Origin of the sequence: Komagataeibacter sucrofermentans DSM 15973 (assembly GCF_040581405.1) — a bacterium.
GTDB lineage: Bacteria > Pseudomonadota > Alphaproteobacteria > Acetobacterales > Acetobacteraceae > Komagataeibacter > Komagataeibacter sucrofermentans.
This window is the reverse complement of sequence record NZ_CP137159.1, coordinates 115,343-173,013: the sequence shown is the minus strand read 5'-3', so window position 1 is coordinate 173,013 and position 57,671 is coordinate 115,343. Positions and strand designations below refer to the sequence as shown.

Sequence of the window (57,671 nt, the reverse complement as noted above, 5' to 3'; positions counted from 1 at the left end):
AGCGCCAGGGCTATGTCCGTATTGCCCACAAAATGCAGCACCGTATTGGCCGTGCCATGTACCGTCGTGATCCGGTCGGCCAGCGACCCGATCAACATCAGGAAGACAGGCGAAAGAATGGTAAACACTGTGAGGAAGAAGCCCGGCATATTGCCTGCGTGCTCGTGTTTCACGAACTGTTCCGTCAGTGGGTTGGCTTCCGTCAGCAGCACGCGGGTGGCGGCAAAGCGGCTGAAAACCGGTCCCGCAATGACTGCAATGGGGGTGCCGATCACAATACCCAGCATGATCGTATGCCCGACGTTGGCATGATACGCGTTAAGGGCCATCAGCGCTGCAGGATGCGGCGGAAGAAGCGCATGCGTGACCGACAGCGCCGCGCCCATGGGCAATGCCACCCGCAGCAGGGGCATGTTGGTGCGGTCAGCGAGCACGAATACCAATGGAATGAGCAGGACGAAGCCTACTTCGAAAAATACCGGCAGGCCGATCAACAGACCAATCACCATCATGGCCCAGTCCACGCGCTCTCGCCCCGCAAATGCGGACAGGGTCAGTGCAATACGGTCTGCACCACCAGATTCCGCCAGCATCTTGCCCAGCATGGTGCCCAGCGCAATAACGGTACCAACGTGACCAAGTACATGGCCCGCGCCATTTTCAAAGGACGCAACGACATGATCCGCTGGCATGCCCGCAAAAAGGGCAAGGGCTACGGATACGATGAAAAGAACAATGAAAGGGTTCAGACGGAACCGGGCGATCAGGACAATAACGGCCAGAATTGCCGTTACCGCAAGAGAGATGGCAAATGCAGTGCTCATCCCGTAAATACTCCCATGATTTGACACAACGCCTAACGCCTGCGGTTGACGGGAAGGTCAGTCTATAAAGAAAATGTTATAAAAACATCTTTTGTACTATAGTTGTTCCGATACTGCGAAGGGATATGAAATAAAAATAGATATCGAAACTAAAAATATACATGTCTTTTACAGACAGATTTTTTATAAATTGTGCAGCGCACAATGTCCGGTACAGGCCGCAGGTTGAGGAATTGTTGAATTGTGTCGTGGTGGCCCGCGCGATTCCGGCAGATCGCATGGAACAGCCCCATCGGGATGACAGGTTGCCCGACACAGGGCAACGGACCTGCGGCACGATGACCCTGTTGCACGCGCAGACGTGTGGGGGCATTGGCGTGTGGTCCTGCTATGATCATGGCCCTGATAATACGGACGGACATTGTCATGCAGGACGATCCCCTTTTTTCACTTGCCGGAAGACGCGCACTTGTTACCGGAGCCTCCCGTGGCATTGGCCTGACCCTGGCGCGTGGCCTTGGCCGGCATGGGGCGAAAATTGTGCTGAATGGCCGCCATCCCGAACCACTGGAGGCCGCCCGCGCCATGCTGGAACGCGAAGGGGTGGAGGCCGTGATTGCGCCCTTTGACGTGACTGATCAGGACGCCGTCATTGCGGGGGTTGAAAAGATAGAGGCCGAATACGGCCCAGTTGATATCCTGATCAACAATGCGGGCATCCAGCGCCGTGCCCCGCTCGATCAGTTCAGCCGGGCGGACTGGGATGCCCTGATCGCCACGAACCTGAACGCGGTTTTTTTTGTCGGGCAGGCCGTAGCAAAGCATATGCTGCCGCGTGGACGGGGGAAAATCGTCAATATCTGTTCGGTGCAGAGCGAACTGGCACGACCAGGCATCGCGCCCTATACCGCAACCAAGGGAGCGGTCAAAAACCTGACCAGGGGCATGGCAACGGACTGGGCCCGTCACGGTCTGCAGGTCAATGGACTTGCGCCGGGTTATTTTAAAACAGAAATGAATGAAAAGCTGGTGGCCGACCAGGCCTTCACCCAATGGCTGTGCCAGCGCACGCCTGCCGGCCGGTGGGGGAATGTGGAGGAACTTGTCGGGGCGGCTGTCTTCCTGTCTTCCGATGCCTCTAGCTTCGTCAACGGGCATGTGCTCATGGTTGACGGGGGCATAATCGCTTCCGTGTAAATGGAAGCTAAATTCTTTACCCATTTCCGCCAGTATGTTCCAGCGGAAATGGGTAGCGTTCTGTCAGGTGCTCAGGGATAGCAGGATCTTGGAAGCCTGCCTGCGGTCTGGCGCGAGGGCAAAGGCTGCGGCAAATTCGCTCAGGGAAAACTGCCGGGTAACCACAATGTCGGCAATTTCGGGTCGTTCAGCCAGCAAGACCAGTGCGGCATCGAATTCCGTGTCAAAACGGAATGTTCCCCGAAAATCAAGTTCACGGCTGATGATCTGGGCAATCGGCACGGGAATGTCGCCTGGCGGGAACATGCCAACCTGCACCAGTATGCCGCCCCGCCGTGTGCGGGCTATGGCCGCAGGCAGGGCGGCTGGCACGCCTGTGGCTTCAAACAGGATATCGAATTCTTCCTCCACTGCGGCATGGCGGGTATTGTAGCACTGGCTTGCGCCAAGCCGGGTTGCGCACTGGAGTGGAAAATCCTCCAGATCGGTTGCCACAATCCGTTTTGCGCCGTGGTGGACCAGCCCCGCCACGATGAACAGCCCGATTGGCCCCGCACCCTGCACCATCACGTTACGTCCCCGTACATCGCCTGCGCGCGCAATGGCATGCAGGGCTACGGATAACGGTTCGGCAAGACAGGCCTGGCGGAGAGTCAGGCCGGGAGGAAGGGGATGGAGCTGTGTGGCCTTGACAGTCATCGCCCGCCGAAAGCCGCCATTGGTATGGGGATCACGTGCGGCACTTCCCAGGAACTGCATGTTGCGGCACAGGTTGCGCTGTTTGCGCGCACATTCGGGGCAGTGACCACAGGCTGTGCCGGATGGATGGCTACGGCTTCGCCGGCACCTTGTGACGCCGGACCTGCCCTTCAAGAAACGTTCGCGCCTGCGGACTCAGCAGCACCTGACCTGCCTATCGTCCCGCCATCGTTCTGTTCCCGTCAGTGCGACAGGAACATCATATAATGATGCTTATTTCAGTTCCGGGTGATTGGGCATTAATCCCCATTCGTCTGAATCACGTCAAGAGCGGCGCCTACCGCGTCGTTCAGGATATCCGCCTGCTCATGGGAAAATATGAGAGGCGGACGGATTTTCAGGACATTTCCGGTTGGACCAGAAGAACTGATGAGCACACCGCGGGCACGCATTTCATTGACCACCCGGGAGGCAATGGCCCCATCCGCCAGTTCGACGCCAATAAAAAGACCCGCTCCGCGAACAGCCTCAACACCGTGATGCCGGGCCAGTTGCGTGCGTAGATAGGTGCCGACCGAATGGGCGTTTTCCATCAGGTTCTCGTCCTCAATCACGCGCAGTGTTGCCAGCGCCGCAGCCATGGCAACCGGGTTGCCGCCAAATGTATTGAAATAACGGATGCTGGCCCCGAAATTCTGGATCACGTCCGGTTGGCATACAAGCCCTGCAACCGGGTATCCGTTTCCCATAGGTTTGCCCATGGAAACCATGTCCGGCTCAATGCCATGGCGTTCAAAACCCCACATATGGGTACCGGTCCGCCCGAAGCCAGGTTGCACTTCGTCAGCCAGGAACAGACCACCCGCTTCACGAATCGCTTTAACGGCAGGGACCAGGAAACCGGCGGGATCAGAAAATATTCCATCCGAGGAGAAGATCGTATCGACCACCAGCAGGGCGGGCCGGATACCATGGCGTTGCAGGTCCGCAATGGCGTCGCTGACACCCGCAGCAAAATCCGTACCGGCCGCCGGAGCGGGAACCGTACGGACATGCGCCCCGAGATTGACGCTTTTACCCAGTGAGGGAGAAATCTCGGCTGTCGTGGAGGTCACGCCATGGTAGGCATTCTTGGTTATGATCAGCCCATCGCCGCCGGTGACATGGCGGGCGATCCGGATGGCCAGGTCATTGGCCTCGCTGCCCGAGCATGTAAATGTTGCCTGCGCGGGGAAAGGGAAGGTCGCGAGCAGGGCATCTGCATAATCCACAATGGTATCATGCAGGTAACGTGTATGCGTGTTTAACCGTTCTGTCTGGGCTACGATGGCAGACACGATGCGCGGGTGGCAGTGCCCGGCGGGCACAACATTGTTATAGGCATCCAGAAAGCGACGGCCATGCACGTCGGTCAGCCATGCCCCCTGGCCTGATGCAAGGTGGAGCGGTTCATCATAGAATAGCCGGTAAGACGGACTGAGTAACTGCTGGCGGCGTTCAAGGAGGGGCGGCGTCATGGGGTGTCCAGTCCGGAATGGGAAATTGAAACACGCAAGTGAAGTGCTTGCGGGCGGCAGTGGTCTGAGGATGGTGAAAAGGGCCGGAAGGCACGAACCGTGAGGCAGGCCATCCCCCCTGGAACGGGATCATGATCCCGAAGAGGTGGATAATGGGCGCTCCGTCCAGTTTTCCTCGACCACGATGTATTCCTGCTCCGCATGATGCTGGACCTTCTGGGGTCTCTGGCAGTTTCCGGCCAGGAATACGATGGCGGTATTGACAACAAGGCCGATCAGGCCGGGATTGATGCCGAGCGTATCGACTCCGCTCAGATAAAGTCCGCACCCCAAGGCATCACCCAGGATGATCCCGGCGCATAGCGCACGGGGTCTGACGCGGATCGACAGGATTGCCAGAAGGAAGCAGGGCAGGAGCTGCGTTACACCAAAATACGTCATGTTATACAGGTGAGCAACCAGTGTAGGCACCATGGTCGCCAGAACCATGGAGACGACAATATAGAGCATGATGACCATCTGTGAGGCGGTTTTCTGGCGTTTTTCCGGCAGTCCGGGCACAAGGTTGCGTGCAACCAGCGACCCGATGACAAGGCATGTACCAGAAAGCACCACCAACGCGGACAGGGCAGCCCCGCCCGCCACAACCCCGATCATGGCAGGCGGCAGGAGGGTTTTTACTGTCTCGATAAAGGCATCATTGGGAGAAGAGAGGGTCAGGTGATGATACTTGGCATAAAAGGCGATCAGCATCATGAACGGAAAGACTACCATGTAAAGAGGCATGAAGATCTGTGCCCGCATTACGGTCCGTGCGCTGCGCGCCGTCATCAGGTACGCGCAGGTCAGTGGAAAGATGGGCATGCCGATTGCCTGAAAAAACATCGTGGACATGGCAAAGCTTTCCTGCCGGCCGGTGATTGCCGTGTTGTGCAGTTCATCCGTGCCGATCTGGAACAGGGTGGCGGGGTTATCTGTCTTGAGTAGCGCCATGACGATCGTGCCGATAATGAACAGCACGAGCAGATCCTTCATGACCGAGACATAGGCCGAGGCCCGGATGCCGGAAATGGCAATATACATAAAAACGATCCCGCCCGCGGTCAGCATGAGCAGCCAGCGTGAGGAGACGATGTTCAGTCCAGACAGCACAAGGGTCAGGCCGGAAAACTGGATGGTCGCCCACGGGATCATAAAAAATATGATGTTGAAGGCAACGGTAATTTCAAGCGCACGGCTGTTGAACACCTTGCGGAAAATGTCTGGCACAGTAGCAGCGTTGGTATTGCGCGCGAGTTGCCAGATGCGCGGGGTGAGGAAATAGCCGACAGGATAGGCCAGGAGGACATAGGATAGGAACCATGACGCGAACGGGTACCCGGAATGATAGATGCCGCCGGGAAAGGCAGTCATCATGCCGATACTGTAGGTCTCGCCAATGCCCAGGAAGAATATGAATACCGAACCAAAGGACCGTGAGGCCGTAAGATAGTCCTTGATGTTCTGCGCACCGGCACGCCGCTTTGAAATGATCGCCACGATGATCGACGCGGTGAGGATAAGAATGAAGAAGATGATTGCCATTAATACGCTCCCGGCGCACCAGAAAGAAACCTTTTTATTTCAACGTATTCTGTAAAGAACGGTTGGTGGACTACCCTGTATTGGCGGATGTGGTGTTGGCCGCCCAGCTATCAGGCGATGACGGAGAGATCTGCAGATGGTTCTGGAACTGCTCGAGAAAGATACGTTCACTATTGCTGTAACGCCCGTCACGATTCCACAGTAGGAATATCCCCGATGTGGTGATGCCAGAGGCCGGTGGCAGGCGCCACAGCCTGCCGGCATCTACCCATGGCTGCGCAATATGTTCAGGTAGGCACCCGATCCCGTAATTTGCAACGATCATGCGGGTGATTTCCTGGATGGAACACGATGTGCCCGCTATCCATCCGCTGAAATCCATCTCGTTACGGAAGATGGTGATGTTGGAGAGAAGCCCGTCAATCCTGTCCGCTTCAGAGCGGACGAAATTCTCCTGCGCCAGATCCCGCAGGGAAATGTCATTCTTGCCAAAAAAGCGGTGGGATCGCCCGCAGTACAGGCCATAGGACTGCTCCATGATCAGCGAGCGCCCGATGCGCGGAAGGGCGCGCGGGCAGAGCCCTATGCCGATATTGGCCGTCTTTTTCTGGAGGGAACTGAGGATGTCCTCGCTGCGTATGCAGATGATTTCAAGCGATATGCGTGGAAAACGCTCGTGAAAGCTGGCCAGGAACGTATCATACGTAACGGATTCAATGCTGCTGAGCGTAAGCAGGCGGATATGGCCGCCCACTTCTTCCGCCCCTGATTCGATCTCGTTGCTGATCGCCTTGATCGAGCCATAGATATCGGATGCCAAACGCAGCACCTTCTCGCCATGGCTGGAAAGCGTAAAGCGGCTTCCGTTACGGACAATAAGGGCATAGCCGATCTGCTTTTCCAGCCGCCGCAGGGCCTGGCTGACCGCTGACTGCGTCAGGCGAAGGCTGCTGGCCGCGCGCGTGATGTTGCCTTCATGTGCGATGGCGATGAACGTGCGCAGCAGGTTCCAGTCCAACCGGTCGATCAGTTGTTCACTTTTCCTGGGGATGCCATGGCCCGCTTCGGCCGTTCGGTTGGCAGGATCAGACATGGGTGGAAAAGAGAGCGTACTCATGGGGATACAGCCCGATTTCTGTTTTCAGGTTACAGGGCTTCATAAACCTAACCTGCGGCATTACATGATGTCCGTTCGTACTTTCATGGCGACGTACGCCGGGTACTGCACCGGACCTGCAGCGCTATTTCTGTCAGGAGCCGGAGCGTCAAAACGTTACATATACATAATGAGATATTCGAAAGCATGATGTCAATTAATCATTCGGCCTGCCCATCATTATTTCTGTTTCTGGCCACCGCATGCGGATGAGAATGCGGTGCGGTCGAGCTTGGACAGATGGGGCATGATTCGCAAGAGCGTTAAAGTATATATTTTCGGGAACTAACGAATATATTTCATAAGGCATACAATTAATGGGCATTATTATTAATTTTAATGACTATTTATTGTTTTCATATCGAAAGGTTCGTGTAATTATGATCGCATAGTAGGAAAAATGATACGGCTGTGTCCGTTCGCCCTGTGTGCGTCTTTATGTTTTCCGGAGGCTTATCTGTGACCCTTCCATCCGACTCCTTCTCCGCAAGTGAGTGGAAAGCACGTTGTGAGCTCGCTGCGCTCTACAGGCTGATTGCTCATTTCCGCATGACGGACCTGATCGATACCCACATATCCATGGCCCTTCCCGATGATCCGGGGCATTTCCTCATCAATCGCTACGGCAAGGTTTTTGACCAGATGCGCGCCAGCGACCTGGTGCGGATTGACAAATTCGGCCATGTGAAGGAGTTGCGGCTGGAGCAGTCCAATGTGAATGCGGCGGGCTTTGTCATCCATTCCGCCATTCATCAGGCCCGGCCTGACCTGAAATGCATCATCCATACCCACACGCCAAACGGGGCTGGGGTTTCGGCCCAGGAGGACGGGCTGCTGCCAATCAGCCAGCATGCCCTGAAGTTTTATGGCTGCCTGTCCTACCATGACTATGAGGGGATCGCGCTGCGGGCCGAGGAAAAAGAGCGCCTGATTGCTGACCTTGGCACCAATAATGCCATGATCCTGCGCAATCATGGCTTGCTGGTGGGGGGGCGGCATGTGGCGCATGCCTTCCACGAAATCTATTTCCTCGAACGCGCCTGCCAGATCCAGATCCATGCGCTTGCCGGGGGTAGGCAACTCTCCTACCCGCCGGAGGATGTGCGGCGGCGTACGGCGGAGCAGTTCCAGCGTGAGGAGGCTGAAGAAATCATCCAGCGCGCCTGGACTGCGGCTCTCAGCCTGATTGCGGATGAAAAAGAGTCATACTGTTCATAATGCGACAAGTGGCCAGAAGGTTTGGGAATGATGGAAAAAATGTCTGACGAAGCCGATATCCTGGAAATGAAGGACGCCCGTTACCTGATGCATCCCTTTACGGATGCACGGGCCAACCTGCAGGGCGGCGGGATGGTGATTGACCGGGGCGAAGGCGTTTTTGTCTACGATAGTGCCGGCAAGAAATACCTTGAGGCAGTTGCCGGGTTGTGGAGTGTCGGCCTTGGCTTCAGTGAACGCAGGCTGATTGATGCGGCTGTGCGCCAGATGGAGAAGCTGCCGTACTACCACACCTTCACCGGAAAATCGCATGCGCCGCAGATAGAATTGGCCGCCCGGTTGGTAGAGATGGCGCCCGTGCCGATGAGCAAGGCGTTCTTTACCAATTCCGGGTCAGAAGCCAATGATACCGCGATTAAGATGATCTGGTACCGCTCCAATGCATTGGGAGAGACAAAGCGCAAGAAGATCATCAGCCGCAAGCGGGGCTACCACGGCATCACGATTGCCTCTGCCAGTCTGACCGGCATTCCTGTCGATCACCAGTCCTTTGATCTGCCGCTGCCCGGTTTCCTGCATGTGACCGCGCCGCATTACTACCGCGAAGGCCTGGAGGGCGAGAGCGGGGACGCATTCTCGACCCGGTTGGTGAACGAGATCGAGGCGCTGATCGTGGCCGAGGGGCCCGAGACCATTGCCGCCTTCTTCGCCGAGCCCGTTATGGGGGCGGGCGGGGTGATCGTTCCTCCGCAGGGCTATTGGGAAAAATTGCAGCCCGTGCTGAAAAAATACGGCATTATCCTGGTCGCGGACGAGGTTATCTGCGGGTTTGGCCGGACCGGGCGCATGTTTGGCAGCCAGACCTTTGATATCCGACCCGACATGATGATCCTGTCCAAGCAGCTTTCATCATCCTACCTGCCCATTTCTGCCATTCTCATGAATGACATGGTGTTTGAACCGATTGCCGATGAGTCGCACGCCATTGGCGCCTTTGCCCATGGCTTTACCAACGGTGGCAACCCGACGGCCGCTGCCGTGGCGATCGAGGTGCTGAACATCATGGAAGAGCGCGACCTGATGACGCATGTCAGTGATGTCAGCGTACATTTCCAGGCGAGGTTGCGCGCACTGGGCGCCTCCTCCACGCTGGTGGGTGAGGCGCGTGGCGTGGGGCTGATCGGGGCGCTGGAACTGGTCATGGACAAGGCCACGCGCTCCTCGTCGCTAGAAGTCGGGCAATTGGCGAAATATGCTTTCGGGCTGCTTCAGAACAAGGGCGTCATTGCGCGTGCCATGGGCGATACGCTGGCATTTTCGCCGCCATTGATCATCACGCGCGAGCAGGTCGATATGATTTTTGATGGCGTAGCGGATGTCCTTGCGCAGATGGAGCAGGAGATCAGCTCCGGCCAGTTCTACTGAGTGATTATGGATCAGACTTATATTATTCACTTAAAATGAATAATGTAGAATATAAATAAAGTAATATGTTTGTAATGGAGTTGTGAAATGGTTTTCATCGCCGTTTATGTTGAAGACGATGCTGACTATTTCAGGCAGGTAAAGGAAGCGTTTGCCGAGCGGGCGCCAGATATCCATGTGGTGGACTGGGCTACCGCCCTGGAGGCGCCCGACAGGATTGACTACGCGCTGGTATGGATGCCCCCTGTAGGCGACCTTGCGTGCCTACCTGCGCTCAAGGCGGTTTTCAGCCTGTCTGCCGGGGTTGATCATATCGTGGCGCGCGATCCCGACTGGCCGGTGCACCTGCCGCTTATCCGCATGGCGGGAGAGGAAACCGGCCGCCTGATGGCGGATTACCTGCTATGGGCCTGTATCAGCGTAATCCGTGGCGCACGCGGGTGGGCGTTACAGCAGAACGAGCGGTCATGGAAACGCACGGTCGTCACGCGCTCGGCAGCAGACTGTGTCGTGGGTATCATGGGGCTTGGGCAACTGGGTCGTTATGTAGCCGGGCATCTCAGCCAGTGCGGCTTTACCGTGCGGGGCTGGTCGCGCTCGCCCAAGGACATCGAAGGGGTCAAGACCTTTGATGGGGCAGTCGGGCTGAAGCCATTTCTGGCCGGGGCCGATATCCTCATCTGTCTGCTGCCCCATACCCCCCAGACCTGTAATATTATCAATGCCCAGGTGCTGCGGGGGCTTCGACCCGGCGGGGCGTTCATCAATGTCGGGCGAGGGGAGCACGTTGTTGAAAGCGATCTTTTATCGGCACTGGATGACGGTGTGCTGTCGGCCGCTGTGCTTGATGTTTTCGAGCATGAGCCGCTACCGGTGACTTCGCCCTTATGGACGCATCCATCCGTAATCGTCACGCCACATATCGCATCGCAGGCTTCGGTCTGTGCCCGGGTCGATTATCTGATTGGTTGCATAAGGACCCTGCAGCGCGGGGAGCGCCCGGAGCAGGTTTTTGATATCAGCCGGGGTTATTGAAGGCGCCGATAGCTGCTGGCTGACATAAATAAATTTATGACAATCATTATAACCGTTTATACCAATACTTAAAATTGAGCCTATATGGCTCATATTGATGCAAAAATACCAATGGAACGAGAAACGTTAAAATATCGGACATTTGTCTCTTGAAAAATGTTACGAACTAATAATTAAATGTCGTTACGGAAACCCATCGAGAATGCAGGTTCATCTTAGTTCCTGCCCGGTCTTCATCTTTTTCATTTATGCCATCAGTTTCTTCCCGAACGGGACGACAGGGAGAATATGAATGCGATTTTGTTCCTTCGGTGCTCTTGTGTTGTCTACAACCGTCCTGTCGGGCCTGATTGCGACACAGCACAGCGATGCAAAAGCGGCCACTCCTCCGGCCACGGCCCGCAATCGGCCCGCCAGGGTGCATGCTGGCCCCTCGCCGCAGCCCGATACCAGGCCCGCGGGCATGGTTGCCCGGGGCGACGGGGAAACCATTCACGTCAGCACCGGCATGCGTACGCCAAACGGCGTGACCGGCACGACCCCCGGTGGTGGCCTCATGCCAGTACAGACCGTGCCAAAGGCGCGCAGTGAAGTAACGCGCGATTTTATTGCCAAGCAGAGTTCCAATACAACGCCACAGGCTCTTGTGGCCATGATGCCGGGTGTGGCCTATGCCCGTACCGACCCCTATGGCCTGACGTCCCGCGCCCTTGTGGTGCGTGGCATGAACCAAAGCGAAATCGGGTATCTGGTTGATGGCGTGCCGCTGGTGGATGGTGTGTATTACCAGCCGGATTCCATCGGCAGTTCACCCGATGCCGAAAACATGTCCTCGGTTTCCCTCACCCAGGGGTCGCCCGATATCACGAGCCCGTCCTATAACGCGGTTGGCTCATCTGTTGACGTCACCTTGCGCGATCCTTCCCGCCGCCGGGGCGGCATGATCGAGAGCAGCTACGGCAGCTATCACATGAAAAAGGAATTCGTCCGGTTTGATACCGGTGAAATCGGGCATACAGGTATCCGTGCCTTCATGTCCTATTCCTACATGTTCAGTAATTTCTGGCAGACGCCGGGTTCCATCAACCGCCACCATGTCGATGCAAAGCTGGTGAAGGAATGGGGGCAGGGGAACAGGGTTGCCGTAGAGATGATTTTTGGACAGTACTCGTCCAGCGGCATCAACTCCAACGGTGCGGCAACGCCAACCATGGCGGCCTTCGAGGCTAAAGGTACGTCCTCACTCTACCTCAACCCGAACTATACACCCGGTAGTCCCAACTATTATCGCATGAACCGCCTGATGAACAAAACCATCGCGGTCATGGCACCAATGAAGTTCAACCTGGGCCATAACCTCAACCTGCATCTAACGCCTTATTTCATCAACTGGGACAAGGACAGCGGGTTTGGTGAAAACATCAATGATTCACAGGCCTATCTCGGCACACAGAACGTGGGCGCGCTCAACCTGCCAACGGCCGTGACCCTGGCCAATGGCACAAGGGTCGATACGACACAGGTCGTCGATGAACAGCACCAGCATACCCTGGCGCTGATGGGGCATCTGGACTGGAAACACAGGAACAACCTGTTCCGCATCGGGGCCATGTATTCCTATCTTGATATGGTGGAGCCGGCCAATTATGCCGCTGTCGGCCCCAATGGCCTGCCCGCCAATGCCTGGGGGCGATACAGTGTCAAGGATGCCGCGGGTCAGGCGCTCAGCCCGTGGAACCTCGTTTTCCGCCAGCAGCAGGTCTCCATCTATTTTGATGATACGCTGTCGCTACTCAATGACCGCCTCAAACTGACTGCCGGTTTCAAGGAAGTCATGATCAATCGCTGGGCCACGAACGACCTGCCCGGCATTCCTGATCGCAAGAATGGCGGCAACTATGCGGAGCCGCTGCCTCAGGTCGCCATCAGCTATAACATCACGAAGCATGACCAGATCTTTGTGAACGGTACCACCAGCTTCCGCGCTCCGGACCGGACCGAAGCCTATCTGGACATGTATGATGCGAAGTCTCCTTCCCCCATTGACGTGCATCCTGGTAACCTGAAGCCAGAATATGCGATTGGTGAGGAAATCGGCTTCCGCCATAACGGCCTGGTACATATTGCCGCATCACTGTTCAACTACAACCTGACCAATCACGACGTAAACTCGACCGCCTATTCATCCGGTGGCTCGCTCGTGACCACGCCGATCAACATGGGTGGTGAAACCGTGCGTGGCGCCCAGCTCGAGCTTGGTCTGCGGCCATGGCACCATTTCAGCCCGTATCTTTCGGGGTCTTATGTCCATGCCACAACGGACAACAATTTCCAGATCCAGGGTACCTATATCGATACCCGCGGCAAACGTTCGGTCAATACACCTGAGTTTACGGGGGCAGTCGGCCTTTCCTATGATGATGGCACATTCTTTGGCAATTTCGGGCTGAACTATATCGGCAAGCGCTATACGACCTTCATGAACGATCAGGACATTCCCGGTTATCTGACATCCGACATCACGCTTGGTTACCGGCTGCATAATGTCCGTATCGACAAGTTCATGGTCTACAAGCCGCAGTTCCAGCTCAATTTCATGAATATTGGCAACAACCTGTATTACGCCCAGGCTGCCAGCTTCACGCCAACGGCCAAGGGTGTCCGTGCGGCAAACGGGCAGTGGATCGCCGCTGGCCAGCCCGGCTACAATATTGGTGGTGGTTTTGCGATGTCTGGCGCGCTTACGGTCGGGTTCTGATGCCGTGCGCATCTGGCTACATGGAGGCGGCAGGAGCGTCACCGCCCCTGCCGCAGCCAGTCATTCCGGTCTCTGCTTCCCTTTACATGAAAGCGAGCTTCCAATGCCTTCAAAGAGCAGCTTTATTATTGGACTTGTCATTCCCATGGTCATGATCGACCTGCTTTTTCCCGTAATTGACAAGGTCGGGATTGATATTGCTGGACTGCCTTTCTTCATGGTCTGGATCTTTGCGTGGTTCCTGCTGACATCGGGCTGCCTTGGTCTGTGCTGGGTCATGTTCGACCGCAGGCATCATCCTGAATGATGCGGCATGGCCCTCATATGATGGACAATGTGCCCGGTGGCCTGCGGGTGGGGAAGATGCGAGATGTCTGACGAAGAAATCGGTTTCATATCAGCAGCGGAACTGACCGCGCATTATGAGAGCGGCCGCCTCTCTCCCGTTGAGGTGGTGGCTGCGGTTCTGCGCCATATTGAAGCGACGGAAACAAAGATCAACGCCATGGTCGAGGTGACCGCCACGCAGGCCATGGACGGTGCCCGGCGGGCGGAGGCGGCCTACCGCTCAGGCACGGCCCGCCGGCTTGAGGGCGTACCGGTTACCATCAAGGACCTTCAGGAAACCGCGAATATCCCGACCCGCTACGGTTCATGGTCGCGCAAGGATAATGTGCCCATCGTGGATGCCCCGTGCGTCACGCGGCTGCATGATGCTGGCACAGTGATGCTGGGAAAGACGACCGTGCCGGAATTCGGCTGGAAGGGTGTCAGCGGGAGTCCGCTCACAGGTGTAACCAGCAACCCGTGGAAGGCAGGATACAACGCAGGAGCCTCCTCAGCCGGGGCGGGGGCTGCGGCGGCAGCCGGCTATGGCCCTCTGCACCAGGGCGGTGACGGAGCCGGTTCCATCCGCATGCCCGCGCATTTCTGCGGGGTGTTTGGCATGAAACCGACCCATGGTCGGATACCGAACTGGCCCATCAGCAATAATGACCTGGCAACGCATATGGGGCCGCTCACGCGTACGGTAAAGGATGCAGCCCTGATGCTCGAGGCCATGAGTGGCCCGCATCCGTGGGATTATACCTCCCTCGAAGCCGCGCCTCTACCTTATTCAACCATGCTCTCCGCCCCGCTCAGAGGGCGCCGGATCGCCTATAGCCCTGACCTGGGGCACGCCCGTGTCGATCCCGATGTGGCCGAAGCCGTTGCGGCGGCGGTTGGTGTGTTCGAGGCCATGGGGGCCACGGTCGAGGAGGTCACTCCTGCCTGGGGGCCAAAAGGCCCGGAACTGGCGCGTTTTTTCTGGCCTGCCACCTATAGCGCAAAATGCACGCTCCTGCCTGAGTGGGAACCGCTGATGGACCCCGGCCTGGTGGCGATGCTCAAGGAAACGCAGGGCCGCACGATGCAGGACTTTACCCTCGCGCGTGAGAGGCGTTTTGCCTACGCGGTCGAAATCCATGAGTTCTTTACCCAATGGGACTTCCTGCTCACGCCCGCCGTCAGTGTGACGGCATTCCCCGCCACGCAACTCCAGCCCGATACATGGCCACGACATGACTGGGATTGGCTGAGCTGGGCGGAGTTTTCCTATCCCTTCAACTGGGCGGGCAACCCGGCAGCCAGCATCCCTTGTGGCTTTGGCGCTGACCACCTGCCGGTGGGCCTGCAGGTGGTCGGCCGCCGCTTTGATGACCTGGGCGTGCTGCAGGCCTGCGCAGCATGGGAGGAGGCCCGCCCATGGAGCGCGGTGCGACCTGACCTGAACTGTCTGGAATACATCAGGGAGAAAACATGATGACATGCCCATGCCCTTTCACAACTCCGCATGATCTGGCGCATCAGGATGGAACGGCATTGCAATGATCCCCTGGCACAGGCTCCGGTGCCTGCTGTTCCTTTTGCGGGGCTGACTTAGTTTTTCATATCCGTGTTTGTCTGGCCGGTTCGGAGCAGACCGCATGAGCCATGGCGGTGCTCAGGGTGACCGGCTCAGGTTCGCGTGTTCCCGGTTTGGGGCACATCAAGAAGCAGAGATGATTTCCATGACTGAATTATGTGAACTATCGGCCGTTGAGCTTCTATCGCTCTATGCCGCTCGGAAGCTCTCACCGGTAGAGGTGATCCGCGATGTCATCGCCCGTTCCGAGGCGGTACAGCCGGTGCTCAATGCGTTTTGCAGCCTTGACCCCGAACGCGCCCTCGCTACCGCAGTCGCGGCCGAGCGGAGCTGGGCGGCTGGCCTGCCCACGCGCCCGCTGGAAGGCGTGCCGGTTTCCATCAAGGATACGGCCATGGTGAAAGGCTGGCGCTTTGCCCGTGGTTCGCGCCTGGCCGAACATAATCCACCCGCAACACAGGATTCTCCCTCTGTCGAGCGTCTGCGCCAGGCTGGTGCCGTGCTGTTTGCCTCGACCACCACCTGCGAAGGGGGCTGGAAGGCGGTGACCGACAGCCCGCTGACCGGCATCACCCGCAACCCGCATAATACCGACCACACGCCCGGCGGCAGCAGTGGCGGGGCGGGGGCCTCCATCAGCGCCGGGTGTGGCCCGCTGGCACTCGGCAGCGATGGCGGCGGCTCCATTCGCGTGCCGGCCAGCTTCAGTGGCGTGTTTGGCTTCAAGGCAACATTCGGCCGCGTGCCGATGTACCCCATCGGCCCGCATTATTCCGACATGGCGCATTTTGGCCCGATGACCCGTACGGTGGCGGATGCTGGCCTGATGTTCTCTGTTATTGAAGGGCGTCATCCGTTGGACCCCTTTACCACCGATCCGCTCCCGGCCTCGGATTTTCCGGTCACACCGCTGCCTCTGGCAGGGGTAAGGATAGGGGTAACGGAAGATTTCGGCTTCATGAAGGTTGATCCCGAAGTGGCGCAGGTGTACCGCGCCGCCATCGCGCGCATCGAGGCGGCTGGTGCCGTTCTGGTGCCGTTGGCCCCCATGGAAGACTGGCGCCCGACCTATCGCACGTTGTGGCAGGTGGGGGCATGGCAGTCCCAGCGCCGCCTGACCTCGGCCGAGCGTGACCTGCTTGACCCCGAATTCCGTGGCTGGGGCGACCATGGCGCGCATATTCCCACCGGGGATTACGTTGATGCGATGATGGCGCGGCTGGCCTACCGCCAGGAATGCGCGCGCCTGCATGCAGCGGTTGACTTTGTCATCTCGCCCACCGTTTCCATCCTGCCGCTCAAGGCGGGGCTGACGGTGCCCGATGACAACTGGCCAGACTGGCTGGAATGGGCCGGGTTCTCCCTGCTGTACAATATGACGGGCCAGCCTGCCTCGTCGCTGCCGGCGGGATATTCTTCGGGTGGTCTGCCGGTGGGCATCCAGATTGGTGGCCGCATCAATGATGATATCGGCGTGCTGCGCCTGAGCATGACACTCGAAGGCCTGCTGGCTGAGGCGCGCCCCGATCCGGCCGCAGCCTTTGACAAGGCCATGCGGAAAAGCTGATCCCCGCGCGACCGCAGTGCCATGATGCTGCGGTCGCGCTCTTTGTAATGCAGTACTGCCTGCCACGCATGTGTCGATATTTTCGCAAGAGAAACATGATGATGTCTTACCCCGATACCCTGTTGTTTATTGATGGCCAGTGGCAGGCAGCCAGCGATGGGCGTACGCTTGACGTGCTCAACCCCGCGACCGGACAGGTGATCGGCACTGTCGCCCATGCGGGGCAGCCCGAACTGGCGCAGGCGCTGGCAGCGGCACGGCGCGGCTTTGCCGTATGGAGCGCCACGCCCGCCTTCGCGCGCTACCAGATCATGCGCCGCGCTGCCGCGCTGCTGCGTAAACGCGCAGAGGAAGCGGCAACCTGCATGTCGCTCGAACAGGGCAAGCCCGTGGCGGAGGCGCGTGCCGAGATGGCGGCGGCCGCCGATATCATCGACTGGATGGCAGAGGAGGGACGGCGCGCCTATGGGCGCCTCGTACCCGCGCGCCTCATGGGGGTCACGCAGTCTGTCATCCGCACGCCCGTTGGCCCGGTTGCGGCGTTCTGTCCGTGGAATTTCCCGGTCAATCAGGTCGTGCGCAAGGTCAGCGCAGCACTTGCCACCGGGTGCTCCATCATCGTCAAGGCCCCGGAGGAGACACCGGCCTCGCCTGCGATGCTGATCCGTGCCTTTGCCGATGCGGGTGTGCCTGCTGGGGTGATCGGGCTGGTATACGGCACGCCCGCCGAAATCTCGGAAACGCTGATCGCCGATGATATCATCCGCAAGGTCACCTTCACGGGGTCAACGGCGGTTGGCAAGATCCTGGCATCCCTTGCGGGCGCGCACATGAAGCGCGTGACCATGGAACTCGGCGGTCATGGTCCGGTGATTGTCACGGCGGATGCCGACATCACGCGTGCGGTTTCCCTTCTTGCTGCAGCCAAGATCCGCAATGCCGGGCAGGTCTGCGTCTCTCCCACGCGGTTCCTGATCGAAAAAGGGGTCTTTAAGGAATTCCGGGCCGCCTATGTCGCCCACATGCAAGCGCTTGTGGTGGGCAATGGCCAGCGCCCGGGCACGCAGATGGGGCCCCTGGTCAGCCAGCGGCGGCTGGAGGCGGTCGAGGCTCTAGTCAATGAGGCGCGCGACAGGGGCGCAAAGGTGGAAACCGGCGGCATGCGCCTGGCAGGGCCGGGTTATTTCTATGCGCCCACCGTTTTGACGGGGCTGACGGCTGATATGCGCATCATGAACGAGGAGCCCTTTGGCCCGATCTCGCTGCTCTGCCCCTTCGATACGCTGGAGGATGCGATTGCCGAGGCCAATCGCCTGCCATACGGACTGGCGGCCTATGCCTTTACGGGGGCGGGCGGGGTTGCAGCGCGCCTGCGTGATACGGTGCGTACGGGCATGTTGACCATCAACCATATCGGCCTGTCCCTGCCGGAAATTCCCTTTGGCGGGATCGGGGATTCCGGTTATGGCTCGGAAGGTGGCTCGGAGGCGCTCGATGCCTACCTCGATACCCGTCTGGTGACGTCAATGGATTATATATGAACGGGAGGCATCCGATGGACGTGCCTGTCCCTTGTGTTGGCGAGGCCAAAACCGAAGCCGACTTTGAAGCGGCGCTGATCATACTTGAACAGCCATCGCAGCCCGTATCGGTGGAGGAAGCCACCCGGATCGCGCGTGACATGTTTGGCATGACCGGCATGGTGTCACGCCTGCCGGGAGAGCGCGACCGGAATTTCCGCCTCCGCACCGCCCAGGGCGGGGATTACGTGCTGAAAATCGCCCACTGTGCCGAACAGCCGGATATGCTCGACCTGCAGGACAGTGTCCTGCGCTACCTCAGGGCAAAAGACCCGACGCTGGCCGTGCCGGAGCTGCTGGAGCCATCCGTCCCGCGTGCCGTCTGGCGCGATCAGGCGGGAGAAGAACGGATCGTGCGGATGGTGACATTCCTGCCCGGCACGCCACTGGGCAACCGGTCAGCCACGGTGCCACTGTGCACCTCGATCGGGGGGATGCTGGGACGGCTGGACCAGGCATTGACGGGCTTTCACCATCCGGCCCAGTTCCATGCCCTTTTGTGGAATTTGCGCAATGCGGCCTATATGCGCAATTTCATCCGTTATTTCCCCACCGAGGAGCAGAAGGCCCTGGCTGACGCCGCGCTGGCGGCATTCGAGCAGCAGGTGCTGCCTGTCATGGCGACATTGCCCATGCAGGTGATCCATAACGACTTCAATGTTCATAATATCCTGTGCAGCGCGCACGCCATCGAGGGTGTGATTGACTTTGGCGATGTGATCCGCGCCCCGCGCGTGCAGGATCTGGCAATCGCCGCATCATACATGATGGGCACCGGCACGCAGCCAGTGGAGCAGTTCATGGCCATCCTTTCCGGTTATTGCCAGACCATTGCGCTCACACGGGCGGAACTGGCCTGCCTGCCTGCCATGATGGGTGCGCGGCTGGTCATGTCGCTGGGCATCAGTTCATGGCGGGCCAGCCGCAATCCCGCCGATGCCCCATACATCACGCGCAATCAGGCGATCGCGTGGGAGGGCCTGGCCCGGCTGGAGGCGTTGCAGGACACCCTGCGCGACAGGATGCTGACTTTCGCCGCCGCCACCAGCACAGGACCATGAAAAAAGGTTAGTCAGATGCACAAGAACGCCAATATCACGATTGATGGTCTTCGCCTGAACGAGGACATCGCCTTCACGTCCCGTTTTGGCGCAACGCCACGGGGCGGCATCCGCCGGCTGGCCCTGTCGGCGGAGGACCGCCTTGTCCGTGACTGGCTGGCCGCGCAGGGTGCGGCACTTGGCTGTTCCCTTGCGGTCGATACCATGGGCAGCCAGTTCCTGCGCCTTGAGGGGAGTGATCCGACCTTGCCCCCGCTGATGATGGGCAGCCACCTCGACACCCAGCCCACGGGTGGCCGCTATGATGGCATTTATGGCGTGCTGGGGGGGCTGGCCGTCTTGCGGGCCTTCCGTGCGGCGGGATATGTGCCGCGCCATGCAATCGAACTGGCCAACTGGACCAATGAGGAAGGGGCGCGTTTCGCCCCGGCCATGACGGCATCAGGCGTTTTTAGCGGTGTGTTTACGCTGGAGCAGGCCTATGGCCTTGCCGACCGTGATGGAGTCCGTCTGGGTGATGCCCTGCAGGCGATCGGCTATAAAGGCGATGAACCCTGTGGTGCTCACCCGCTTGCCGCCTATTTCGAGTTGCATATCGAACAGGGGCCGGTGCTGGAAAACGAGGGCAAAACCATTGGCGTCGTGACGGGCGTGCAGGGCATGCGGTGGTTTGACGTGACCCTGATTGGCCAAGAAGCCCATGCCGGCACCACCCCCATGGAACTGCGCCGGGACGCGCTGCTCGCAGCAGGCCGCCTGATGGTGCTGGCGGCGGATGTGGCGGCAGCGCACGGGCCCGATGCCAAGACAACCATCGGCATCATTGACGCAAGTCCCGGCAGCCGCAACGTAGTGCCGGGTGAAGTGCGCATGACGCTGGACCTGCGCCACCCTGATGATGCGGTGATCGACAGGATGGAAGCTGACTTTCGCACGCAGGCGGGCGAGATTGCACGCAGGGCGGGCATTGAACTGTTGATCGAGGAAAGCTGGGGCTCGCCTTCCGTACCGTTTGACCCGGCCTGCATCGGTATGGTGCGCGATGCGGCGGCAAAGGCGGGGCTGAGCCATCGCGACATCATTTCCGGCGCGGGGCATGATGCGGCCTATATGGCCCGGATTTGCCCGACGGCGATGATTTTCATTCCCTGCCGTGATGGGCTGAGCCACAACGAGGCTGAATATGCCGAACCGGATGATATCGTAGCGGGTGCAAACGTACTGATGCGTGCGATCATGGCAGCAGATGAGCATTTCGACCTCGCCTGAGGCCTGTCTGGTGAGCGGAATATCGTTTCCTGTATTCCGCCAGATAGAAACAGCAAATCAAGGTCTTTTCGATAACCGGCCCCTCCCATCTCCGGTCTCAAGGAATGATTGCCGACTGTAGACGTAATCTGAAGCTGGCGCACGTGCGATAACGCGACCAGATACATATCAAGGTCGATGCTATGGCAGGTCTCCCGATCGTAGATCGGGGCATGTGTCTGGCCAGGGCCTGGTAGGTTCTGTTGACAAAAGACAGTAGCTGTTGATTTTCACTGAGAACTGACCCGGGTTTTTCATCAGGAATTGACCCAGCCAGATGCTATTTCAGGCATAGTGAGGCGGGCGGTCAAGAAGAGGATCTGTCCTTTTTGTTTTTTGACGCGGCGGTGCTGGCGCGGAACCTGTAGCTGTCATTTCCTGTCTCGAGGATATGACAGTGATGGGTCAGCCGATCGAGGAGCGCCGTCGTCATCTTCGGGTCACCAAAGACATCACCCCATTCACTGAAGCTGAGATTGGTTGTGATGATGACACTGGTGCGCTCGTAGAGGCGGCTGAGCAGATGGAACAGCAGGGCGCCCCCTGATGCACTGAAGGGGAGATAACCGAGTTCATCAAGGATCACGAGATCCAGGCGGAGCAGCCTGTCGGCAATCTGCCCGGCCCGGTTGGTGATCTTTTCCTGTTCGAGCGCATTGACCAGGTCGACCGTTGACCAGAAGCGCGCCTTCTTGCGGTGATGGGTGATCGCCTGGATGGCCAGCGCGGTCGCCAGGTGGGTTTTCCCGGTTCCCGGGCCACCGATCAGCACGACATTTTCAGCACGCTCGATGAAGTCCCCGCCATGGAGCTGGCGGATCATGGGCTCGTTGACCTGCGTATCGGCAAAGGAGAACCCGGACAGGTCCTTGTAGGCGGGGAACCGGGCGGTCTTTGTCTGGTAGGCGATGGAGCGGACTTCGCGTTCGGCCAGTTCCGCCTTCAGGAGCTGCGAGAGGATGGGGATGGCCGCCTCGAAGGCGGGCGCGCCCTGCTCGATGAGGTCGGCCGTGGCCTGGGCCATGCCATACATCCGCAATCCACGGAGCATGACGACAAGTGAAGCAGCAGCAGGATCATGACGCATGGCGGCTGTCCCTTCGCAGGATGTCATACCGCCCTGTATCGGCGCACGGTTCGTGTGCGAGCACCAGGGCCTGTGGGGCATCAAGCCGGGGAACCACGGTTCTCTTGGCATCGATCAGGCGATGAAGCGTATTGAGAACATGGGTCTTGGTCGCCACGCCGTCTTCAAGTGCCAGTTCAACCGCGCAGAGGACAGCCTGCTCATCATGCTGCAGCACAAGGGCCAGGATTTCAGCCATTTCCCGGTCGCCTCCAGGCCGCCTGAGCAGTTGATCCTGCAGGGTCCGGAAGGCGGCTGGCAATTCGGTAAACGGCGCGCCATTGCGCAGGGCGCCCGGTTTGCGCTGGATGACCGCCAGATAATGCCGCCAGTCATACACCGTGCGGCCTGGCACACCATGCGAACGCGTGATGATCCGGTCATGCACGCACAGAACCTGCCCTTCGGCGATAATGCGTAGCCTGTCGGGATAAACCCGCAGGCTGACCGGACGATTGGCAAAGGAGGCCGGCACGCTGTAGCGATTGCCTTCGAACTGGATCAGGCAGGTTGGTGAGACGCGCTTGGTCTGTTCGACAAACCCGTCAAAGGGCCGCCCCGGGATCATGAGGTGGGGACGTTCGCTGGCATGGACCTCGGAGACGCTGTGCGGCAATTCAGCATGCTGCAGCCGTTCCCAACAGTCCAGGCAGCGGGCTTCCAGCCAGGCGTTCAGCGCCCCCAGATCAGGAAAGGCAGGCAGATCCTGCCAGATCTGGCGCCGGGCATCCTGCACGGTCTTCTCGATCTGCCCTTTCTCCCATCCGGCTGCCGGATTGCAGAAGGTCGCCTCGAACAGATAATGGCTGGCCAGGGCCATGAAGCGCAGATTGACCTGACGTGCCTTGCCCGACCCAATCCGGTCCACGGCGGTCTTCATGTTGTCAAAAATACCCCGCCGCGGCACGCCACCGAGCACGCGGAAGGCCTCGGTAAGCGCATCGAAAAGCATCTCGTGGGTCTGCAGGGGATAGGCCCTGAGTATGAAGGCCCGGCTGAAGGACAGTTTGGTGTGGGCAACCTGCAGCTTGACGCGATGCCCGGCAATCACCGCCCAGTCCTCGCCCCAGTCGAACTGGAAGGCTTCCCCGGGCTGGAAGCACAGGGGCACGAAAACACCCCGACCCGTTGTCTGGCGTGCCTGGCGCTGTTCGTGTTTCCACTGCCGGATGAAAGCGGCCACCCGTCCGTAGGACCCATCATAACCCAGCGCCACAAGGTCTTCATGCAGTCGTCGCGCCGTGCGCCGGTTCTTGCGGGGGCGAGCGGCTTCCAGGACCAGCCATCCCCTCAGCCTGTCAGCAAACGGGTCCAGTCGGCTGGGACGTTCGGGAACCTGAAACCGTGGTTCAATACTCTGTGCCCGGAGATATTTCCGGATCGTATTGCGTGACAGTCCCGTCCGGCGTTCGATCTCGCGGATCGGAAGATGATCCCGGCAGTGCCACCGACGGATCACACTCAGAAGCTCCATGTCAATCACTCCTCAAACCCCCAGCAGATGCTGCCGGGGAGTGTGAAGGCATGGGTCAAATCTCGATGAAAATTTCCGCCCTACCCGGGTCAGTTCTCAGTGAAAATCAACACACGGCGCTTTAGAAGAAAATCCACAAGGTCCCGCGGCGTTTTCATGCTCTCCGATTATGCTCCGGATCACTATTCCTGCGACGCGAGAGAGGACAGGATAGTGCGGACCAGCGGACAGGGGGTTGCGTTTATGCCAATTTATCCGCCAATATCTGGCATATGATTGCGTCAGAAATTTCATTCATGATATATGATGCCAGTGAAACTGGATGCGATTGATCGGCGTATTCTTCGTGTTCTTCAGGAAGATGGCCGCTGTCCCAACAATGAACTTGCGAGGCGCGTCGGGCTTTCTCCCTCGCCGTGCCTGCGCCGGGTGCGGATGCTGCAAGAAAGTGGCGTTATCGAGGGGTATGTCGCTGTTGTGAATCCCGCAAAAGCCGGGTTCGGCGTAACGGCTTTTGTCAGGATATGGCTGACGGGAGAAGACGAGCGGCAGTCCGAGCATTTCGTCGAGGAAATCGGGAAGCTTCCGCAGGTGACGGAAGCACATGTCCTTGCGGGAGATTGTGATTTCCTGTTGCGCGTTGTTGCAGAAGACCTTCCAGGACTGAGACGTTTTCAGCGTGAACACCTTGCACGGATCAAAGGCGTGCGAAGTATGAAGACCGACATCCCCCTCCTGAAGGTCAAGAACGCAAGCTTTGCATAAGATATCTCACCCATCATGCTGGAGATGCTGGAAGCGAAGCGGGCTGCAGGTTATATTGGCGCGTGCGTGAACGCATCGTCCGGAGATCAATTCTTCGCTTCTGATCTGACAGAAGGCGCGACATTCAGGCACGCAAATACGCCTGAAGGCGCGGAATGACAAAGTCCAGAAACACTCTCACGCGCTGGGGCGTCTGTTTGCTGCCAAGATAGAGCGCATGGATCTCTTCTTCATCCTGCGCGTCCGCATGGGCCAGAACCTCAACGAGACGGCGGGCCTTGATATCATCGCGCACATGGTAGTCGCCAAGCCGCGCCAGCCCTGCACCCCGCAATGTCAGGCGTCTGACTGTTTCGCCATTATTGGCGAGCAGGGGGCCTTGGACGATACGATCTGCGATGCGGCCTTTCTCCTGCAGCGGCCAGACAGGGGCGGCACGCCGGAAATTGAAGCCAAGGCATTTATGATGGTCCAGATCATCAATGCTCCGTGGTGTACCAAACCGGTTCAGGTAATCTGGCGACCCGACAATCTTGCGTCGGGCCGTGCCGATACGCCGGGCTGTCAGATTTGAATCCTGTATCGGTCCGACCCGAATGGCGACATCCGTGCGATCAAGATAAAGGTCCGTCAGTTCGTCGGAGAGCGACAGATCAACGATGATATCCGGATAGGCATCCCAGAACTCTGGAAGGAGAGGCTCAAGCGCCAGCGCTCCGAAGGCAACCGAGGCGTTGATGCGCACAGTGCCGCCCGGCCGAACCGATCCTGTGGTGAGCGCATGTTCCATATCGTCAAGATCAGCGATCAGCGCCTGAGCACGCTCGTAGTAAAGCTGCCCTTCCGGCGTGACGGAAAGCCGCCGTGTCGAACGTTCAAGCAGGCGTACGCCAAGGCGTGTCTCAACGCGGGCAATCAGTTTGCTTATCGTCGAGGGCGTTGTCATTGACAGGCGCGCTGCTTCGGAAAAACTGCCGCGTTCCACGACACGCAGAAACATCTGCATTTCGCCAATCCGGTTGTCCATCAGCGCCTCTTTGATGAAACGGGTTCACAGGTGATGTGGAGAAGCGACAGATTATCAAAGCCTGTCAAGTTCATCATGTTGTGTAGGGAACAGATGCCGCTCGCACCACTGATGCGCCGTCATATTGAAAATTCTTCCGGAGATTGGCTCTGAAGCCTGGTCAGGCGTATCCAGAATACTTTTTGCAGGACACTATTGCGATGAAAAACATTCTCCTTCTGAACGGCGGCAAGGCTTTCGCCCATTCTCATGGTCGTCTGAACGATACGCTGCATGGCGCCGCCCTTGAACTGCTGTCGAATGCGGGTTTCAGCACGCGGCAGACAAAGATCGACGCCGGGTATGACATTCAGGCGGAAGTCGAGAATATCCTGTGGGCTGATCTGGTCATCTATCAGATGCCGGGTTGGTGGATGGGCGCGCCATGGACGGTCAAGAAGTATGTTGATGAAGTCTTTACCGCCGGTCATGGCACGCTTTATGCCAATGATGGGCGCAGCCGGTCGCATCCTGGGCGCAAATACGGGTCAGGTGGCCTGCTGCAGGGGAAGCATTACATGCTTTCCGTGACATGGAACGCCCCGGAAGAAGCCTTTGTCGATCCGGCACAGTTCTTTGAAGGGAAGGGGATTGATGCGGTCTATTTCCCTTTCCACAAGGCCAACCAGTTCCTGGGCATGACGCCGCTTGCAACGTATCTTGCGTCAAACGTTATGAAGGAACCGGCGGTTGATCGGACCGTCGCGCGCTATCGTGCCCACCTCGCAGAAGTTCTTGGCTTTGTCCTGCCAAAGGGTGGCGCTGAATCGTAGCCCGGATCGCAGGGTTTTGCCGGACAACATGGAACCGAGAGAATAACATGAAGACATGGATACGTTGGGGCAGCGCCGGAGTGGTCAGCCTGGCAGTGCTTGGTGCAGCGACATGGGAGCTCGTCCTGCGTCCGGAAAGTGCATCCCTTCCCGTGACGGCAGGAACAGGCCCGCATCCTGATCTGCCGCGGCCCAACCATACCCTGTTCCCGACCGTCAATGTCGCGACGCCCGTGGGCTGGGCAGACGGGCAGACGCCCGCACCCGCTCAGGGGCTGACGGTTGCACCCTATGCAAAGGGGCTCGACCACCCCCGATGGCTTTATCGGTTGCCCAATGGCGATATTCTGGTGGCCGAGAGCAACTCGCCCAAAACGGATGTCCAGACACTCAAAAATCGCATTGCCGGGTTCGTGATGGGCAAGGTTGGTGCGGGGGAGGCCAGCCCGAACCGGATTATCCTGCTCCGCGACACTAAGGGCGATGGGGCAGCGGATACCCGCACGGTGTTTCTCGATCATCTCTATTCGCCCTTCGGCATGGCGCTGGTGGGTAATGATCTGTATGTCGCCAATGCCAATGCAATCCTTCGCTTTCCCTATCATGATGGCGACACGCGGATTGATGCACCGGGAACCAAGGTTGTGGACCTGCCGGCAGGCTACAACCACCACTGGACAAAAAACCTGCTCGCAAGCCCGGACGGGCGTTTCCTGTATGTGACCGTCGGGTCCAACAGCAATGTTGCCGATAACGGGATGGAGGTCGAAGAAGGACGGGCACGGATCGACCGGCTCGATCTCACCACGGGAAAGCTGACACCCTATGCAACCGGGCTGCGCAACCCGAACGGCCTGGCCTTTGAGCCGGAGAGTGGTGCCCTGTGGGTGGTGGTCAACGAGCGCGATGAAATCGGTAGCGACCTCGTCCCCGACTACATCACATCAGTCAAGGAAGGCGCATTCTATGGCTGGCCTTACAGCTATTACGGCCAGCATGTTGATGTCCGGGTCTCGCCACAGCGACCGGACCTCGTCGCGCAGGCGATCGCGCCAGATTACGCGCTTGGTCCGCATACGGCCTCCCTTGGCATCACCTTCTCTCAGGATGCTACCCAGCTTCCGGACGCCTGGCGCCATGGACTGTTCGTCGCACAGCATGGATCGTGGAACCGCCGTCCCAAGAGTGGCTACAGGGTCATCTATGTGCCGTTTGCCGATGGGAAGCCGTCCGGGTCGCCGGTTGATGTGCTGACGGGTTTCCTGATACCGGACGAAGCGCATGTGCATGGTCGTCCCGTGGGCCTTGCGATTGACAGGTCGGGCGCATTGCTGGTGGCAGACGATGTGGGCGGTGTCGTATGGCGTGTGTCCGGTAACGCCGCCGAATGAATGGGGTGTAGACCGGCCGTACCCGGCTCATTTCTTTTGGATCGGTTCTGAGATGACATATGCTACGCTCATGACGGACTGATGCCGTCAGGGGAGCGGTTAGGCAACTTCCTCCACCATAGGTCATTTTCGGCATAACTGCCTGCGAACCACGAAAACTGTCCGGATTGACCTGCTTCAGCACAGGTATTGCACCCGACCCGCCATGGTATGACCTGAAGGTTGCCCCGACAGGCCTGTGCGTGACAGATGAAGTCCTGACCAATGGGGTGACCTGATGCCTTACTCATCAATCCACGATCTGCCAGACCGGGTCCGTCTGCACCTGCCCACCCATGCCCAGGAAATTTTCCGGGCCGCATTCAACAATGCCTGGACCGAATATGGCGCGAAAGGTGAAGACCCCGAGGAAGCAGCCAATCGCGTGGCGTGGGCGGCAGTTAAGCGTAAATACGTCAAGGACGGTAACGTCTGGGTCGCACGGAACGATGCCTGACGGGTATCATCCGTTGTAATGCCCGCCGGACCTGTAGTGTTTCAGACGCATCTGCCTGTCCTCTGAAGGACCATATCACTCTTAAACAGATCAACCACGCTGCCGGGTGCATCCGGTCCAAAAAACAGGTCCAGATTCTGTGCGGACCGGCGCGCCACTGCGTGGCTTTGTGGAAAAAGTGCCGCCTCATAGGCCGCCACGGCCGCGTTCATGTCATCGGGGCGGGCGATGAGCGATTGGCCGAGTTCCGCGCCGTCATACAGGGCAAGATTGGCCCCTTCACCCGCGAACGGGGACATGAGATGTGCGGCATCGCCAATCAGGGTCACGCCCGGTCGATGCTGCCACCGCAGTCCGGGCGGCAGGGCATGGATCAGGCGGATCGCTGGATCGGCAATACTGCCGGTAATGACGCGTGTCAGATGCGGTGCCCAGCCCGCGAACTGCCGTGCGATTACGTCCAATCCCGCGTGGCTATTGCTGAAATCAATGGACCTGAGCCATGTTTCCGGCCGGTTTAGCGCCACATATCCCGTCACACTTCCATCGGCATTGCGATGCACGATGATGCCCTTGCCCGGTGCCACTGCCATCAGGGTGCCCGTGCCGATTATCGTACTATGCACGTCGGCCACAGGACATGCGATCTCGATAAAGCAGGTGCCTGAATAGACGGGCCGGGCAGGGGTGAGAAGCGGGCGGACTTTCGACCAGGCACCATCTGCACCGACCAGCAGATCCGCTGTGGTTCTGGCGCCATTGGTAAAAACGATCTTATGCTGGCCGCTGGTAACCGGCAATACAGACGTGACTTTATGACCCCACCGGATCGTGGCAGGGGGCAGGGAAGCGATCAGCATGCGGCGCAGTTCGCCCCGGTCAACTTCAGGGCGCGGGGACAGGGTCTGTCCCGCCCGGTCGAACAGGATGGCCCCCTTACTGTCCACAATCCGCTTCGCATCCTCGCCGGGACGGACAAGGCGGCGGAAAGCATCATGTAGCCCCGCCGCCTTCAGCGCACGCTGGCCGTTATGTTCATGGATATCAAGCAGGCTGCCCTGTTTTCTGGCGGCAGGTGATGTCTCGGCCTCGTAGACCGTGGCCTCGATCCCGTGCAGGTGCAGGATACGGGCAAGGGTCAGGCCGCCAGGGCCAGCCCCGATGATCGCAATGGTCCGTCGCATGATCGCGCTCCCTGTAACGCATCGGCATCTGCCAATGCGGGCTGTGTTTTTCGGAGACGCTGGCCGATCATGCCGGGGCATGAAGGACGTACGGGCGACAGCCTTGGAGCCTGACAGTGGGCCATGGGCAGTCGTTTTTCGCGGGGTCTGAGCGTTACAACAGACGGGACGTTCCCGCAAGGAATGGCGGCAGGGCTATATCCGTCATGCAGGGCGACGGTCATTCCGCCCGCCAGATTACGATGCCGATACCCGCGATCCGGCGATGAGAATATCGACCAGACGCTTCGCACTGGTCTCCCAGCCGGGACCAGCCGCATAGTTCGATACACCCGCCAGGGCGCGCAGCAGGTCAACCGGCTCAATATCCGCGCTGATGTCACCACTGGCCACGGCGGCTGCCACAAGCCCGTCAATCGCACCCTGCAGGACCGTGCCGGACTGGGCATAAAGTGCGCCCGTGCCGCCTGCCAGCCCGTTGAGGGCAGGGGCGATCACCAGCTTGGCGGCAATATAGTCAACAAACAGCCGCATCCACGCCCGCAGCGCCTCGACGGGCGGATGCTGGGCGGCGAGGACCGGTGCCGCATCGGCAAGGCGGTCCAGTTCAGCGCGATAGACCGCCTCAATCAGTGCATCACGATTGGGAAAGTGGCGGTAAAGCGTGCCGATCCCCACGCCTGCACGTCGGGCGATCTCATCCAGCGGGATATCGACTTCCCCCGCCGTGAACGCGGCCTTGGCCACGTTCAGCAGGTTTGTCCTGTTGCGCTGTCCATCGCTGCGCGGTCGGCGGCGCGGCTTTTTTTCGTCGGTCACCGGTTTCTCTCTTGTTAAACGGAGCAATACTCCGCATATATCAAGCGGAGCTACACTCCACATAACATCCCGCAGGCCATTTCGGCAAAAAACGGATGCATCCTTTCAGGGAGTTTTCCCCATGACACAGACTTTTGGCGCAAGCTCGACAACGGACGATGTCCTCTCCGGCGTATCGCTGCAGGGCAAACGCGTGCTTGTAACCGGCGTTTCTGCCGGTCTGGGCGTTGAAACCGTACGCGCCCTTGCTGCCCATGTGGTGGGTGCCGCGCGCAATCTGGCAAAAGCAGAACAGGCCACCACGCAGGTCCGTGCGGATGCGGCGCGTGGGGGCGGGAGCTTCGAACTGGTCGCCCTTGACCTTGCGGATCTGGGCAGTGTCCGCGCCTGCGCCGATCAACTGAACGCAACCGGCCTTCCTTTCGATCTGGTGATCGCCAATGCGGGCGTGATGGCGACGCCATTCGGCCATACGAAGGACGGGTTCGAGACGCAGTTCGGCACCAACCATCTGGGGCACTTCGTCCTCGTCAACCGCATTGCGGGGCTGATGCGCGCCGGTGCGCGGCTGGTCAACGTGTCCTCGGCCGGACATCGCTTTGCGGATGTGGACCTGAAGGACCCGAATTTCGAGCATACGCCGTACGATCCGTTCATCGCCTACGGGCGCTCCAAGACAGCCAACATCCTGTTTGCCATAGCCTTTGACACACGGCACCGCGCGCGCGGCGTGCGTGCTACAGCGGTTCATCCGGGTGGAATCCTGACCGAACTGACGCGTTACATGCCAGCAGGTGGCATTGAGGCGATGGTGGCGCGGATCAATGAACAGGCTGCGGCTGAGGGAAAACCACCATTCCAGTTCAAGACCATTCCGCAGGGGGCGGCCACGGCAGTCTGGGCGGGCATAGTGGGGGCGGCTGATGCGGTTGGTGGCCATTACTGCGAAGACTGCCACGTCAGCCCGGTCGTGCCCGATGACCAGCCGATCAGCCTGGTCAGTGAAGGGGTGCGGGCTTACGCGGTCGATCCCGCACATGCCGAGGCGCTGTGGGCCAAAAGCGAGGAAATGGTCGGGGAAAAATTCTCCTGAGTCACCCCTGTTCCTGTTTGTGGCATAATGGACGCTCCTGACGCCCGGACAGACAGTTTACCGATATGAATGGCCCGGACGCAGGGGGATGGAAGATGTCTCCCTGCGCTTCCGTGCGAGGATATTGAATGCGCCTTGTTGTTTTCGGCCTGCCCCTTCTGGTCGTGATCCTGAACTGGCTCTGGCCGTTACCGCTTCCGCTGGGGATGAAGGGAATTGCTGCGGCACTGGTGGTCGTGGCCGCACTTTACCACTACTGGTCCCGGCTTTCCTCGGGTTCCATCTTTGCCCCGGAATTTCCCCGGCCTGTCATTATCCTGTTCAACTGGGCATTCGGGGCGATCGCGTTTCTCATGCTGTTCCAGATCGCGCTTGATATCGGTGCACTGCTGGTTGCGCTGATAACGTGGCAGCCGGTGCGTATCCCGGTGGCTGCGCGGGCGGGTGTGGGTGGTCTTGCCGGGATGCTTTCTGCAATTGGCGTCGCCAATGCGCTGCGGGTACCGCCGATCAGGGATGTGAGTGTGACCATTCCCGGCCTGTCGCCAGCATTTGACGGCTATCGGCTGGTCCAGTTGACCGACATGCATATCAGCCGGCTGTTTCCCGCCCGATGGGTAAGGGCAGTCGTGGAGCGCACTAATGCGGCCGGGGCCGACATGATCGTCGTGACGGGCGATTTCATTGACGGGTCGGTGGCCATGCGTCGTGCTGACGTCGTCCCGCTTGCGGGGCTGCATGCGCTGGATGGTGTTCTGGCAGTCCCGGGCAACCATGAATATTTCTTCGATTACACCGACTGGATGCAGCACCTGTCGGCACTGGGCTTTCGCATGCTACTGAACCGCCATGCGGTCATTACAAGGGGAGGCGCCAGGCTGGTCATTGCAGGTGTTACCGACCAGTCAGCACCCGCGCATGGGCAGACTGGCCCCGATCTGGCTGCGGCCCTTGCGGGTATTCCTGCCGGTGCCCCGGTCGTGCTGCTTGATCACCAGCCCGGGGACGCGCGTGAAGCTGCCGCACAGGGTGTTGCCCTGCAACTGTCGGGGCATACACATGGCGGGATGATTGTTGGCCTCGACCGTCTTGTCGCGCGCGGCAACAGCGGGTTTGTTTCCGGGCGCTATGATGTGGGGGGTATGGTGCTTTACGTCAGCAATGGCACCGGGCTGTGGCCGGGCTTTGCGCTCCGGCTGGGCAGGCCATCCGAGATCACCCGTTTCACTCTGCATGCGGGATAGGGGGAATTTTATCCTGATATGGAAAATTTCAGTATTCCAATGCGCTTTCCTGTGTCGTTTGGATCCTGTCCGTCCGGTCCTTCAGGGGACCTCTTTTTACGCAGTGAACACGTATGCGCGTCGTATGACCGGCTGACCGATCTCATTTCAGGACGGCCTGCGCGCTGTCTTCAAAACCGGTTTACGAGCCTGAGTGACAGTGTCGGCATTCCACCGCTTCCCGATTGCCCCATTGCCTATGATGCGGGGAAAGCACTCAACAAGGCTGCCAGAAACTGTGGTGAAAGTGGTTTTGGTGCTTATTGGGCCGGACAGGGCGCCCCACTGGCCCGGGCTATGCCAGTGGGTCAGCTCATGGACAAACTGAAGGAAGAACTGCACAGGGCACATTATTCAAAGACATAATCGCCAACCTGCCCGGCGTTGCCAACTTCATTCAAAACTGGATAGTACGGTTCGATACCTTGTGGTGGATGTCGAGGACGCTGTGGCACTGTCAGATGCCACTGATCTCTGAAATCGAATATGCCTCAGGAATTCTCTACCTCCTCCTTCTGTGTACATGATATGATGACACACAAGGAGGAGACCATGAGCGAGCATCTTTCAGATAACGCCGCATCCCCACAGAAAATCGGTGTTCGGGAATTCCGGGGGAACCTGACAGCGTATCTGCGTCAGGTCAGACAGGGCAGTACGATCCTCGTGACGTCTCATGACGAGGTTGTGGCTGAACTGCGGCCACCAGCTCCTTCCTATCGCCCCCGCCGTCAGCCAGGAGCTCTTCGCGGGCGGATCAGAATGCGCGAAGATTTTGATGCGACACCGCCGGACATTCTTGAAAGCATGGAACGTGACCTGTGAAGGTTCTGCTCGATACGCATGCATTGCTCTGGTGGCTTTCGGACTCCGACCGGCTGGGTGAGAATGCACGGGAGATCATTGCAGATCCGGTCCACGATATTCTGGTGAGTATCGTATCATTATGGGAGATTGCGATCAAAATCTGTATCGGAAAACTGGATGCGGATATGAACGATATTCTGGCAGCCATTCCTGCGGAAGGTTTCTCTCTGCTGCAAATACAACCCGAACACCTGCAGATCCTGATGTCTTTGCCTCTGCATCATCGTGATCCGTTTGACCATCTCCTGATGGCGCAGGCACAAGCTGAACACGCCACATTCCTTTCGGAAGACGGACAAATGGATCACTACCCCGTCAAGCGAATACGCTGTTCGTGAAGCAGAAATTGCCGTCAGACTACGCCTTCATGTCGGTCATATAAGGGTGCAAAACTTTATCCCGTAAGCGGGGACGTCTTATGTCCGTTATGAAAAGAATAAGTTCGAATTTATTTTTTGAGCCATGAAGGCCATTGTGGGCTGAGACCCAGTACCCGAAGGGCTTTCCGATTACATGCGCCTGTCAGGCTGTTCTGGAAATAGACACTTTCCTTACCTAAGAGTTGAAGAGCCTTCTGCTCATCGAGGTAGGGAGGAGCATCAGCTCCGATCCAGTTTGCATATGCCGGTAGCCAGTCAGACATTGTCGTCGGTTGGTTATCTACGATATTGTAGATGCCGCTTGGCGCTGTAAGGGCCGCCACCGTTGCCTGTGCAGCATCCTCTACATGGATGAAGGAAAATATGCTGCTCCCCTTGCCGATCAGAGAAACTTCCCCCTTGAGAAGATGGCGACTGAATGCACCGTCGGACCAGTACCATGTCCCGGGACCGTAGAAGAACCCATAGCGCAGCCCGATACCTTCCATTTCCTGTGCGCTTGAAACCCTCTGTTCCAACGCGGCATACATACGGGCACTGTCACCGATCGTCCCTGGAGCATTGATCCTCAAGGGTGACGCTTCCGTTGCAAGCCCTTTTCCACCATCCAGATAAAACCCGGATAACTGCTGGACATAACGTTTTACTTGGAAAGTCTTGGCTGCCTCGAAAAGATTACCACCGCCATCCAGCCGCAGTCGGCGATCAGCAGGCAGGCGCTGTGGCAGGTCGAAAGGACTGGACGGCAGGGAAGTCAGCTGATCGATCACCACGTCCGGGCGGATCTGCTCAATGAGTTCGAAAATATTGGTCCGATTAAGTGCATCACCATTCACAGGATGAACACCGAGCCTTTCGATCGTTTTCAGACTCTCGGGACGATGGGCTAGCCCCCAGACCTCATGCCCAGAATCCCGCAGAATCCTGATCAGCGGACGGCCCAATGCACCGCTGGCTCCAGCCACTAGAACCTTCATGATAATTCGATATCCTTTTGATCACTTCGCGGGAAAGACAAATGGAGCCGCTTTATCTTTGACGAAAAACGCAAGGAAACGCGCTGGCGCTGTCTGACTGGCATTACGCCCAACGAGATGGACCTCGTCTGGTCCCTCAAAGAAGCTCTGTCCTTCTTTCAGCGTTACGGGCGCGTCACCTTTGACCTGCATGGTGATGCTTCCCTTCAGGACATAGACAAAAACGGAAGCATTATGTCTGTGGATTGGATCCGAGCCTCCGGGGGCGTAATCGACCGTCAGCATGGCCCCCTCTTTGCCGGGAATATCCGAAAGATCATGGGCTAGCAGAGGCGTGACTTTGGTCTCAGCATGAAGAGACTGGGGCCAGAACCCTGCAGCCACAGCAGCAAGAGCAATAAACTTGCGCATTTTCAATATTCCAATTGGTAAAAGCTTTGTAGTGGTCAGGATATGTTCAACCGTTTCCGTTGCCTGACTTTGCTGGTACGGCGGGTCTGGATACGCTCGTCGAACCACGACTGCGCCTCTCCGAGAAAGGGAGAAGGAGCCTTATCCCGCACGGAGCGTGCCAGATCGGCCAGGGAAATCTGCGCCAGTTCCCGACGCATGGCCTGCTCAGCTCGCAGCATGACACCATGAATTTCGCAAACACCCTGCGTTGCCCACTCGGGCGGCCGCTGATCGAAGAGAGCGCAGCGACCGCGAATTTCCTGGCAGTTGAAAAGGTCCTTTGGACCCTCAACTGCATCCACCACCGCCAGAACGCTGATCTCTTCAGCCGTTCTGCCCAGTTTGTACCCTCCTCTCAAGCCCTCCACCGCGGTTAGCAGGCCCGCCTTTTCAAGCTTGGGAAGCAGCTTGGCGATAAACGCCGCTGGAATGTCCTGCAGTTCTGCCAAATCGAGACTGCTGACAGGTTCGGGATTATCGACCAGCCAGAGCAGGCTGTGCAGGATATATTCGGTTCTTGCGCCATAAAGTGCCATACGAGGACCTTACAGGTCCGCGTTTTGAATCGCAAGACGCTGTACTGGTCATTCTGACCTTGCAGCCACCTCGAATGTAAATGCTGAAATGTCCCTTTCTGAAAGAAGCGGCGACTAAGCCGACGTTCCGCTTCCCCTGAAGGGTTTCGGGCGCCGCGAGGCGTACGAAAGTCTGGGAAGACCGAACCCGCGACACCGGGACTCAGTTATGGGGAATTTGCAACTGGCGCTACCCGGGGGAGAGCCTGAGCCAGAGCATACAGGTGCGTTTGTGGAACTGGAACGGGTTTTTGTGACCGGATCTGCATGACGCGATGACAGAACTGGCGGTGCAGACAGCGATTTTCCCGGTTTTTCCGGTGATGCGTACAGGAGCCCCGGTTTGCCGGCGCGGAGCCACTCCGACATCGGGATCGGTCATGCTGTCGTATCTGCGGGCTGTCATGGTGATCCCTTGGTTGGATCACTCGCCTGTGGCGGCCCTCGGGGCTGGCACCATCGGGGAAGGATCTGGATGACGACCATCGGACCACCACAGCATGGGCACGGCGGTGGCGTGACCGGTTCGGCTTCCGGGACTTCTGGCGCTGGTGTGGATATGACATTCAGCAGTTCCCGCACCCGGGCGAGGCTGGCCTTGCGGCTGGAACTGGCCAGCAGGCCATAATGGCGGATGCGATGAAATCCCCGTGGCAGGACATGCAGCATGAAGCGACGGATGAACTCATCCGTGGCGAGTGTCATGACCTGCTGCTGGTGGGCCGTGTCCCGCCGGTAGTCCTTGTAGCGGAACGTCACGCCGTTTTCGTTGAACGCCAGGAGGCGACGGTTCGAGATGGCGACGCGGTGGGTATAGCGCGACAGGTAGGCCAGCACCGCTTTGGGGCCGGCAAAAGGCGGCTTGGCGTAAACGACCCAGCGCCTGCCGCGCACGGGGGCCAGATACCGCAGAAAGGTACGACGGTCTGCGAGAGGGGCAAGCTGCCCCCGGAAGACCAGCCGGTCGGCATCGAAAAGTGCGAGCAGCCGGGTGAGGAACAGACGGCGAAACAGCTTGCCCAGCACGCGAACGGGCAGCAGGAAGGCAGGGCGTGACGAGATCCAGCGCCGGCCATCGGGCGAGAGACCGCCACCCGGCACGATCATGTGCACGTGGGGATGGTGGGTCAGCGCCGAACCCCAGCTGTGCAGCACGGCGGTGATGCCGATGCGGGCACCCAGATGCCGGGGATCGGCGGCGATCGTCATCATCGTCTCCGAGGCGGCCTGGAACAGCAGGGCGTAGAGAACGGCCTTGTTCTGGAGCGCGATGTCGGCGATCCGCGCCGGCAGGGTGAAGACGACATGGAAATACCCGACCGGCAGCAGATCGGCCTCCCGATCGGCCAGCCATGTCCGCGCGGCGTTCCCCTGGCAGCGCGGACAATGACGGTTGCGGCAGCTGTTATAGGCGATCCGCCAGTGTCCGCAGTCCCCGCAGGCCGCGACATGACCACCAAGGGCTGCCGTGCGACAGTGTTCGATCGCCGCCATGACCTTGAGCTGCTGCAGGGGGAGACGGCCGATATGGGCTGCCCGCCAGGCAGGACCGGCAGCCCGGAAGATGTCCCCCAGTGCGAGGGAGGCGGACATGACCGCCCCCGCCCGGGGATCAGCCGTCGGGCCTCGCCTGCGTTGTCGCCAGCATGCCCAGTCTGTCGAGCGGACTGATGACGGCCCGCACGGTCCGTGTCGCAACTTTTGTATAAAGGGCCGTGGTCTCCAGACGGGAATGACCCAGCAGAACCTGGATCACGCGGACATCGACACCATCCTCAAGCAGGTGCGTGGCAAAGCTGTGCCGCAGGGTATGAGGCCCCACACGTCTGGTGATCGAAGCAGCCCGCGCGGCATCGACAACCACACGATGGAGCTGCCGTGTGCTGATGGGCCTCATGGTGTCCTGCCCGGGAAAAAGCCAGCCACCGGAATGCATCACGCCCTGCTGGCGTCCGGCCTTCCACCACTCCCGCAGCAGGGGCAGAAGGTCTGCCGGAAGCATGGCGTTGCGATATCGTCCCCCTTTGCCCCGTTCGACCCTGAGCAGCATGCGCTCGCTGTCGATATCGCTGATCTTGAGAGCGGCGACCTCGGCCACCCGCAGGCCTGCCCCGTAGGCGACCGACAGGGCGGCCTGATGTTTGAGGCATACGGTCGCGTTGAGCAGACGGGCAACCTCATCGCGGCTCAGCACGACGGGCAGGTTGCGGGGCTGCGCCACCCGGACCAGCTTGCGTGCAAGGTCGGGGCGGTCGAGCGTCTGGGTGAAGAAAAACCGCAGCGCCGACACGATGGCATTCATGGTCGGTGTCGGCATGCCAGCCGCGTTCTGCGCAATCTGGAACTGGCGCACATCCTCGACTGTTGCCGTGTGAGGTGAGCGGCCCAGAAACGTGGCGAAACGGCCGACATCGCGAAGGTAATTGCGCTGCGTCTCCCGGGAGAACCGCCGCACCGCCATGTCATCAAGCAGGCGCTGGCGAAGGGGACTGATTGCAGCAATGCACAGGGACTCTGTCATCATCCGGCTCCTTCTGGTGGGAAGAAGCCAGAGTGCTTGGCCCGATCAGGACAGTTCCAAATAAAACAGATCGCTCACGCCGTGGTGACAGACCTGCACACCGCACCAATCCCGCGCAGCGGGTTCGTTCTGTCCGCTCAAGGAATGTGAAGCGGACAGGCCGCAGACGCTTTCATGTGGGTCATAAGAAAAGCCGTCGAGGCCTTCCGAAAGCGGTCATACCTTCGCGCAAAAATATGGGCATACAAATGTACATAAACATGTGCTATATCTTGATCACCAGTCTATAGGAGCAAAGCTATGGTTCGCGTGCATTCTGGCACTCCATCACGTCGCCCCACAAATGTGACGCTACCCGCTCAGCTGCTCGAAGAAGCCAAGTCGTTAGATCTCAACATATCGCAGGCCTGCGAGCAGGGGATTAGGTCAGCGATCGCGTCGATCCGTGCTCAGCAATGGCTGGCAGACAATCGCGCTTCCCTCGAAGCTTCACGGCAATATGTTGAAGAGAACGGGCTTCCCCTGGCGGACTATCGGAACTTCTAAGTGGCCCGTTTTGATGTGTATCGTCTGGCCGGACGGGGAGAAGCACGTTTCGTTCTGGATGTGCAGGCAGATCTTCTGGATGCTCTGGGTACCCGTGTCGTTGTTCCGCTGCTGCCGCAGGGAACCGCACCAAAGCCTGCAAAGAGGCTGAACCCGGTGTTTATGGTTGACGGTTGTCCCTTTGTCATGATGACGCAGTTTATGGCCGCAGTTCCTGACCGTGATCTGAAGAAGATCATTGCTTCATTGTCGCTTTGCCAGGACGAAATTACTCAGGCGCTCGATCTGCTTCTCACAGGTTTCTGAAACGCGACGGTGGTCGGCTTATGCCTTCATTTCGGACATTGAGGTCATTCCAGATAAACCAGAAAGCAGATATTCGTGATGGTGACTTCTCTTGAAAAAATGGATTCAATTCTGAAGGGAGCCCAAAGAGATGTAAAGATTGGGAGATCAATAGAACGTCAACTAATGACTGCCTTGAAATGAAGGATACTATGATAGGTGCTTTCAGTGATGCGGTCCTGACCATTTTCGATCGCGATGAAGTCTCCGTTCTCCTCACCCAGGCTTTTTTTGACAATCCGGCCCATGTTTTCCTCTATCCCGATGCCGTAACCCGGCGCGCGCGCCTGATGTGGCTGATGAAGGCGAACCTTGGCGTCCAGTTCGCGCTGGGACGGAGTTTTGCGGCGCGTGACCATAGGGAAAGGGTTGCCGCCATGGGGTTCTGGCACCCACCCGGCTCTCCTGAAGCATCTCCTGCTCTGTTGGCACGTCATGGCCTTCTGGCATTGCCCTTCCGCCATGGGCTGGAGACCTTTCGATGCACGTTGAAAGTCATCAACATGATCGAGGCCCGGCGGAAAGCATGCCTGAATGGGCACCCAAGTTGGTATCTCAATAATATGGTTGTTCGTTCCGATTGCCAGGGGCGCGGGTTGGGTTCCAGCATATTGCGGCGCGAACTGTCATACGTAGTTGATACATCCCCATTCCCGGCATCACTTGTTACCCAGAAACCACAAAACGTGACCTTCTATGAGAAGCTGGGATTTCAGGTGACGAACGACGAACCCATTGCCATCAATGGCCGTAGCTTCCCGAACTGGATCATGGTCAGACAGAAACCGCGCTGACTTCCGATCATCGGAGACCTCCATCGATAATAACTCCAGCGTACGTTTGCTCTTGAACGACCATTCAATGCCTCTCCCCCGTCTAAACAGCCTACCTGCTCAACGAATGGCGGCCTGCAGGCTGTAGTCGCCCTTATTTCAAGCACCCAGAAGGCTGCTTGACCATTCGGTAAGCGGACCTATGATCACAAGGGATCAGTTATAGTTGCCGTGAAGCTTCATGTCTGGACTATGACTTGTGATACTGGAAGCCCACTGTATTCTCACGAACCCACGAGAGAAATCCAAGTGTGGAGCATATAGATGAATAAGCGGTCGTGTCTTGTGGCGCTCTCCATTGCCATGATCGCTTCAAATATTTTGCCTGCAAAAGCTGACAGTTTTGCTGAACAAACGCGGGATGCGTTCCAACCCGCGATGAAGGAATACGATATACCCGGCCTTGTTGTCGGCATTACCCGCAACGGCAAACATGAATTTTATGCCGCTGGAGTAGCATCACGAGCCGATAACCGCCCTGCCACGCCTGATACTCTGTTTGAACTCGGCTCAATAAGCAAAATTTTCAATGTAACGCTTGCAGCATTGGCCGAGGAACGCGGTGAACTCAGCCTCAATGACACAGTGGCACATCATGTCTGTGCAGACGCCTGCTCGATAGGCAATCGGCTGACCCTCATGGATCTGGCAACGCACCATTCGGGAGGACTGCCTTTACAGGTGCCAGACAACATAACCGACGTCGATGGGCTGGTGACCTGGCTAAAGAACTGGCACCCGCCGGAACCGGGAGCAAGAAGCTATTCCAATATCAGCATCGGAATGCTCGGCTATATCACCGGCAAGGCCATGAACTCGAACTATAAGCAGGTCGTGCAAGACCTGCTTTTTCCGATGTTCGGGCTGCAGCATACCTGGATTGACGTACCAGAGAGCGAAATGGGCCAGTACGCCTGGGGATATGACCGAAAGACCAACGCACCAATTCGAATGACCCCTGGCGTTTTGGCCAATGAAGCCTACGGCGTAAAATCGAGCGCCCGGGACATGCTGAAGGTCCTGGATGTGGAGATGGGGCAGGGGACAGCTTCGGAAGAATTGCGTAAGGCAGTCAGGAGAACCCATGAAGGACAGTACAAAACAGCGTTCTTCACGCAGGATATGATCTGGGAGCAATACGCCTGGCCCACTGAGCTGCAGAAGATGACACTGGGAAATGGCTATGACTTTATTATGAAGCCACAACCAGAACAGAAGTTGAGCGCGCCGCTCTCCCCCCAGAAAAATGTTTTCCTGAACAAGACTGGATCAACGAACGGCTTTGGTGGCTATATTGCGATCCTGCCCGGTGAAAATATCGGCATAGTTGTCCTGGCGAACAAAAACTATCCGAATGAATCCCGGGTGAAGGCGGTCTACTCGCTCATCGAGTCACTGAATTCCAAGCCTTAGTCGCCATCGGCGAAAACGTCTGAGTTTGAAGACAGGTGTCCGAAACCGGACATTCCAATGCTCCCCAAGGCAGACTTTCCATTCCAGCTGTTCATGCATGAAAAATTATCGTCGAACAAAAAGGGCATGATCTCCGAAGCGAATATGTCTGCCGGCGTCTCGTGTCTGCTCTGTGCGTCTTCACGCGTGCCTTTGCTGTTCATACACGCGCAGATTCAGATCCGTGAGATCCAGGATAGGTGTAGGGATCTGATGGACGCGTGCTCGCCTGACCAGATCACCAATAATCTGCTGCGCCTCCACAGGCGCATCCTGCAGCAGATCCCGGAACATGGAGGACGTCAGGGTGGAGTCCGTTTTCGTCAGAAGACTGACAGTGCCCTTCAGGGTGGCATCCCGCAGGGGATAGCCGGCAGCGGCGGCCGTTGACGCACATTGAATAGTCCCTAGATTTCTGGGCGCCCGAGCTTCTAGCACTACAGTTGCATTTTGTGTTGAGTTCTGAATCTATGGGTAACCATGATTCAGGATATGATGAGTGGCGGTACGTCTGTTGAAGAGACGCTGGAATTATGGGCGCGCTCGCTTCGGTCCGCCAAGGATCGGATGGCGCCGCTGTTCACGCAAAAACGTGTCGTAGATTCGGCCTGTGCTTTTCTTGATGTTTTGATTGGCAATGAACCACGCAAGACGGGATGGATGCGAGCGGAAGCCGCAGGAGATCCTGGTCCATGGCGGCAGCAGGCGCTTCTGGGACGCGGGCACTGGGATGCCGATGCCCTTCGTGACGTCGTCAGGGATTATGTGATTGAGCATCTGGGCACTGAAGAGGGCGTGCTGGTCATTGATGAGACCGGTTTTCTGAAGAAGGGTCAGGCGTCCTGCGGTGTGGGGCGGCAGTATACGGGATCTGCCGGCAAGATCACGAACTGCCAGATTGGTGTGTTTGGCGCTTATGTTTCGGAACGGGGGCATGCCTTTATTGACCGCGCCCTGTATCTCCCGAAAGACTGGACATCAAAGCCTGAGCGTCTGAAGCGGGCCCACGTTCCCGATGACGTGGTGTTTGCAACCAAACCGGCGTTAGCCTCGATGATGATTGAGCGAAGTATTGAGGCCGGTGTGCCGTTCCGCTGGGTTGCAGCAGACAGCGTGTATGGCGTGGGCGACGTAGAACGCACGCTTCGCCGGGCAGGAATTGGATATGTGCTTGGGGTCAAGGGCAATCACTGGTTCGGATCATGGGCAACGGAACCGCTGATTGCCGGAGAGGCGAAAGATATTGCAGCAGGACTGCCAGACCAGGCCTGGCGTCGTCTGTCAGCGGGGCACGGCACAAAAGGTGAGCGACTTTATGACTGGGCGTATCTTCCGCTTGCTGATCTGGATGCTGAAGAATTTGACTGCCCTATAGCCGGACCATGGACACGTGGCCTGTTGATCCGCCGAAACATCGCTGACGGGGACCTTGCCTATTTTACGACCTGGAGCCCGAAAGGGACAACCACGCAGGAACTGGTGAACGTTGAAGGGACGCGCTGGAGGATCGAAGAAGGGTTCGAGACGGCCAAAAACGAATTTGGTCTTGATCATAACGAGACCCGCTCCTGGCATGGTTGGCATCGGCATGTCTCTCTGGTCATGCTGGCCTATGCCGTCATGGCCAGTGTCCGTTACCAGGCAAACTCACTGAAACCGAAAAAAACACAACTCAGAACACGACAGTCCTTGTCCGCTGGTCCATTCAGGAGATCAGGCGCCTCGTCGTAAAACTTGCACAACGCAGACTACCCGTCTCTCACATCCTCAGATGGTCCGTCTTTCGACGAACGCATCAGGCCAGTGCTATCCGCGCTCACTCACGACACAAAATGCAACTGTAGTGCTAGGCACAGGACTCATTCTTTGAGATAAAAGATGAAGCTTGCTGCGATGTGGATTGCAGACATGAATGTATGAGCGCAGCGGTCGTATCTGGTCGCTACACGTTGCCAGTCTTTCAGCTTTGCGAACATGTTTTCGATAAGGTGGCGCTTTTTATACAGGTGCCAGTTGTAAGATGGCTTTGATTTCCGGTTCTTCCTCGGTGAAATGCAGGCGGTAATGTTCCGTTCGACAAGAGATCGTCTGATCCGGTTGCTGTCATAACCCCGATCCCCGATGACCTCTTCTGTTTCTTCCGGCAGGTGCGCCAGAAGAACATCTGCTCCTTTGAAGTCACTGACCTGTCCAGCAGTCAGATGAAGCCGGATCGGTCGGCCCTGACCATCGCACACGGCATGGAGTTTTGAGTTCAGGCCGCCTTTCGTGCGTCCGATATGGCGGAGAAAAACCCCTTTTTAAGCAGGGAGGCTGCTGTCCGGTGTGCTTTCAGATGTGTCGCATCGATCATCAGGCGCTTCGAACGGCCAGTCTGTTCTGTCAGGGCGACGAAGATCCGGTCAAAGACACCCAGGCGGCTCCACCGGATAAAGCGGTTGTATAAGGTCTTGTGCGGACCATACGCTTTTCGGGGCGTCTTTCCACTGAAGACCGTTGCGGATCACGTAAACAATCCCGCTCAGAACACGACGGTCATCCACGCGTGGCACTCCGTATGCCAGAGGGAAAAACGGACTGATCCGTTCCATCTGGCTCTCAGACAGCAAAAACACGTCACTCACAGCCTAATCTCCATCGGTAAGCCTGTGAATCACAATGCCCCACTCAGTTCAATAAATTAATAGGTCCTGAGCCTAGCGAGAAGAGCGTTTTCGCAACGATGTCGCGCGGTCGTGCTTCGGTCTGCAGTCCGGCCTCGATCAGGACGATCGCGATGACAAACAGCACACAGACCGTCACGATCGTGGCGATGAGCGTCGGCGCCATGCCGGTATTGCCGACAAGAGGCAGGACGAGCGGGAAGCCGACGAATCCCGTATTGGCGTAGCTCGCGTTCAGTCCGTCAATGGCGGCATCGGCAAGATGATGTCCTGTCGATATTCCTTCGCGTCCAGCCCGAGAACCGTGCAGAGCGCCGTGACAACCAGCATATGGTCCTCCCGTTGGTCCAGTCCCGAGACGGTTACGGAGCCAATCACGCCGGTTTTGTCCAGCACGATCGGGAAGGCGCCGCCATACGGGGCATAATCCCGGAGCGGCAGGCCATAGCGTTCCTCAAGCGTCGCGCCCTTCGCTTTCATTTCAAGCCCGATTGCGTAACTGCTCCGCCGATAACGATCGACCACGTTGCATTTGCGCCGGATCCAGTCGGTATTGTCCGGCGTCGATCCGGGTAGGGCGGCAAAGAACAGGGGACGGTTGAAGGTCCGGACATCTATGGCGATCGGCGCCCGGTTCGTTTGTCCCCATTCCCGCAGGAACTGGCCCAGTTGCCATGCATCGGCCTCGTCGAAGTTCGCAAAGGCAAGTTCGCGCTCCTGCTGCGCGATCATGCGCAGGTCATCTGCTATGGCCATGCGGCGATTTCCTCATTGGTGAGATCCAGCCCTACAGATGCTTTCTCACGGGCGGATCGGTTCGCAGCTTCGATCACGGCCATCACGGCCAGTGCCTGAATCGGCGGGACAGGGTTCGGACCAATACCTGTCAGTGCGTCCGCGATGCCGGCATAATAGCGTCGCTGGTCGCCCATGAGTGCCGGAATCTCCTGTTCCGATCCATTTCCACCGTAGCCAAGAAGCGGGTCGGGATCATGCCCCCAGCCAGCAGCGCCGGGTGTCATGCCTGCAAGGAGTTGGGCTTCCTGACCGTCCGGCCTGCGTTTGAGGATGCTGCCCTTCTCGCCGTGTACGACGAAACGCGGCACCCCGCCTGCAACCAGCATGCTGCCGTGCAGGATCACGCGATGCCGGTCATATTCCAGCACGACATGCGCCCAGTCGTCCGACAGGGCGCCTTCACGCTGCTTCATCAGGTCGCCATGCACGGCGCGGGGCAGGCCAAACAGGCACAGCGCCTGATCGACCAGATGCGGGCCAAGATCGAACCACAGGCCAGCCCCAGGCTCGCGGCCTTCGCGCCAGCGTTTGCGGACCACAGGCCGGAAGCGGTCGAAATGGGATTCAAAATGCGTCGCCCGGCCAATCAGTCCGCCTGCAAGCGCATTCTTTACGCTCAAAAAGTCACTGTCCCAGCGCCGGTTATGGAAGACGGACAGCAATCTGTCCTGCCGGGCCGCCAGCGCCACCAGTTCGCGCGCCTGCGCCAGGGTTAGCGTGAAGGGTTTGTCCACGACGACGTTCCTGCCAGCAAGCAGCGCCTGTCGTGCCAGCGGGGCATGGTACTCGTTCGGCGTTGCGATAACGACAAGATCGACATCCTCACTTGCAATGAGGGTTGCGGGATCAGCGTCAACCGCAACATCGGGCAGATCGGCATGCACCTTCTCGCTGTCGCTCGATGCGACACGGGTAATCCGCATGCGCGGTTCGGCCATCAGCAGGGGTTTGTGAAATGTCTTTCCCGCAAATCCGTAGCCAATCAGGCCGACGCGGATGACGGGAGGAAACTGGCTCATGATCCGATGCCCCTTCAGGATGCTATGATGAATTCCGGCCCCGTTTGCCCTATGTCGGCGCTGGCCGGAGAGCGGTCCGAATAGACACGGCAGAATTGCGCTAGGTCTGCGACGTGGTGCGGTTCGACATGGCCGAATTTGAGATGATCGGCGAGCAGCCAGACTTCGCTGGCAGCATCGATCATACTCCGTTTCATGTCGGCGTCGCGTTCCTCGCCTGCTGTCACCGCTCCGTGGGCGCTGACCGCGCAGGCCCCAAGAATGGCAATGTCGGCGCGATACAGGCCCAGAACGGCCCGGGCCGCCGCACCGGAAAACAGCTGTTGCCGGGAATCCCATTCCCCACCCGCCAGAATCAGCCGGAGTGCTGGCCGTCCCTCGATCCGGCTGGCGATATCGAGCGAATTGGTGATGACCGTTGCTGGCACTGTCAGTGCCTCGGCCATTGCAAGCGTTGTGCTACCGGCATCAAGGAACAGCGTGGCCCCGGCCGGAACGGCCGCCGCCGCTGCTTTGCCAATCCGTTTTTTCTGCACGGGCAGCAGGCCGGAGCGTGTCGTGCGCGCCATGCCGCCAAGATCAATCGACACGGCCCCACCGTGTGTCTTGTGAAGGCAGCCCTGCTTTTCCAGCTCGCACAGGTCGCGCCGGATGGTGTCATCCGACACGTCCAGAGCCGCCGCTGCCTCAGACACGAGCAGTTCGCCCGTGTCGGTCAGCATCGCGAGCAGGCGATGTTGGCGTGAAAGTTTGCTCATATGCGGTCTCTAACAAATACCGCATAAACACGCAATATAATGCATAAAACCGCAAGTCTTGGTTATAAACTGCACGGCTGCGTGCCCCGGACAATCCCGGATTTCCGGTTTTTTCAGGGAATCAGCAGGAGCTTGCCGGTCGTCTTGCGGCTTTCCATGTCGGCATGGGCGCGGGCAAGCGCCACCTGCAACGGGCTCCCCCCGATATTGGTTGCGATCTCGGACAGGACATTTGACTGGATCGGGCTGAACCCACCCAACGGAAAAAAATAGTACATCGGCAATGCCCTGTGTCGTCAACGCATCGATCAGTTTATCATCCTTTCTATGAACGAGGTTGGAATGGTTTCTGCATGCATACGACTGGTGCGATCGTCTGCGCTTCGGCTACTTGCGCAGCAGTCGCATTTTTGGGAACCGCATAGGGTGTAATCCCACGAGACGTCACCCTACCTGGCGACATGGCGGCAGATTGGCTATACGATGACGATCAGCACAGCTATCAGAACAACAGCGGATGCAAGCAGGCTTAGAAATTTCTGCACCGGATTTCAAGAAAGTCACTGTTGCGCCTGCGCCGCCGCTTAGCCTGTTCTTCCTGCTGCCTTTGCTACCGGGCCAAGCATCACAGATGGTGCGATCCGCAGCGGCAGCCTAAAAAACATCAGTCGGACAAACCACGCCAAAGATCAATGTTTCCCTCACGAGCATAACGATCAATCGTGTGCAGCTCTTCCGCATCAAAGGTAAGATTCTTCAGTGCATCAAGTGAGTCATCAAGCTGTTTGGTATTTCGCGCGCCGACCAGCGCGGACGTAACGCGGGGATCGCGCAGGACCCATGCAATCGCCATCTGCGCCAATGACTGGCCACGGCTCCGGGCAATATCGTTGAGGGCACGGATATGGTTGAGGTTTTCTTCGCTCAGCATATCGCGGCTAAACGAGCCGCCCGCCGCCGCACGGGACGCTTCCGGAACGCCGTTGAGGTATTTTCCGGTCAACAACCCTTGCGCCAACGGTGAAAAAGCGATGCAACCCGTGCCCAGTTCATCCAGCGTATCCAGAAGTTCCGTTTCGATCCACCGGTTCAGCATTGAATAGGATGGCTGATGGATCAGCAAAGGGACACCGGCCTCCTGAAGTATCCGGGCAGCTTCGCGGGTTCTTTTCGGTCCATAAGACGAGATACCGATATATAATGCCTTGCCCTGACGGTGCATATGAATCAACGCGCCCATCGTCTCTTCCAGTGGCACATCCGGAGTAGGGCGATGTGAATAGAAGATATCAACGTAATCCAGCTTCATACGCATGAGGCTCTGGTCCAGTGAGGCCAGAAGATATTTGCGTGATCCGCCATTGCCGTATGGTCCCGGCCACATATCCCATCCGGCCTTCGATGAGATGATCATTTCGTCACGGTGACTCTGAAAATCCAGTTCCACGATGCGGCCAAAATTTTCCTCAGCAGAACCAGGAGGGGGACCGTAATTGTTAGCCAGGTCAAAATGGGTCACCCCACGATCAAATGCCCGCCTGATCGTCGCCCGACCAGTCTCGAAGACATCCTCCCCCCCGAAATTGTGCCACAGCCCGAGCGAAATCGGTGGCAGATCCAAGCCTGAGCGACCACACCGCCGGAAGGTTGCCTGTTCATAACGCTGCGATGACGGTGTCCATGTCATGATTGAAAATTCCTTCTGTCTTACAGCCGATTATTGTCAGGTATCTGCATAGCCGTTCGCCAACACCCGACTGGTGCACACAAAAATTAGGCACTTTCCCTGATCGCCGAAAGGGCCTTACGATGACCCTGGTTCAACGCAACATTGAAACAGGATCATCTTTTGCGTCACGTCGATCGCTCCGATCTCGCTGATCTGAATGTATTTCTGGCTATTGCGCGTTGCGGCAGTTTCCGCCTGGCTGCCGTTGACCTGAACCTGACGACTTCCGCGGTAAGCCATGCGATGCGTCGCCTGGAGAGCCGGCTTGGTGTGAGGCTCCTGCATCGGACCAGTCGCTCGGTAGCGCTTACGGCAGCAGGTGATGATCTGTCGAAAGCCTTGCACGTTGGGTTCGAGGCTATTGCCAGCGGATTATCAGCGCTCGAAGGACAACGTACAGAGCCAACAGGGCGCCTTCGTCTTAATGTTTCGAAAGATGCGGGGCAGTTACTGCTAGCATCTGTGTGGGAGGATTTTTTTGCTCGTTTCCCGCTCATCCATCTCGACATCATGGTCGATGATCGCCTCACTGATATCGTGGAAAGCGGATATGACGCCGGCATCAGATTCCTGGACCGTGTACCGCAAGATATGATCGCCATACCTCTTACCAAACCGCTCCGCTGGGTCGTCGCTGGCGCTCCCGAGTATCTGAACCGTCACGGACACCCTCTGAAACCCTCGGATATATATCAGCATCAGTGCATTCAGATGCGGATTGGCGATAATTCTACCTACCCCTGGGAATTCGGTAACGGTGACGAGATGATCCGGATCGAGGGCCCTGGCCCGTTACGTCTCAACGATACACAGATGGCTTTGGAAGCTGCCCGACGCGGGCTAGGGCTGGTCTATTGCCTGGAGAGGCGCATCGAAGCAGAGATCGCAGCAGGCACGCTGGAAATTGTCCTCCCTGACTGGGCATCAATGGGCGCACCTTTCGCGATCTATTATTCAAGTCGGCGGCATCCTCCATCTGGCCTGAGAGAACTGACGCACACAATTCGCATTGCCGAAAAACTTTGAGGAAAAAAATCGTCATCTGGTTCACTGAGCGTCTGAGGCCGGCAGTGTGGTGGAGCAGGCATGATGCGAGGCGATCTGATTGCCGTTTCCGACCGTTATGCCAGCAAGGGAACGTAGTCCCTGCTGACTGGCTCTCCCTTGCGGGTCTCTGTCAGTTCTTGCCTCTGATGGGTGCGGAATCGCGTCGGAGAGGCACCCATTACCCGCTTGAAGGCGTTGCTGAAGGCCGCTTCAGATGCGTAGCCGACCGATTGTGCAATCATTGCGATCGTCGTTTCTCCGTCACGGAGCGCACGCTCCGCAAGGTGCATACGCCACTGTGTCACGTAGGCCAGGGGTATGACCCCCGCTATTTCTCGAAATCGGGTTGCAAAAGCCGTGCGGGACATTCCGGCCGCTTTCGCAAGATCCGGCAGGTGCCATTCCCGGGCAGGATCGTCATGAATAAGTGCCAGCGCCCGTGCGATACGCAAATCGCTTATTGCACGGAGCCATCCGGCACCGCTGTTTTCCGACCGCGAAAGATAGCCACGCAGGATCTGTAAAAACATAAGTTGGGCAAGGCCAGAACACGCAAAGCCCGATCCGGCCTCATGACCCCGGAATTTTTCTACGAGTTGGCCGATCAGCCATTGCAGTTTTTCTGCTTCCCGGCCGCCTGCCTGAAGACGGATCAATGAAGGCAGACTGTCCAGAAGAATGCGTCCACTGACGGCGTCAAGATCGACGTGCCCCCCCATGAGAAAGAAGTCGTCGTTTTCTCCGATCTGAACCACGGTCGGGGCGCCGATGGGGAAAACTTCCAGCGCATCCAATGGTTGTCGTGTCAGGTCGCCCTGATCGAGCAGATCATCGTGCAGCTTACGGTAGCCATAAACCCTGCCACTGTCGTTCCAGGCCTGACGGATCAACGTGGTCTGTCGGACGTCCTCGCGAGCCCGTCGGCTCAGCGGCTCCTTCCGCCAGGCATAATACCCACTGGGCTGTACAGTCAGGCAGCGGCACATTGCCCGAATTCCAAAATGATCGCGATGCTCGGCAATGAAGGCGTATCTCACTTCGCATCCCTGGCGAAATATGCGGTGACTTTTTTTAGGATATCGCGCTCGTGGGTCACCCGGGCCAGTTCGCGCTTCAGTTGCCGGATCTCGGCATCCTTGCCGGTATCGCCTGATGCCACCTTCGCGAATTGCCGCGTCCACGCATACAGCGAATGTGTGCTGACCCCAAGCCGCTGCGAAACTTCCGCTACCGGATATCCCCGCTCGGTAGTCTGCGCCACCGCATCACGCTTGAACTCATCACTGAAATTGGGCTTCCCCATCAACGCCTCCTGTCCTCATTTTTAGGAGCCTGAGCGTCCAGAAATCTAGGGGTTATTCATTACTTGCGTAAAGCCTCACAAGAGGCTGCACATTCGTTGAAAGCGTTGGCGCGCCCTGATCCTCAACTGGCTTTCTCCATCAGATCGCGCGCATGGTCAGCCAGGGTATGCAGGCTGCTCATGGAAGTATCTGCCAACATACTGACCCCCAGCCCATTTTGCGCCCACAGATAGCCTGGCAGATGCCGCATCGGGCGCATGGGGGCTGTAATGTCCACGCCGTACATGGGCCTTACGAAGAGGGAGATCCGGGCGCCGCTGTCATCCTTATAGAAAAAGACGCAGGCCGGGCCATGATCCGTCGGGACAAGCTGGCCTCCCGCAAGGTGATAGCCCGCTGCAGAAAGGTCCGGTGGCCGTACCGGGCGCCCGAGTGTTTTTTCGCCCCATGCCGCCAGTTGTGCAATATTGCCGTCGGTAATCATGCTTTCTTTGCCGGCATCACGCACAATAGTTGCTTCCTGTTCAACGGCAGCCAGTCCGACCGGCACGCGTCGATCACGCATAAACCACCCGCCGCCAAAGCCTACCGACACTGCAAGAACGATGGAGGCAGCCATTCGGGGTATGTTGGAACGCACGGCCTTGCGTTGCCGCAGGTGCGTGATGTTGAAGCGCGCCGGGACGGGCTGCCTGAGTTCCTGCTCCAGCCCGGCATGGAGTGCATCGCGCTCGTTTCTCCACGCCATGACACGTCGCAATGTATCGGGATGATTTTCGAGCCATGATTCGACTGTTCGCAGACGTTCGGGAGACAGGAACCCATCAACCCAGGCCTGCAGGTCATCTTCGGTCACGGGGCGATCAGGCTGTGTCATTTGACTCTCCGCAGCTTGGGGCGTTCCGCATGTTCAACAAGACTGTGCAGGGCAGCGCGTGCCCGGGAAAGGCGTGACATCACGGTCCCGACCGGCAGATCCAGGATTTCCGCAACCACGCCGTATTGCAGCCCTTCAACACAGACCAGCACCATGATCTGCCGATGATCATCAGACAGATGCCCGAACGCATGCACGACTTCCTGCCACTCCAGATGGGGGATCTGCCCGGCTTCCTGCGACATTTCGGGCGGCGTTGCTTCCGGCAGTGACACAAAGCGCCGCAAACGCCGCCAGTGACTTATATTAAGCCGATGCGCGATCGTGAACAGCCACGCGCGCAGGTCAGGCTGGCCACGAACCTGATGTAGTCGCGTAAGGGCACGTTCCAGACAGTCCTGTACAAGATCATCCGCCTGAGACGGGTCACGGGTCAGGACCCGTGCATACCGTCTCAATGCCGGAATGGCGGCCTGTAACCTGATATGCGCGTCATCACTCAACTCCGTCTTTGCCTTTCACAGGATCACTCTCACAGACAAAGACGTACCGGGAGGCAGTTTATTCCCCATAAAACGGGAGAATACCGAAAATATTTTCCGATAGCGCCTTTTGCCGGGAATAAATCCAGCCTGCCTGGCGTCTTGGCAGAAGATAACCGCATCGGACCTGAAAACATGGATCAAAAACCTGCTGGCCCTTCAATGCTGGCCCTGCGCTGGCTCGGGGTTGTTGCCGTACCAACGGCGCTTGCGCTGGCCTTCCTGTGGGCTGGCGGCGGCTTTTCTCCTGACCGTATAACGCAGAACCGATTGATGGCTGAACTGCATAACGCCGGAAGCTACGGACATGGCTTCCGAAGGGCGCATGCCAAGGGGGTCTGTGTCAGCGGATGGTTTGATGCAAGCGCTGACGCTACGCAGCTTTCACAGGCTGCGGTCTTTCATGAACGGCATGTTCCGGTCATCGGGCGGTTCGCTCTTGCTGTCGGGCAGCCTTATGCGCCCGATAGCGCCACGACCGTGCGCAGCATGGCGCTCCGGCTTATGCCGCCCGATGCACCAGAATGGCGGACGGGTATGAATGATCCGCCAGTTCTACCGCTGCGGGATGCGCGCGATGCCTCGGATTTTTTTGCCTCACAGCAGATCGATCCTGCAACCGGAAAGCCCGACCCCGCACGCACGAAAGCGTTTGGTGTGACCCATCCCTGGCTCAAGCCTGCAGCCGAGGAGAACGCCCGTCGTTTTATTTCATCCGGCTTTGCAGACGATACGTTTCACAGTCTTGACAGCTTTATACTGGTCGCCGCAGACGGACGGAAAACGGCTGTACGCTGGGCCATGATGCCGATGGAGCCTGCCATGCCGAGTAATGGAAAGGCGGGCGATCATGAATTTCTGTTCCGTAAGCTGATCAGTGACATTCACGACCATCCCCTGCAGTGGCATTTAGTGATGACCGTGGCGGGTGCGCATGATGTCATCAACGACCCCAGCCAGATCTGGGCACAGGATGACCAGACGATTGACGCCGGAACCCTGACCCTGAATGCCATTGAAAGCGAGGATGGCGGTCCCTGCACGGACATTACCTTTGACCCTCTCGTTTTACCGCCAGGCATCCAGCCGTCGGATGATCCGATCCTGCAGGTCCGCTCAGCGGCCTATATGCGGTCATTCTTACGCCGCTCCGGCGAAAAGCGTGGTCCGAGCGCGGTAACGCCCAACCTGATTCAGGCATCTTCTGAAGGCAAAAAACCATGAACCGGCTGGTCTCATTTTCGCTTCTGTCGCGCGTGCTGCACTGGCTCATGGCCGTGATGATTCTGGGTATGCTGTTTATTGGCGTGTTCATGGCGGCTTCAGTTGGCCCTGACTATCATCGGCTCGTGACAGTGCACCGCCCTCTGGGCATCGCGATCCTTGTGCTGGCCATTCTGCGCCTGGCAAATCGCCTCAGGTCATCCGTGCCACCGCTACCAGATGATCTGCCACCGCTTGTAAAGCGTGCGGCTACGGCTTCGCATATCCTGCTTTATGGGCTGATGATTGCGCTGCCGCTTGTGGGGTGGGGGATGCTTTCAGCAGGCGGGTTTCCCATTCCGCTATGGGGGCAGTCCGTTCTTCTCCCACCCATCCTGCCGCATAATCCTGGGCTCTGGTCCTGGCTTCGTTCTGCCCACACAATTCTGGCGTTTGCACTCTTTGGGCTGGTTCTGGTTCATGTCGGGGCGGCGTTGTTTCATGGAATCATCCGCCGTGATGGTGTGCTGCGGAGCATGACTTAGATGTTACGGCCGTATTTGACCGGGGGAACGGAAGGTTAGCTTTTGGAATAGAGGTGGCGGCAACAGATATACAAGACTATTATGGCTCTTGCTGAGGCTCGGGCTCGATCATATCGACATCTACCGGCCCGCAAGGCTGGACCCGGTAATGCCCGTTGAAGAAACGATTAGCGCTCTCGCCGAGATGATTCAGGCTGGTTATGTCCGGTATATCGGCCTTTCGGAAGTTGGCCCAGAAACTATAGGCGCGCGGCTTCCGTCCATCCCATCAGCGACCTTCAGATTGAGTATTCGCTGATTTCGCGTGGCATTGAGGACAAAATTCTTCCTGCTTGTCGTGAACTCGGCACTGGCATAACATCTTATGGTGTGCTCATGCGCTGTCTGATCAGCGGGTACTGGCAAGGGACAACTGGGCCAGGGGACTTTCGGGTTCGTAGTTCCCGCCTTCAGGAACGCAATGTCGAGCGTAATCTGGCCCTTGTAGAGATATTGCGGGACACTGCAGCCACCAAAGATGCGAGCGTAGCCCAACTGGCAATCGCATGGGGCGCCGCACAAGGTGATGATGTTGTACCACTTGTTAGGAGCCCTCTGGCTCGATCGGCTCTCCGACGCGCTAGGGGCGTTTGATCTTACGCTGGCGCCGACGATCTGGCTGCTATCGAGCAGGCTATTCCCAAAGGGCTACAGCTGGGGAACACTATGATCCGAAACAGATGACAGCGCTCGACAGCGAGAAATCTGGGCCCGTCGAAGGTGAGAAGTAAGATATGACCGGCGCAGCTATCTGACTTACCCTGCTATCGTCTTTACTACAAAAGCGGGTAAGGAATGAACACAATATTCATTCGAGGCGTTGACGTTCATGATAGCTACGGGTCTGGTAGTGCCATTGTCCCGGTCAAGTAGATTACTGATAGCAGGCATTGCTCGACTTAATCGTAATCACGCGCTCTACAAGATGCACACGGAACGAGGCGCGACAACACGCCGGTGCGCTGTCGGTCCGGATCTTGACGGCGTGGAACGTGCCAGAATACATCGGGACACTGATCCCATACTGTCTTTGAGATCTTCACGTAAAACGCGCCGTGAAAACAATACAGATCAAACTTCGATATTATTATTTGTGTTGCGGATCATCCTTCGGATCGACATAGACCATAACAAAAGGACCAACGCCAGAAACCTGCAAGACAGCCCCGCTGTCACCAGCCTTCAGGGCATGAGCCATATTCACCGGAAGATGCACGAAACCGCCAGCTTCCATATGAAGTCCCTCTGACGGATTCATTTTCGGGCCGGTATAATGATCGAGACTGCCAGATATAATCGTGAGCATTTCGTCAAGATTATGCGTGTGCGGTGCAATAACGCTATGGGCAGGCATCATGACCCGGATAGTGAAAGGTTCGTGTTTTGCCAGATTGCCGTAAAGATAGGCAATTTTCATTCCCTGCGGAAAGATAGCTGGTGCAGGCTGCCATTGAACATCTTCGGGGGTGGATATGACCTTTGCCCCGTCATGACTATGGCTCTGGGCAAAACTTACCGAGCCGGTCGAGATAAGTGAAATAGCTGTAGCGATAATGAGGGTGCGTCTGTTCATTGTTTTCCTCTTTCTTCAGAACTTATAATCAACATTTCAGTCGGTAAAGCATCCGGTCGCAGAAAAAATCGGTATGACGTGATGAACGTTGATTACTCTTCCATATGCTTCAAACGTAACGGTTTTCGTCAGACAGATACTTTTATGAAGCCGCATTCAAAAGCAATCCCTTGCGCCGCATCTCTCTGAAACGTGCATGAAAATACGGAAACATCCTTATTTATTCGAATGAGTTACAGGTATCCGACGAACGTCAACCTGACACTGGCGAAGTCGTTTCCTTCTCGCATTTCCCTCTCTGAAGAAACCGGAAAGCAGGCAGCGGGCCGCCTGCCGCCGCTGCCAGGACGGCCCCAAAGAAGACAAGCGTCAAACCGATCAGGAACAATCCCGTAAGGTGGTTTCCAAGAAAAAGAAAGGACGTCACGATGCCGATTAGCGGGACGCCCAATGTAAAATTGGACATCGCGAACACTGATATTCTTCGTCCATATTCAGCCGAAATGACAAAACATACCGATGTTGCCACCGGCCCGATAAAGAACAGCATTCCCAGTAGGTGCCAGTCTGTGGCACCCCATCGAGGCGCACCTTCCACGGCCCAGGCGAGAACCGTCAGAAAAATGGTCGCCAGAAGCATCTGCCACGGCGCGAGGGCCAACGGAGACGTGTGCCAGTGATGATGGCGGATATGGAAGATCGTAACGGCCCAGGCGATTGCCCCGATCAGCAGAAAGATGCTGCCCATGAGCGTTCCCGGTGCGTGCCAGTCCATTTCCAGAGGGGAGCAGATCAGCGCTGTCCCCGACAAGCCCACTAACAATGCCAGAAGCTGCATACGGGTCGGTGTCTGTCGAAGTGCGAGCCACGATACCAGAACGCCCCACAATGGTGTCGTGTAGGCCAGAAGGACCGCGTGACTGGTGTCGGTTCTGGTCATTGCAATCATACCCAGCCCTGTAAAGGTCATCATTTGCAACATGCCCATAGAGGCCACGATCGGCCAGTCGCCCATAGGTGGACGGGAAAGCTGGCCTTTCCACCAGACGAAGCCGAATAGACAGATGGCGGCGCTTCCGAAGCGAATTGCGGCTAGCCACAGGGGTGACACCGTTGCAAGCGCCAGTTTTGTCACGGGCCAGCTCGCGCCCCAGAGCAGAACCATAACGCCCAGCCAGACAAATGTTGCCACGCCGACAGCGGCAGGCTGATGAGTTCTTGATGGCTGGGCCGATTTTGAATTCATGGCGCTATCTCGTGATAGAAATGGTAAAGCGCATTGTATTTATTTCGGCGGGAAAATCCTTTCCAAGTTACCTGATATTTGCTCTTATTGGGTATAGAATACCTGTTTTCATCGTTTTCAAGAAAAGTCTTTCCCATGCAATCCGTGAGTTTCGATGCCGCGAGCCTCAAGATTCTTGAGGCCCTTCAGGACAATGCAGAGATCAGCAACGCCGACCTAGCTGAAAGCGTTGGCCTGTCTCCGTCGCCATGCTGGCGTCGGGTTGCGGATATGAAAGCGCAGGGCGTGTTCAAGGGAACCGTACTGCTGGTCGATCCTCTCAAACTTGGTCTCGCAGTGAATGTTTTTGTCCATGTCTCGCTGCAACAACAGGATAAACAGTCACTGGAGGTGTTTATTTCGGCGGTACAGGCGCGGCCGGAAGTGATGGAATGTTATCTCATGACGGGAGAAGCGGATTTTCTTCTTCGCGTCGTGATTGAGGATCTTCCTCGCTATCAGGAATTCATGCTGGAGGTTCTTACGCAGATCCCCGGAGTATCAAGCATCAGATCAAGTTTCGCGTTGAATCAGGTTAAATATACAACAGCGCTGCCAGTGAAGCATCTGGAACGACAAAACGAAAAGACTAAATAAAATACAAGTAAACTTTCCCCCGATAATGTCTTATCAGGGGAAAATCGAGGCAGGTCTGATATATGATGATCGGTATGGATCTTCAGATAGCCTTCTTGTCTCCGATGCGATCGTAGAATGCGCGCCATGCGAATATGCACAGGCGCGCTTTGACACGTCTGTTCTCAGCCGTTGCGGAAGGTGTAGCTGTATCCGTTGATGGCTGGTGCACCGCCAAGATGGGCGTAAAGAACATTCGAACCCTTGGGGAAGAACCCTTTCTTAACAAGGTCGATCAGGCCCTGGATGGACTTACCCTCGTACACGGGATCGGTAATCATTGCTTCGGTCCGTGCGGCAATGCGCATGGCCTCGACGGTCTCTTTGGAAGGCACACCGTATGCCGGATAGGCGTAATCTTCCATCAGAATGATGTCGTCGCCAGCAATGGCAGGGCCA

Annotated in this window: 54 protein-coding genes and 5 pseudogenes (2 of these 59 running past the window's edge); 30 read left to right on the top strand and 29 right to left on the bottom strand. The window is 57.8% G+C overall.

The genetic code is table 11. The features are described from left to right. Positions 1-824 carry the 5' portion of a gluconate:H+ symporter gene (locus tag R5N89_RS15900; RefSeq protein WP_110570143.1) on the bottom strand. Its footprint begins 520 nt before the window's first position, so only the first 824 of its 1,344 coding nucleotides appear in the window; its start codon is at positions 822-824; its stop codon lies beyond the left edge, outside the window. A gap of 390 nt (positions 825-1,214) precedes the next feature. On the opposite strand from R5N89_RS15900, the gene R5N89_RS15895 reads away from it, so the two are divergent. Continuing rightward, positions 1,215-2,021 (top strand): SDR family oxidoreductase, encoded by an 807-nt coding sequence (locus R5N89_RS15895; RefSeq protein WP_354680731.1) that lies wholly within the window; start codon positions 1,215-1,217, stop codon positions 2,019-2,021. 63 nt (positions 2,022-2,084) lie between these two features. Here R5N89_RS15895 and R5N89_RS15890 read toward each other — a convergent pair. The 4 genes and pseudogenes from R5N89_RS15890 to R5N89_RS15875 all read right to left on the bottom strand — a co-directional run. Continuing rightward, positions 2,085-2,863, bottom strand: a pseudogene (locus tag R5N89_RS15890) (zinc-binding dehydrogenase); the annotation flags it as partial. 156 nt (positions 2,864-3,019) lie between these two features. Then, positions 3,020-4,237, bottom strand: a complete 1,218-nt coding sequence (locus R5N89_RS15885; protein WP_110570117.1) for an aspartate aminotransferase family protein — start codon at positions 4,235-4,237, stop codon at positions 3,020-3,022. A 129-nt stretch (positions 4,238-4,366) separates the two neighbouring features. Next, positions 4,367-5,821 carry a sodium:solute symporter gene (locus R5N89_RS15880; protein WP_110570118.1) on the bottom strand — a complete coding sequence of 485 codons (1,455 nt, stop codon included), beginning with the start codon at positions 5,819-5,821 and terminating at the stop codon, positions 4,367-4,369. A gap of 70 nt (positions 5,822-5,891) precedes the next feature. After that, positions 5,892-6,938 carry a LysR family transcriptional regulator gene (locus tag R5N89_RS15875; RefSeq protein ID WP_244192295.1) on the bottom strand — a complete coding sequence of 349 codons (1,047 nt, stop codon included), beginning with the start codon at positions 6,936-6,938 and terminating at the stop codon, positions 5,892-5,894. Positions 6,939-7,436: 498 nt separating this feature from the next. Here R5N89_RS15875 and R5N89_RS15870 point away from each other — a divergent pair, with 498 nt between their 5' ends. The 10 genes from R5N89_RS15870 to R5N89_RS15825 all read left to right on the top strand — a co-directional run bounded on the left by R5N89_RS15870 (position 7,437) and on the right by R5N89_RS15825 (position 20,796). Beyond that, the gene (locus tag R5N89_RS15870; protein ID WP_167400911.1) at positions 7,437-8,195 is read left to right on the top strand and encodes a class II aldolase/adducin family protein; all 759 of its coding nucleotides are present in this window, start codon (positions 7,437-7,439) and stop codon (positions 8,193-8,195) included. A 39-nt stretch (positions 8,196-8,234) separates the two neighbouring features. Further along, positions 8,235-9,620, top strand: coding sequence for an aspartate aminotransferase family protein (locus tag R5N89_RS15865; RefSeq protein ID WP_110570128.1), 1,386 nt, complete (start codon positions 8,235-8,237; stop codon positions 9,618-9,620). Between the two features lie 87 nt (positions 9,621-9,707). Beyond that, complete coding sequence (locus R5N89_RS15860; RefSeq protein ID WP_110570121.1) at positions 9,708-10,655, top strand: glyoxylate/hydroxypyruvate reductase A; 948 nt, start codon at positions 9,708-9,710, stop codon at positions 10,653-10,655. 319 nt (positions 10,656-10,974) lie between these two features. Next, a complete protein-coding gene (locus R5N89_RS15855) occupies positions 10,975-13,413 on the top strand; it encodes a TonB-dependent receptor domain-containing protein (RefSeq protein ID WP_354680730.1) in 2,439 nt (812 codons plus the stop codon). A gap of 103 nt (positions 13,414-13,516) precedes the next feature. After that, positions 13,517-13,720 carry a DUF3311 domain-containing protein gene (locus R5N89_RS15850; protein WP_110570123.1) on the top strand — a complete coding sequence of 68 codons (204 nt, stop codon included), beginning with the start codon at positions 13,517-13,519 and terminating at the stop codon, positions 13,718-13,720. Between the two features lie 63 nt (positions 13,721-13,783). After that, entirely contained in the window at positions 13,784-15,217 is a 1,434-nt protein-coding gene (locus R5N89_RS15845; RefSeq protein ID WP_110570124.1) for an amidase family protein, read from the top strand. A 247-nt stretch (positions 15,218-15,464) separates the two neighbouring features. Then, positions 15,465-16,886, top strand: a complete 1,422-nt coding sequence (locus R5N89_RS15840; protein WP_110570129.1) for an amidase family protein — start codon at positions 15,465-15,467, stop codon at positions 16,884-16,886. 98 nt (positions 16,887-16,984) lie between these two features. Further along, a complete protein-coding gene (locus tag R5N89_RS15835) occupies positions 16,985-18,427 on the top strand; it encodes an NAD-dependent succinate-semialdehyde dehydrogenase (protein WP_167400912.1) in 1,443 nt (480 codons plus the stop codon). A gap of 14 nt (positions 18,428-18,441) precedes the next feature. Continuing rightward, positions 18,442-19,527, top strand: coding sequence for a phosphotransferase (locus R5N89_RS15830; RefSeq protein ID WP_110570126.1), 1,086 nt, complete (start codon positions 18,442-18,444; stop codon positions 19,525-19,527). A gap of 15 nt (positions 19,528-19,542) precedes the next feature. Beyond that, a complete protein-coding gene (locus R5N89_RS15825) occupies positions 19,543-20,796 on the top strand; it encodes a M20 family metallo-hydrolase (protein ID WP_110570127.1) in 1,254 nt (417 codons plus the stop codon). 346 nt (positions 20,797-21,142) lie between these two features. Here the strand turns inward: R5N89_RS15825 and istB are convergent, their stop codons facing one another. After that, a complete protein-coding gene (gene istB / locus R5N89_RS15820) occupies positions 21,143-21,922 on the bottom strand; it encodes an IS21-like element helper ATPase IstB (protein WP_110570286.1) in 780 nt (259 codons plus the stop codon). Beyond that, positions 21,912-23,435 carry an IS21 family transposase gene (gene istA, locus R5N89_RS15815; RefSeq protein WP_110570287.1) on the bottom strand — a complete coding sequence of 508 codons (1,524 nt, stop codon included), beginning with the start codon at positions 23,433-23,435 and terminating at the stop codon, positions 21,912-21,914. Before istA ends, istB begins: the two co-directional genes overlap by 11 nt. A 312-nt stretch (positions 23,436-23,747) precedes the next feature. On the opposite strand from istA, the gene R5N89_RS15810 reads away from it, so the two are divergent. After that, positions 23,748-24,200 (top strand): Lrp/AsnC family transcriptional regulator, encoded by a 453-nt coding sequence (locus R5N89_RS15810; RefSeq protein WP_110570169.1) that lies wholly within the window; start codon positions 23,748-23,750, stop codon positions 24,198-24,200. A gap of 124 nt (positions 24,201-24,324) precedes the next feature. Here the strand turns inward: R5N89_RS15810 and R5N89_RS15805 are convergent, their stop codons facing one another. After that, a complete protein-coding gene (locus tag R5N89_RS15805; protein WP_110570168.1) occupies positions 24,325-25,227 on the bottom strand; it encodes a LysR family transcriptional regulator in 903 nt (300 codons plus the stop codon). A gap of 200 nt (positions 25,228-25,427) precedes the next feature. On the opposite strand from R5N89_RS15805, the gene R5N89_RS15800 reads away from it, so the two are divergent. From R5N89_RS15800 to R5N89_RS15790, 3 genes are all read left to right on the top strand, one after another. Further along, a complete protein-coding gene (locus R5N89_RS15800; RefSeq protein ID WP_110570167.1) occupies positions 25,428-26,039 on the top strand; it encodes an NAD(P)H-dependent oxidoreductase in 612 nt (203 codons plus the stop codon). 47 nt (positions 26,040-26,086) lie between these two features. Beyond that, positions 26,087-27,430 carry a sorbosone dehydrogenase family protein gene (locus R5N89_RS15795; RefSeq protein ID WP_110570166.1) on the top strand — a complete coding sequence of 448 codons (1,344 nt, stop codon included), beginning with the start codon at positions 26,087-26,089 and terminating at the stop codon, positions 27,428-27,430. A gap of 277 nt (positions 27,431-27,707) precedes the next feature. Continuing rightward, positions 27,708-27,926 carry a ChaB family protein gene (locus R5N89_RS15790; protein WP_010516322.1) on the top strand — a complete coding sequence of 73 codons (219 nt, stop codon included), beginning with the start codon at positions 27,708-27,710 and terminating at the stop codon, positions 27,924-27,926. Between the two features lie 41 nt (positions 27,927-27,967). Here R5N89_RS15790 and R5N89_RS15785 read toward each other — a convergent pair whose 3' ends face one another. After that, entirely contained in the window at positions 27,968-29,110 is a 1,143-nt protein-coding gene (locus R5N89_RS15785) for an NAD(P)/FAD-dependent oxidoreductase (RefSeq protein WP_110570165.1), read from the bottom strand. 237 nt (positions 29,111-29,347) lie between these two features. After that, on the bottom strand, positions 29,348-29,929 hold the full coding sequence (locus tag R5N89_RS15780) for a TetR/AcrR family transcriptional regulator (RefSeq protein ID WP_110570164.1): 582 nt from the start codon (positions 29,927-29,929) through the stop codon (positions 29,348-29,350). 121 nt (positions 29,930-30,050) lie between these two features. On the opposite strand from R5N89_RS15780, the gene R5N89_RS15775 reads away from it, so the two are divergent. From R5N89_RS15775 to R5N89_RS15755, 5 genes are all read left to right on the top strand, one after another. Next, on the top strand, positions 30,051-31,022 hold the full coding sequence (locus R5N89_RS15775; RefSeq protein WP_110570163.1) for an SDR family NAD(P)-dependent oxidoreductase: 972 nt from the start codon (positions 30,051-30,053) through the stop codon (positions 31,020-31,022). Between the two features lie 128 nt (positions 31,023-31,150). Continuing rightward, on the top strand, positions 31,151-32,266 hold the full coding sequence (locus tag R5N89_RS15770; RefSeq protein ID WP_110570162.1) for a metallophosphoesterase: 1,116 nt from the start codon (positions 31,151-31,153) through the stop codon (positions 32,264-32,266). Positions 32,267-32,284: 18 nt separating this feature from the next. Beyond that, positions 32,285-32,671, top strand: a complete 387-nt coding sequence (locus R5N89_RS15765) for a nitronate monooxygenase (RefSeq protein ID WP_341865167.1) — start codon at positions 32,285-32,287, stop codon at positions 32,669-32,671. A gap of 120 nt (positions 32,672-32,791) precedes the next feature. Continuing rightward, positions 32,792-33,130 carry a type II toxin-antitoxin system Phd/YefM family antitoxin gene (locus tag R5N89_RS15760; protein ID WP_208624733.1) on the top strand — a complete coding sequence of 113 codons (339 nt, stop codon included), beginning with the start codon at positions 32,792-32,794 and terminating at the stop codon, positions 33,128-33,130. Beyond that, positions 33,127-33,510 (top strand): type II toxin-antitoxin system VapC family toxin, encoded by a 384-nt coding sequence (locus R5N89_RS15755; protein WP_110570160.1) that lies wholly within the window; start codon positions 33,127-33,129, stop codon positions 33,508-33,510. Before R5N89_RS15760 ends, R5N89_RS15755 begins: the two co-directional genes overlap by 4 nt. A gap of 110 nt (positions 33,511-33,620) precedes the next feature. On the opposite strand, the gene R5N89_RS15750 is transcribed toward R5N89_RS15755, so the two are convergent. From R5N89_RS15750 to R5N89_RS15730, 5 genes are all read right to left on the bottom strand, one after another. After that, positions 33,621-34,529, bottom strand: a complete 909-nt coding sequence (locus R5N89_RS15750) for an NAD(P)-dependent oxidoreductase (protein ID WP_110570159.1) — start codon at positions 34,527-34,529, stop codon at positions 33,621-33,623. 21 nt (positions 34,530-34,550) lie between these two features. Then, a complete protein-coding gene (locus R5N89_RS15745; protein WP_110570158.1) occupies positions 34,551-34,940 on the bottom strand; it encodes a cupin domain-containing protein in 390 nt (129 codons plus the stop codon). A gap of 35 nt (positions 34,941-34,975) precedes the next feature. After that, positions 34,976-35,518, bottom strand: coding sequence for an Rrf2 family transcriptional regulator (locus R5N89_RS15740; protein WP_110570157.1), 543 nt, complete (start codon positions 35,516-35,518; stop codon positions 34,976-34,978). A 441-nt stretch (positions 35,519-35,959) separates the two neighbouring features. Then, complete coding sequence (locus R5N89_RS15735) at positions 35,960-37,150, bottom strand: IS91 family transposase (RefSeq protein ID WP_110570156.1); 1,191 nt, start codon at positions 37,148-37,150, stop codon at positions 35,960-35,962. 19 nt (positions 37,151-37,169) lie between these two features. Beyond that, a complete protein-coding gene (locus R5N89_RS15730) occupies positions 37,170-38,081 on the bottom strand; it encodes a tyrosine-type recombinase/integrase (RefSeq protein ID WP_006560376.1) in 912 nt (303 codons plus the stop codon). Between the two features lie 342 nt (positions 38,082-38,423). On the opposite strand from R5N89_RS15730, the gene R5N89_RS15725 reads away from it, so the two are divergent. The 4 genes from R5N89_RS15725 to ampC all read left to right on the top strand — a co-directional run bounded on the left by R5N89_RS15725 (position 38,424) and on the right by ampC (position 41,215). Then, positions 38,424-38,624 (top strand): type II toxin-antitoxin system CcdA family antitoxin, encoded by a 201-nt coding sequence (locus R5N89_RS15725; protein ID WP_193713795.1) that lies wholly within the window; start codon positions 38,424-38,426, stop codon positions 38,622-38,624. Then, positions 38,625-38,930, top strand: coding sequence for a CcdB family protein (locus tag R5N89_RS15720; RefSeq protein WP_053323965.1), 306 nt, complete (start codon positions 38,625-38,627; stop codon positions 38,928-38,930). 179 nt (positions 38,931-39,109) lie between these two features. Continuing rightward, complete coding sequence (locus tag R5N89_RS15715; RefSeq protein ID WP_354680729.1) at positions 39,110-39,763, top strand: GNAT family N-acetyltransferase; 654 nt, start codon at positions 39,110-39,112, stop codon at positions 39,761-39,763. Positions 39,764-40,066: 303 nt separating this feature from the next. Next, positions 40,067-41,215: a class C beta-lactamase gene (ampC, locus tag R5N89_RS15710; RefSeq protein ID WP_354680728.1), complete on the top strand. Its 1,149-nt coding sequence runs from the start codon at positions 40,067-40,069 to the stop codon at positions 41,213-41,215. 180 nt (positions 41,216-41,395) lie between these two features. On the opposite strand, the gene R5N89_RS15705 is transcribed toward ampC, so the two are convergent. Next, the gene (locus R5N89_RS15705) at positions 41,396-41,692 is read right to left on the bottom strand and encodes a ketopantoate reductase C-terminal domain-containing protein (RefSeq protein WP_244192325.1); all 297 of its coding nucleotides are present in this window, start codon (positions 41,690-41,692) and stop codon (positions 41,396-41,398) included. Between the two features lie 42 nt (positions 41,693-41,734). On the opposite strand from R5N89_RS15705, the gene R5N89_RS15700 reads away from it, so the two are divergent. After that, positions 41,735-42,985: an IS701-like element IS1452 family transposase gene (locus R5N89_RS15700; RefSeq protein WP_012812328.1), complete on the top strand. Its 1,251-nt coding sequence runs from the start codon at positions 41,735-41,737 to the stop codon at positions 42,983-42,985. Positions 42,986-43,113: 128 nt separating this feature from the next. Here R5N89_RS15700 and R5N89_RS15695 read toward each other — a convergent pair. The 7 genes and pseudogenes from R5N89_RS15695 to mgrA form a co-directional block, all read right to left on the bottom strand. Next, positions 43,114-43,878: pseudogene (locus R5N89_RS15695) on the bottom strand (IS5 family transposase). Positions 43,879-43,936: 58 nt separating this feature from the next. After that, a pseudogene (locus tag R5N89_RS15690) lies at positions 43,937-44,197 on the bottom strand (AEC family transporter); the annotation flags it as partial. Next, positions 44,152-44,673 carry a heme-degrading domain-containing protein gene (locus R5N89_RS15685; protein WP_110569938.1) on the bottom strand — a complete coding sequence of 174 codons (522 nt, stop codon included), beginning with the start codon at positions 44,671-44,673 and terminating at the stop codon, positions 44,152-44,154. The pseudogene R5N89_RS15690 and the gene R5N89_RS15685, both read right to left, overlap by 46 nt. Continuing rightward, on the bottom strand, positions 44,664-45,734 hold the full coding sequence (locus R5N89_RS15680; protein ID WP_110569939.1) for an oxidoreductase: 1,071 nt from the start codon (positions 45,732-45,734) through the stop codon (positions 44,664-44,666). Before R5N89_RS15680 ends, R5N89_RS15685 begins: the two co-directional genes overlap by 10 nt. A 14-nt stretch (positions 45,735-45,748) precedes the next feature. After that, positions 45,749-46,492, bottom strand: a complete 744-nt coding sequence (locus R5N89_RS15675; RefSeq protein WP_110569940.1) for a DeoR/GlpR family DNA-binding transcription regulator — start codon at positions 46,490-46,492, stop codon at positions 45,749-45,751. Between the two features lie 173 nt (positions 46,493-46,665). Further along, positions 46,666-46,901: pseudogene (locus R5N89_RS15670) on the bottom strand (oxidoreductase); the annotation flags it as partial. A 255-nt stretch (positions 46,902-47,156) separates the two neighbouring features. Then, positions 47,157-48,179: an L-glyceraldehyde 3-phosphate reductase gene (gene mgrA / locus R5N89_RS15665; RefSeq protein WP_110569941.1), complete on the bottom strand. Its 1,023-nt coding sequence runs from the start codon at positions 48,177-48,179 to the stop codon at positions 47,157-47,159. A gap of 144 nt (positions 48,180-48,323) precedes the next feature. Between mgrA and R5N89_RS15660 the strand changes: the two genes are divergently transcribed. Beyond that, a complete protein-coding gene (locus R5N89_RS15660; protein WP_110569942.1) occupies positions 48,324-49,247 on the top strand; it encodes a LysR substrate-binding domain-containing protein in 924 nt (307 codons plus the stop codon). 95 nt (positions 49,248-49,342) lie between these two features. Here the strand turns inward: R5N89_RS15660 and R5N89_RS15655 are convergent. The 3 genes from R5N89_RS15655 to R5N89_RS15645 all read right to left on the bottom strand — a co-directional run bounded on the left by R5N89_RS15655 (position 49,343) and on the right by R5N89_RS15645 (position 51,907). Beyond that, positions 49,343-50,571 (bottom strand): helix-turn-helix domain-containing protein gene (locus tag R5N89_RS15655; RefSeq protein WP_244192262.1). Its coding sequence is split into 2 segments: positions 49,343-50,343 and positions 50,343-50,571, totalling 1,230 coding nucleotides; codons are not numbered across the junction. Between the two features lie 122 nt (positions 50,572-50,693). Next, complete coding sequence (locus tag R5N89_RS15650) at positions 50,694-51,449, bottom strand: anti-sigma factor (RefSeq protein WP_110569943.1); 756 nt, start codon at positions 51,447-51,449, stop codon at positions 50,694-50,696. Continuing rightward, a complete protein-coding gene (locus tag R5N89_RS15645) occupies positions 51,446-51,907 on the bottom strand; it encodes an RNA polymerase sigma factor (protein WP_244192268.1) in 462 nt (153 codons plus the stop codon). Before R5N89_RS15645 ends, R5N89_RS15650 begins: the two co-directional genes overlap by 4 nt. Positions 51,908-51,934: 27 nt before the next feature. On the opposite strand from R5N89_RS15645, the gene R5N89_RS15640 reads away from it, so the two are divergent. The 3 genes and pseudogenes from R5N89_RS15640 to R5N89_RS15630 all read left to right on the top strand — a co-directional run. Further along, positions 51,935-53,215 carry a catalase family peroxidase gene (locus R5N89_RS15640; RefSeq protein ID WP_244192263.1) on the top strand — a complete coding sequence of 427 codons (1,281 nt, stop codon included), beginning with the start codon at positions 51,935-51,937 and terminating at the stop codon, positions 53,213-53,215. After that, positions 53,212-53,739 carry a cytochrome b gene (locus R5N89_RS15635; protein ID WP_110569946.1) on the top strand — a complete coding sequence of 176 codons (528 nt, stop codon included), beginning with the start codon at positions 53,212-53,214 and terminating at the stop codon, positions 53,737-53,739. Before R5N89_RS15640 ends, R5N89_RS15635 begins: the two co-directional genes overlap by 4 nt. Positions 53,740-53,815: 76 nt before the next feature. Then, a pseudogene (locus R5N89_RS15630) lies at positions 53,816-54,509 on the top strand (aldo/keto reductase); the annotation flags it as partial. Positions 54,510-54,865: 356 nt separating this feature from the next. Here the strand turns inward: R5N89_RS15630 and R5N89_RS15625 are convergent. Both R5N89_RS15625 and R5N89_RS15620 read right to left on the bottom strand, forming a co-directional pair. Then, on the bottom strand, positions 54,866-55,351 hold the full coding sequence (locus R5N89_RS15625) for a cupin domain-containing protein (protein WP_146220227.1): 486 nt from the start codon (positions 55,349-55,351) through the stop codon (positions 54,866-54,868). 253 nt (positions 55,352-55,604) lie between these two features. Then, positions 55,605-56,597: a DMT family transporter gene (locus tag R5N89_RS15620; RefSeq protein WP_110569948.1), complete on the bottom strand. Its 993-nt coding sequence runs from the start codon at positions 56,595-56,597 to the stop codon at positions 55,605-55,607. 135 nt (positions 56,598-56,732) lie between these two features. Between R5N89_RS15620 and R5N89_RS15615 the strand changes: the two genes are divergently transcribed. After that, on the top strand, positions 56,733-57,233 hold the full coding sequence (locus R5N89_RS15615; protein WP_110569949.1) for an Lrp/AsnC family transcriptional regulator: 501 nt from the start codon (positions 56,733-56,735) through the stop codon (positions 57,231-57,233). Positions 57,234-57,397: 164 nt separating this feature from the next. Here R5N89_RS15615 and R5N89_RS15610 read toward each other — a convergent pair whose 3' ends face one another. Then, positions 57,398-57,671: the final stretch of a 1-aminocyclopropane-1-carboxylate deaminase gene (locus tag R5N89_RS15610; RefSeq protein ID WP_110569950.1), read on the bottom strand. It continues 743 nt past the right edge of the window; 274 of the gene's 1,017 nt are visible here — the last part of the coding sequence; the start codon falls outside the window, past its right edge; its stop codon occupies positions 57,398-57,400.

Coding starts and splice junctions, on each gene's coding strand:
- R5N89_RS15895 (WP_354680731.1), top strand. CDS start 1,215: ATGATCATGGCCCTGATAATACGGACGGACATTGTCATGCAGGACGAT.
- R5N89_RS15885 (WP_110570117.1), bottom strand. CDS start 4,237: ATGACGCCGCCCCTCCTTGAACGCCGCCAGCAGTTACTCAGTCCGTCT.
- R5N89_RS15880 (WP_110570118.1), bottom strand. CDS start 5,821: ATGGCAATCATCTTCTTCATTCTTATCCTCACCGCGTCGATCATCGTG.
- R5N89_RS15875 (WP_244192295.1), bottom strand. CDS start 6,938: ATGAGTACGCTCTCTTTTCCACCCATGTCTGATCCTGCCAACCGAACG.
- R5N89_RS15865 (WP_110570128.1), top strand. CDS start 8,235: ATGTCTGACGAAGCCGATATCCTGGAAATGAAGGACGCCCGTTACCTG.
- R5N89_RS15860 (WP_110570121.1), top strand. CDS start 9,708: ATGGTTTTCATCGCCGTTTATGTTGAAGACGATGCTGACTATTTCAGG.
- R5N89_RS15850 (WP_110570123.1), top strand. CDS start 13,517: ATGCCTTCAAAGAGCAGCTTTATTATTGGACTTGTCATTCCCATGGTC.
- R5N89_RS15845 (WP_110570124.1), top strand. CDS start 13,784: ATGTCTGACGAAGAAATCGGTTTCATATCAGCAGCGGAACTGACCGCG.
- R5N89_RS15840 (WP_110570129.1), top strand. CDS start 15,465: ATGACTGAATTATGTGAACTATCGGCCGTTGAGCTTCTATCGCTCTAT.
- R5N89_RS15835 (WP_167400912.1), top strand. CDS start 16,985: ATGATGTCTTACCCCGATACCCTGTTGTTTATTGATGGCCAGTGGCAG.
- R5N89_RS15830 (WP_110570126.1), top strand. CDS start 18,442: ATGGACGTGCCTGTCCCTTGTGTTGGCGAGGCCAAAACCGAAGCCGAC.
- R5N89_RS15825 (WP_110570127.1), top strand. CDS start 19,543: ATGCACAAGAACGCCAATATCACGATTGATGGTCTTCGCCTGAACGAG.
- istB (WP_110570286.1), bottom strand. CDS start 21,922: ATGCGTCATGATCCTGCTGCTGCTTCACTTGTCGTCATGCTCCGTGGA.
- istA (WP_110570287.1), bottom strand. CDS start 23,435: ATGGAGCTTCTGAGTGTGATCCGTCGGTGGCACTGCCGGGATCATCTT.
- R5N89_RS15805 (WP_110570168.1), bottom strand. CDS start 25,227: ATGGACAACCGGATTGGCGAAATGCAGATGTTTCTGCGTGTCGTGGAA.
- R5N89_RS15800 (WP_110570167.1), top strand. CDS start 25,428: ATGAAAAACATTCTCCTTCTGAACGGCGGCAAGGCTTTCGCCCATTCT.
- R5N89_RS15795 (WP_110570166.1), top strand. CDS start 26,087: ATGAAGACATGGATACGTTGGGGCAGCGCCGGAGTGGTCAGCCTGGCA.
- R5N89_RS15790 (WP_010516322.1), top strand. CDS start 27,708: ATGCCTTACTCATCAATCCACGATCTGCCAGACCGGGTCCGTCTGCAC.
- R5N89_RS15785 (WP_110570165.1), bottom strand. CDS start 29,110: ATGCGACGGACCATTGCGATCATCGGGGCTGGCCCTGGCGGCCTGACC.
- R5N89_RS15775 (WP_110570163.1), top strand. CDS start 30,051: ATGACACAGACTTTTGGCGCAAGCTCGACAACGGACGATGTCCTCTCC.
- R5N89_RS15770 (WP_110570162.1), top strand. CDS start 31,151: ATGCGCCTTGTTGTTTTCGGCCTGCCCCTTCTGGTCGTGATCCTGAAC.
- R5N89_RS15765 (WP_341865167.1), top strand. CDS start 32,285: ATGGAAAATTTCAGTATTCCAATGCGCTTTCCTGTGTCGTTTGGATCC.
- R5N89_RS15760 (WP_208624733.1), top strand. CDS start 32,792: ATGCCTCAGGAATTCTCTACCTCCTCCTTCTGTGTACATGATATGATG.
- R5N89_RS15750 (WP_110570159.1), bottom strand. CDS start 34,529: ATGAAGGTTCTAGTGGCTGGAGCCAGCGGTGCATTGGGCCGTCCGCTG.
- R5N89_RS15745 (WP_110570158.1), bottom strand. CDS start 34,940: ATGCGCAAGTTTATTGCTCTTGCTGCTGTGGCTGCAGGGTTCTGGCCC.
- R5N89_RS15740 (WP_110570157.1), bottom strand. CDS start 35,518: ATGGCACTTTATGGCGCAAGAACCGAATATATCCTGCACAGCCTGCTC.
- R5N89_RS15735 (WP_110570156.1), bottom strand. CDS start 37,150: ATGTCCGCCTCCCTCGCACTGGGGGACATCTTCCGGGCTGCCGGTCCT.
- R5N89_RS15730 (WP_006560376.1), bottom strand. CDS start 38,081: ATGATGACAGAGTCCCTGTGCATTGCTGCAATCAGTCCCCTTCGCCAG.
- R5N89_RS15715 (WP_354680729.1), top strand. CDS start 39,110: ATGAAGGATACTATGATAGGTGCTTTCAGTGATGCGGTCCTGACCATT.
- ampC (WP_354680728.1), top strand. CDS start 40,067: ATGAATAAGCGGTCGTGTCTTGTGGCGCTCTCCATTGCCATGATCGCT.
- R5N89_RS15700 (WP_012812328.1), top strand. CDS start 41,735: ATGATTCAGGATATGATGAGTGGCGGTACGTCTGTTGAAGAGACGCTG.
- R5N89_RS15685 (WP_110569938.1), bottom strand. CDS start 44,673: ATGGCCATAGCAGATGACCTGCGCATGATCGCGCAGCAGGAGCGCGAA.
- R5N89_RS15680 (WP_110569939.1), bottom strand. CDS start 45,734: ATGAGCCAGTTTCCTCCCGTCATCCGCGTCGGCCTGATTGGCTACGGA.
- R5N89_RS15675 (WP_110569940.1), bottom strand. CDS start 46,492: ATGAGCAAACTTTCACGCCAACATCGCCTGCTCGCGATGCTGACCGAC.
- mgrA (WP_110569941.1), bottom strand. CDS start 48,179: ATGACATGGACACCGTCATCGCAGCGTTATGAACAGGCAACCTTCCGG.
- R5N89_RS15650 (WP_110569943.1), bottom strand. CDS start 51,449: ATGACACAGCCTGATCGCCCCGTGACCGAAGATGACCTGCAGGCCTGG.
- R5N89_RS15640 (WP_244192263.1), top strand. CDS start 51,935: ATGCGCGTCATCACTCAACTCCGTCTTTGCCTTTCACAGGATCACTCT.
- R5N89_RS15635 (WP_110569946.1), top strand. CDS start 53,212: ATGAACCGGCTGGTCTCATTTTCGCTTCTGTCGCGCGTGCTGCACTGG.
- R5N89_RS15625 (WP_146220227.1), bottom strand. CDS start 55,351: ATGAACAGACGCACCCTCATTATCGCTACAGCTATTTCACTTATCTCG.
- R5N89_RS15620 (WP_110569948.1), bottom strand. CDS start 56,597: ATGAATTCAAAATCGGCCCAGCCATCAAGAACTCATCAGCCTGCCGCT.
- R5N89_RS15615 (WP_110569949.1), top strand. CDS start 56,733: ATGCAATCCGTGAGTTTCGATGCCGCGAGCCTCAAGATTCTTGAGGCC.